This is a genomic window from Kaistella sp. CFF1-2 (genome assembly GCF_059509915.1).
Genome location: NZ_JCAKLF010000002.1, coordinates 691,865 through 749,535, shown reverse-complemented (window position 1 = coordinate 749,535; position 57,671 = coordinate 691,865). Strand labels below are relative to the sequence as shown.

Below are 57,671 nucleotides of genomic sequence, written 5' to 3'. Positions count from 1 at the left end.
AAGTGCGCTTTTCCATCAACAAACATCACTTCCGCTGGCTTTAACCTCGAGTTGAAATTAGAGCTCATCTCGAAACCGTACGCTCCTGCATTTCGGAAAACCAATAAATCGCCTTCTCGAACTTCACGAATTTTTCTGTCCCACGCAAAAGTGTCCGTTTCGCAAATATTTCCAACTACGGTATAAATACGCTCGGTTCCTTTTGGATTGGAGACATTTTCAATACTATGATACGAATCGTAAAACATCGGACGAATAAAATGATTAAATCCTGAATTCACACCTACGAAAACGGTTGCTGTTGTTTGTTTAATCACATTAGCTTTCACAACCAAGTTTCCACTTTTGCTTACCAAGAATTTTCCTGGTTCAAACCAAAGTTCAAAACTCTTTCCGCTTTCTTTAGAATATTCCGCTAGCGCTTTTTCTACTTTCTTTCCTAGAGATTTCACATCGGTTTCCATTTCACCTTCTTGAAACGGCACTTTAAATCCGGATCCCATATCCAAATATTTTAGATTTGGGAAATGCTCTGCCAATTCAAACATGATTTCTAAACCTTGAAGGAAAACGTCGGTATCTTTAATTTCGCTTCCGGTATGCATGTGAAGACCTTCCACATTAACACCAGTTGATTTTGTAATGCGCTCAATATGGCGAAGTTGATGAATAGAAATTCCAAATTTGGAATCGATATGCCCCGTTGAAATTTTATAATTTCCTCCTGCAAAAATATGCGGATTGATACGTACAAAAATAGGATACGAGTTTCCGTATTTATTCCCGAACTGCTCTAAAATAGAAATGTTATCAATATTAATATGCACCTTGTGCGTCATCGCTTCTTCGATTTCCGCCAAATCAACACAATTTGGAGTAAAAAGAATACGATCCGATGTAAAACCAGCCTTCAAACCTAGCTTCACCTCATTAATAGAAACGCAATCAAGGTTGGCGCCCAAGTTCTTGACGTATTTCAGAATATTAATATTGGTTAAAGCTTTAGCAGCATAAAAAAACCTCGTTTTCTTAGTGAACGAAGACGTAAGCTTTTCGTACTGATCTTTGATGCTTGCCACATCATAAACATACACCGGAGTCCCAAACTCATCGGCGATTTTCAAAAGATCTTTGTCGGTCATTGTCTGGTATTTAATAATAAGTTCCTTAAACAGTTTGTTTTAAGGCAAGTGCAAATTTAGAAAAAAATAAGGCTCATTTCGTCGGTAATGGTCGAATTTCGAAATCATTTTTCAGTAATCCTATCTTTAAATCGTTAATTAAATCGATTTTTGATCCAGAAATCTCCAATTTTAGTTGATTTAATTTCTTTAAGTCTTGAATTTGCGTGTAGTATTCGTAAAATCCAAAAGCGGTCAATTTCCCTTTTTCCAAAATCAAAAAAGCTTTTTCTCCAAGAGTTCTTCCTGGTAAAGACCAAATTTCATTTCGTCCCTTCAAATCAACCAATTTCTTTAAAACCTCAACATCTTTAAATTTCCCTTGACTTGAAATATAGTGAAGTGCTTTTCGGGCTTGTGTAACCGATTTGAATTTTAAAATAGGAACTTGTTCTTTATTAATACTCAATTTTTCAACGAGATATTTCTCTTTTCGATAAAACAAACCAATGGGAAACTTTTCTACTTTTTTAATTCCTTTGGATTTCATAAGTAATTTCGCAACGATTGCATTGCCCGCTAATTCATAGTGAATTTGTTCGCATTGCTTCTGAACAGTCTCCCAACGCACTGATTTTGAATTAAAAAGCTTCTTTGCAGATTTATTAATATCGCTTACAAAATCGGAATAAAGGATTTTTCCTTTCTCATCTTGAAAGTAAATTAAACCTTTTTCATTCGGCAAATCTTGAGTTAATTCTTTAACCTTATTAATATAGGTTTTAGAATTAGTTTCGTCGTATTGCTTCTGAATAATTCCATTCTCGGAATCCTTGTTAATCAACAATTTAAATAAATCTAAAGTCGCTCTAGCGTCGCCACTTGCACGATGCGCTTCAAGTAATGGAATACCAACCGATTTCACTAATTTCCCAAGAGAATAACTTTCAGCTTCTGGAAGCAACTTCTTAGCTAAAGGAATCGTGTCTAACGTATTGATTTTAAATTGATAACCTAATTTTTTAAATTCCTGTCGAAGCATACGATAATCAAAATCAATATTATGACCAACCAAAGTTGTTCCTTCAGTGATTTCGACGATTCTTTTGGCTATTTCATGAAATTTTGGCGCTGTTTTCACCATTTTCGGTGTAATTCCTGTCAATTTTTGCACAAAAGGGGTAATATCCGATTCGGGATTTACCAATGACATAAACTGATCGACAATTTCATGTCCATCAAACTTAAAAACAGCAATATCTATGATGCTTTCTTGTCGGTAACCTGCACCGTTTCCTTCAATATCGACAATACTATACATTCTTTTATTTTTCTTCTATCTTCCTTTTTTTAGTCCTAACATTCCTAAGATTGCTTTGGCTCCTTCACGCATCAATGTGTTGGTAAATGTTCTTCCGGCACTACTTTTCATCACCGTTTCAAACATTCCAGGCTCTTCTTTTACTGGTTTCACTTTCTCTTGTGGAGCGGCCCCAACCGCTGTTCCCATTCGATTGGATAAAATCTCAAATGCAGATTCTTTATTTACTGCTTGCTCATATTTTGCCACCAAAGCAGAATTCTGCGTTAATTGAGTCACCTCAGCTGGTGAAAGAACATCCATTCTAGATTCTGGTGAAATCAAAAATGTATGAACAAGCGGCGTTGGAATTCCTTTTTCGTCCAAAGCCGTTACAAAAGCTTCACCAATTCCTAAATTTTGAATTAAGTTCGCGGCATCATAAAATTCCGTAATTGGATAATTTTCAACAGCTTTTGTAATTTCTTTACGATCTTTCGCTGTAAATCCACGAAGCGCATGTTGAATTTTTAAACCCAGCTGCGACAATACATTTTCTGGAACATCTCCTGGAATCTGAGTGATAAAATAAATCCCCACACCTTTGGAACGAATCAGTTTTACCATGGTTTCAATTTGCGAAAGCAAAGCTTTTGAAGCTTCATTGAAAATTAAATGTGCTTCGTCTATGAATAAAACCAATTTTGGTTTTCCAGAATCTCCTTCTTCAGGGAAAGTCATATAAATTTCTGCAAAAAGTGACAACATGAATGTTGAAAACAATTGCGGTTGATTTTGAATATTTCCAACCCGCAGAATATTCACAACGCCTTTTCCATCTCTCGTTTTCACCAAATCATCAACATCAAAACTTGGTTCCCCAAAAAACGTAGAAGCTCCTTGTTGCTCCAAAGCGACAATCGATCTCAAAATAGCACCAAGAGAAGATGGAGAAATAGCTCCATAATTATTCGCCAAATCTGCTTTTCCGTCTTTAGAATCCGTAACGTATTGCAAAACTTTCTTCAAATCGTCTAAATCGATTAAAGGAAGCCCTTTATCATCACAATATTTAAAAACAATAGACATAATGCTACTTTGCGTATCATTAAGTCCTAAAATTTTACTTAACAAAACAGGACCAAATTCGGTTACCGTAGCTCTAAGTTTCACCCCTTCTTCACCAGAAATGGACATCAACTCCACAGGAAAAGCTTGCGGTTCGAACGGCAATTCCGTTTTCGCATAACGCTCATCAATAATTGCGTTTCGGCTTCCAGGTTCTGCAATTCCAGAAAAGTCTCCTTTGATATCTAATACTAAAGAAGGAATTCCCGCATGCGAAAGTTGTTCTACAAAAACTTGAATGGTTTTGGTTTTCCCAGTTCCCGTCGCTCCTGCAATTAAACCGTGTCGGTTTATCGTTTTCAACGGAATACTTACATTAACCTCCTTCACCACTTCCCCATCTAAAATCCCTTTACCCAAAATAATACTCTCTCCTTTTGGAGTATATCGAGCGTTTAGTTCTTCAATAAATTTAGCCTTATCTGCCATCGTTTTGTTTTTGTAAAAATGAATTCAACGGATAAAAGTACTAAAAAATGTCGTTGCAAAAGTCGGTTTCCTCCTGCTCTTTTTTTCGTAACTTTGTTAGTCACGCTAAACATCGCATTATGAAACGCACCGAAATCTTAAATCGCATTATCGAAGAACAAAAAAAAGTGATTGCTAATATGCAGCAAACAGTTGATCGTTACGTCAATGCATCAGATTTGGACGAGGATAGCACGATTGATCCCGATGATTTATCAAGACAAGCGGAATTTAAAGATCTTCAATTGCGATTTGAAGCCTTATTAAAAGAAGCAAAAGATAATTTGACTTTAGTTGAAAAGCAACTTCCTAAAGAAGAGCATGAAATTGTAGAAAACGGTTCTTTAATAGAACTGAAAAATCATTTCGTTTTCGTAGGAATTTCGGTTCCAAAATTTACGTTAGATAAGAAAGAAGTAATTTCCATTTCGGCAGAAGCTCCTATTTATCAAGAATTCAAAAACAAGAAAAAAGGAGATTCAGTTCAGTTTGCTGGTGCTGAAGATCAAATCTTGGCTCTTTATTAAATCAACACTACTTTAATTATTGATACTTATTGAAGAAGAATCCTAATGTAACCAAAGTCACCGTGCATCAATAATTACTTTTTTACCTTTGCACTATAATTATGGAATACTTAGGATATTTTTTCGCAATCATAATTGGATTGGTCATGGGACTCATCGGCGGCGGCGGCAGCATATTAAGCGTCCCGGTTTTTGTGTATCTTTTCCATTATGACGCAATTACAGCAACAGGATATTCTCTTTTTGTGGTAGGAATCACCAGTCTTTTTGGAGCTGGCGGTTTTATGAAAGAGAAATTGGTTAACTACAAAACAGCCTTTCTTTTCGGAATTCCGTCTATATTAGGAGTCCTTTTTTCAAGAAGAGTTATTTTACCTCACTTACCCCACTACATTATTAACAAATGGGGAATCGTCTTAACCAAAGAAACATTTTTACTTCTCTTATTTGCGGTTTTGATGCTGATTTCATCCTACAAGATGATTTCGAAAGCCGATCGCAGTATTATTAGAAAAGCAACTGATATTAACTTCACCTTATTAATTTCTCAAGGACTTTTGGTAGGAATTATCACTGGACTAATTGGCGCAGGCGGTGGATTTTTAATCGTTCCCGCATTGGTGATGCTTCTGAAACTGAATATGAAAGAAGCTGTCGCTACTTCCTTATTTATTATATCGATGAACTCTTTAATCGGGTTTGGAAGCTCGATGGACAAACTCCTTGTTGACTGGAACTTTTTACTGATATTTTCTGCGCTATCTATTGCTGGAATTATTGTTGGGGTTCGGTTGGCAAAGAAAATTGAAGGAAAAAAACTACGCCCATTTTTTGGCTGGTTTGTCCTTATCATGGGCATTTACGTCATCCTTCGCGAAACCATATTTCAAGGATAGACGAATTCAATAGAAAATAAACAAAATTGTATGCTATTTGCTAAAAATATTAATTAGAAATTTTTTAAAATGAAAATTGAACAAATATACACGGGTTGTCTTGCTCAAGGAGCGTATTATATCGTTTCGGAAAACGAAGCGGTAATTATTGATCCTTTACGAGAAGTACAGCCGTATCTAGATCGTTTGGAAAAAGATAAGGTAACTTTAAAATATATTTTCGAAACACATTTCCATGCAGATTTCGTTTCTGGACACTTAGACTTAAGTCAGAAAACCGGAGCACCAATCGTTTACGGACCAACGGCAAATCCTGATTTCGACGCGATCATTGCAGAGGATAACCAAATTTTTAAGGTTGGAAAAATCAAAATTAAGGTTCTACACACTCCAGGACACACGATGGAAAGCTCGACCTTCTTACTTATTGATGAAGAAGGAAAAGAAACAGCAATTTTCTCCGGAGACACCCTATTTTTAGGTGATGTAGGAAGACCAGACCTTGCACAAAAAGCAGCAAGTATGACTCAAGAAGAGTTGGCTGGACTCCTTTATGACAGCTTAATGAACAAGATTATGCCTCTTGGTGATGATGTTACGGTATATCCAGCTCACGGTGCAGGCTCGGCTTGTGGTAAGAAAATGCAAAAGGAAACTGTAGATACATTAGGCAATCAAAAGAAAACCAATTACGCTTTAAATCAACCTAATAAAGAAACATTTATCAAAGAAGTTTTAGATGGCTTGGCTCCGCCGCCACAATATTTCGGAATGAATGTAGCGATGAATAAAAGTGGTTATCAAAGTTTTGATGAAGTTAAAAAAACAGCCTTAAAAGCAATTCATGCTAATGATTTTGAAAATGTTGCGGAAGATACTGGAGCCTTAATTTTGGATACGCGTCCGGCAGCAGATTTCCATAAAGGATTTGTCCCAAACTCCATTAACATTGGTTTAAAAGGAGATTTTGCTCCTTGGGTTGGCGCGATGATCGTTGACGTAAAACAACCCATTTTGTTAGTTACAGAAAAGGGAAACGAGGAAGAAGGTGTAACAAGATTAGCTCGTGTTGGCTTTGATAATGTCGTAGGATATCTTGATGGAAGTTTTGATGCGTGGAAAAATGCGGGTAAAGAAGTAGACACCATTCATAGAATTACACCTGCCGATTTTGCAGCAGAATATAATGAAAACAGTAAGGTTATCGACGTCAGAAAACCATCGGAATACGAAGCAGAACACGTAAACGACGCATTCAATAAACCCTTGGATTATATTAACGAATGGGCAAATACGATAGATGATACGGAACATTTCTTCTTGCATTGCGCTGGTGGATACAGAAGTATGATTGCGGCAAGTATTTTAAACTCTAGAGGAATTCGAAATTTCACGGAAATCGAAGGTGGGTTTAATGGAATCAAAAATGCAGAAAAAATCCCTACCACGGATTTCGTTTGTCAATCTAAAGTTTTCAAATAATGAAGCATCTTATCATTTTATTAATCTTTACCTTTTCTCTAATCGGTTGTAAAACAGCTAAATCTCTTGAAAGACCCGTTGGCGACATCAAGGAAATTGTTGTGGATGATGAAACCCTTTTAGTTGATGTACGAGTTCCAGAAGAATTTAACGCAGAAACCGCATCAAATAAAGCCATAAATATTCCTTTAGCTGAGCTAGAAAAGAACATAGACAAAATAAAATCTCACAAAAAAGTGGTAGTTTTTTGTAATAAAGGTCGCCAAGCGGATCAAGCAATGGAAATTTTGTTGAAAAACGGAGCAACCAATGTTTATGATGGAACAACTTGGCGCAATGTGAAAGCCATTATTGAAGAATCAAAAACCAAGAAAGACTAAAATCATGTTGGACTTTTTTAAAAACCTTTTTGGAAAATCGGTAGATTATAAAGATTTAAAATCTCGAGGTGCCCAAATAATTGATGTTCGTACAACAACCGAATATCAAAATGGTCATATTAAACAATCGCAAAACATTCCGTTGCAGGATTTGAAACTAGCTTCGGAAAAGTTAGATTTGAAAAAGCCCATCATCACCTGTTGTGCAAGTGGCGTTCGTAGCGCTTCGGCAAAAAGTATTTTACAAAATGCTGGATTCGAAGTTTACAACGGCGGTGGATGGCAAAATCTTCAAAAGAAATTAAATTCTTAATTGAGCTAGATTTCTTTGTATAACATTAAAAAAAGAAAGTATGTCACAAAAATTTCAAGAACTAATACAATCTGAAAGACCCGTTCTTATAGACTTTTTTGCAACTTGGTGTCAACCTTGCAAAGTACAGTCATCGGTTTTGAATACGGTAAAAGATAACGTTGGTGATAGCGCACGAATTATTAAAATTGATATCGATCAATATCCACAAATCGCTGCTGATAACGGCGTTCGAGGCGTCCCTACCCTTGCTATTTATAAGAATGGCGAGTTACTATGGAAAGCCAGCGGTGTTCATGACGTTAATACGTTAACAGATTTAATAAAACAATATCAATAATAACAAAGAAAAACGCCCTAAATTAGGGCGTTTTTTAGTTCAAAACACGACTAAAACAACAATCATACCGTTCATTTTCAGCGAGATACATTATTTATATAATTATAGATAACATTTATAAGGTTTATAGATATGTTAAAAAATCTTAAGAAAAAAAATAGCCGCAATGTCCTATAAGGGCGCTGCAGCTAATTTTTTCTTTAACATAAGTAAAATCTATGTTAAAATGTGTTAAAATAGAGTTGGCATCATCCGAGAATTAAGCCCCCCTGACCATCATTGTCTACTTTTGCTATGTCATTAACAAAAAATAATTCTAACACGGATAATCAAATATATATGAAGAAAAGAGTTTTGTTTTATATAACAGCAATCGTCACTTTTTTTTCGCTTCAATCTTGTGTGACTAATTACGTTGTCTCTGAACCTATTTCATACAAAGCAAATGCCAAACTTTCTACTATCCCGTCGAAAAGTTTGAATAACATAAAAACCGCTCTTAATTCTGAAAATTCAATTGACGCAACTCTAGCGAACATTGAAAAGACAAATAAAGAAATTGAGAAAACAGGTCTTAACTTATATAACGAAAAAATCACTGAACTTCTAGCAGAAGCTGATACATACCTAGGAACTCCTTACCGTTACGGTGGTACAACGAGAAGTGGTATCGACTGTTCAGCATTTGTTCTTTCTGTTTTTGGTGCAACTATGGGAATCCAATTACCAAGAGTAGCAGCATCTCAAGCGCAAGAAGGAGAACGTATTTCTAAAGATGAGTTGAAGAAAGGAGATTTAGTTTTCTTCGCACATAGCAAAAGAATTGCGCACGTAGGTATCGTTCATGAAGTTAATAAAGAAACTGGTGAAGTGAAGTTCATTCACTCAGCAACCTCAAGAGGTGTGATGGTTTCTTCTTTAGATGATAAATATTGGGGACCTCGTTACCGTTTCGCTCAAAGAGTAATCAACGAAAATCATATTAGTGATTACCAATCATTAGCAAAGAATTTGAACTAAGATAAATAATTGAATAATGATCCGCTTTCTCACCAAAAGCGGATTTTTATTGAAAAATAGTTGTATTTTTGACCTATGAAATTTTGGATTAAGCTAATTACTTTATGCCTTTGCTGGACAATCACTGTATTGCCAGTCCAAAATTTCTATGCCCAAAGCCATTCCACTTCAACAGAATGTTGTACTTCTGAAAAAGAAAGTGAATGCTGCGAAAAAGATCCCATTAAAAAAGACGAAAAGCATCAAGAAAAATGCAATGATTGTTGTGCGACAGCACACCACTGTCCTGCGTGTTTCGTTTATGTTTCCAAATTAGTAGATACGGATGCTTCTCAGGCGTCTATTTCGTTACGAAATAACCCTAAATTTTTATACAAAACCCCTTTTGTATATTCACTTACCTCATCGATTTGGCAACCGCCTAAAATAGCTTAATTACACTCGAAATTGAATGTTTCCAATGGGAATGCATTCAACATTTTTGTATAATTAATCTATTTATAAATGAAACAAAATCTAGTTACCAAGTTACTACTTGGGATATTCATTGGCGTATTTGGAATCGTCAATGCTCAAAAAATTACAGAAAATTATCAAGTTAAAGGTTTATGCGGAATGTGTAAAGACCGCATCGAAAAAACCGCCAAAGATGCGGGTGCTCAAAATGCGCAATGGAATGCCGAAAACACAACCTTAAGCGTAAGTTTTGATAAACAAAACACATCAAAAGAGAAAATTCTTAGAAAAATAGCGGATGCAGGTCATGATAATGAACTATTTCAAACATCTGCAGAAACCTATAAAAACCTACCAGCATGTTGTCATTACGAACGCGATGTACCAAAAGCAGAAGCTCAAATTCCTGTAAAAAAGGAAAATGAATACTTCGTACGTGGTAACTGCGGGTCGTGTAAATCAAGAATTGAAAAAGCTGCAAAAGAAGCGGGAGCAACCTCTAGTTCGTGGGATGCGGAAACGCAAAAAGTAACCTTAGATTTTGATCCTAATAAGACTACTGCAGAAAAAATTCTTAAAAAAATTGCTGATGTTGGTCACGACAACGAGATGTTCACTGCATCCGATGCTGTTTACAAAGGTCTTCCAGGATGTTGTTTGTACGACAGAGTACTTCCTTTAGGGGTAAAAAGCCCTTTAGTACATATGGAAGAAACTCCCTCAAAATCGACAGTTTCTGCAAAAGAAAACGTTGAAAATCATGACGGTCACGATCATGGAAACGATGGAAAAGAGTCTAATATTTCTGGTGTTACTATTACCAAAATTAAAGAAGCTACAACTGTAAGTAAAAAGGAAGCGGGCCTGGTTTTCAATATCGGGTCAAAAGAACTTTTAAAAGCTGCTTGTTGTAATCTTTCGGAAAGTTTTGAAACCAATGCCACGGTGGATGTTTCGTTTAGCAATGCCGTAACGGGAACTAAACAGCTGAAAATGCTTGGACTTGACCAGAAATACACGAGTTTAACAAAAGAATTGCTGCCAGAAATTAGAGGAATTTCTTCGGCTTATGGTTTAAATTTTATTCCAGGAAGATGGATTGGTGGAATTCAGCTTACGAAAGGCGGAAGTACGGTAACCAATGGTTATGAAAGCATCACGGGACAAATCAACACCGAACTTTTAAAATATCAAGGAAAAGATGAAACGACTTTCAATTTATTCGCTGATAACAATGCACGTTTAGAAACTAATATTACACTAGTTTCTGCTTTAGGAGAACATTGGAGTCAAAGTATCTTAATCCACGGAAACGGAACTTTTTCCAAAGTTGATCATAATGAGGATGGATTTCTTGACCAACCAACTGGAAGTCAAATAAACGTTGCGTACTTATTAAACTATTCTGATTTAGAACACTCTGGATGGGGTTCGCATTTTGGAATTAACTTTTTGAAAGACAAAAGAAATGCAGGGCAAATAGATTTTGACACCAAGAAAGCGCAAAGCGAGCAATCGCCCTACGGTGTTGGGATAGACATTTCAAGAATTCAAGTTTGGAATAAAACCGGTCATATTTTTAATGGAAAACCCTTCCGAAGCCTTGGGTGGATGAACCAATATACCTACCATCAACAAGATAGCTTTTTCGGGCTTCGCGATTATTTCGGAAAACAAAATACATTTTTCTCCAATTTAATTTACGAGGATATTTTCGGCAATACCAATCACAAATATAAAGTGGGAGCTAGTTTCTTGTATGACAAATTCGACGAATTATATCTTAACGATCAGTATAAACGAGAGGAAACCGTACCAGGTTTATTCGGAGAATATACACTTACCGGTTTAAAATACACATTAGTAGCTGGTGCCCGTGTTGATTTCCATAATTTGGCAGGAACGCAATTTACACCAAGGGTGAATTTCAAATACGACATTACACCTAAAACCATTTTGCGTTTATCGGCTGGTAGAGGTTTCAGAACGGCTAATGTTTTCGCGGAAAATCAACATTATTTCGCTTCAAATAGACAGATTGAAATCATCAACAATCAGGGTGAAATTTATGGTCTGAAACCAGAAATTGCTTGGAACTACGGCGCAAGTGTTCAGCAAGAATTTAGACTTTTCGGAAATAAATCAACCATAATTGCAGATTTATTTAGAACCGATTTTCAAGATCAAGTTGTTGTTGATTTAGACCATTCTACCCATAAAATTATGTTCTATAATCTAGATGGGACCTCGTTTGCTAATTCATTCCAAACGCAATGGGATTTTTCACCAGTAACTCGACTTGATTTCCGTTTGGCGTACAAATATTATGATGTCCAAGCGCAATATATGGATGGTAGAAAAGAAATTCCTTTTATGGCAAAACATAGAGGATTTGCCAACATCAGTTATAGTACGGCGAAAAATGATAAAGGAGGTTTTTGGAGTTTTGATACAACGCTAAACATTGTAGGAAAACAAAGAATCCCGAATACATCGATGAACCCAACGGAGTTTCAACTTCCGCAATACAGTTCTACATTTAGTACTTTGAATGCGCAAATCTCGAAAAACATCAATGAAAAAGTGCGACTTTACATTGGTGGCGAGAACCTTACAAATACGCAACAAGACAATCCTATTATGGATGCATCCAACCCATTTGGAAACTATTTTGATGCCGGTATGATTTATAAACCCATCATGTCAGGGAATTACTACATCGGACTCGACATCGCGTTCTAAAACAAAAAAAACCAGCAAATGCTGGTTTTTTTTATGCTTTTAGCCATTCTGATTGGTCTAAATAATCTTGGTTCGGATAATAAATGAACAAAACGTTCTTATCTTTTATGGTATTGATGATCGCCTCAGCCAAAGCTCTCGGAACTGCGGGACACCCCCAACTTCTTCCAATTCGCTGATGTTGCTTAGCAAAATCATCACTTACATAATCGGCGCCATGCATTACAATCGCTCTTTTTAAAGCTGCATCATTATACCCAGCATCCATACCTTGCAGTTTCAAAGAATATCCATTATCACCATTATAGGTGAAGTCCGTCACATAAAATCCTAAGCTGCTTTGCAACGAACTTTCTCTGTTGGAAAAATTAGTTGCAAATTCTTCTCCCGTATTCTTTCCATGAGCGACTAGGGAGTGAAATAGAATTTTTTGTTGTTCCAAATCAATAACCCACATACGCTTCTTATTTGATGAAAGCGAAAAATCAACAACCGTTAACAAATGAGATTCCGAAGGAAGTTGACCCGCTTTTTTCAGCTTTTCGTATCCTTTAAAGGCAAGGTCAAACACATTTTTGTTTAATGCTGCTTCGTTTTCAAAATTAAGAGAACCGTAAATAAGATCTGCTGTACTTTTGGTGGTTGCTTTAACATCGATATGCGCCGCATCAACAGCCAAAGTATCTGTAATTTTCGTTTTTGCTTCAGCAACTTCCTCACCTTTCGGCATGATCACAAACGAACTTGCAATCGTGAAAGTAGCTAATAGCGGTAGAATTAAATTCTTCATGAATAAAGTTTACTTTAAAAAACGATGCAAAATTACAAAACCATCATAATCAAATACTTAAAAACCAAAACTTTAACTAAAGTTTAAATTTTATTAACATTTTTATTTGGCATCAGGCTCGAATTCTAAACTTACCGAATTCATACAAAAACGCACATGCGTTGGCGGCGGACCGTCATTGAAAACATGGCCTAAATGCGAATCGCAACGTTTGCACAAAACTTCGATACGTTCCATTCCATGTGAAGAATCACGCTTGTAAATCACGCCTTCTTTATCGGCTTCAAAAAAACTTGGCCAACCACAAGTTGAAGAGAACTTCGCATCTGAACGGAACAAATGATTTCCGCACACAGCGCAGTAATACTCGCCTAATTGATCAAAATCATTGTATTTACCCGTAAATGGGCGTTCTGTAGCTGCTTCGCGAGCCACAGCATATAAATCCGGATCTAAGATTTTTTTCCACTCTTCATTGGAAACATTCAATTTGGTACGATCCGTTTTCGAAAAATATGGATTGTTTTTTGCAGTAGAATTCATAGGAGTAGCATTTTGTAAAGCTCTTTCAACAGGTTTATGTACTTGCGAACATGATTGCAAGAGGAAAATAAAAACTATTGAAAAAACTAATTTCATACTCAAAAATACTAATTTTGAATCAATGAACGACGAAGTTAAAAAGAAACAACTCTTCAAATACAAAGCTTTTGCTACCGGACTTTTTATTCTGATGGCGGTGATTTTCATTGTAACCACCATACTCCAAAAGACCAACGATTCGCATTGGATCGGTTATGTAAGAGCGTTTTCCGAAGCGGCAATGGTTGGTGCATTAGCCGACTGGTTCGCGGTTACAGCCTTATTTCATTATCCGTTAGGTTTGAAAATTCCCCACACCAATTTAATTCAGAACTCCAAAGAACGAATTGGTGATAACTTAGGGAATTTCGTGGTTGATAATTTTCTCGCTCCACAAAATATTAGACCGTATATTCAAAAAATTCAGGTTTCTAAAATCGCTGGCGAATGGCTTTCCAAAGATAGGAATCAAGAAATGCTGCTTCAAGAAGGCTCAGCGATTATATTGGATATTCTACAAAAACTTGAAAATGAATCTGTGGAAAAATTCATTGGACAGAAACTTGTTGAAATGGGCGATCAACTTCGCTTCGATCAGATTTTAGGAAATGGAATTGAATATTTAATTGAAAACGGAGAGCATCAAAAACTAATTACACAGATTTCCGCACAATTAAAAATTTATATTGTAGAACACGATGAAATGGTTCGGGATCGCGTGAAAAAAGAAAGTTACTCCTTAATTCCAAAATTTGTGGATAATGCGATTGCAGATAAAATTGTAAGTGGTCTGGCTTCGTATTTTGAAGATATTGAAATTCAAAACGATCATGAAATCCGAAATGAAATCACCCAAAAACTAGTGAAATTTTCTTCTGAATTGAAAGAAGGAAAACAACATCATGAAGCCTTGCAAAACATTAAATCCTATTTTCTAACAGAACAGAAAGTGCAGCAATATGCTTCTGATATATGGCGAACCATAAAAAAATCGTTGGTTGATGAGCTTAATCTGCCCAATTCAAGTATTAAAGCCTATTTAAAACGAAATATTGGCGAATGGGCAAATAACTTGCAGCATGATGAAGTTTTACAAAAGAAAATTGATTCTTGGATTCGCACCACTGCGTACAAATATATTCTTAAAAACACACATCAGTTCGGCAACCTCATCAGCTCAACCGTTGGAAATTGGGAAGGCAAAGAACTCAGCGAAAAACTCGAGCTTGAAGTAGGAAAAGATTTGCAATTTATTCGTGTTAATGGGACAATCGTTGGCGGTTTAGTTGGCTTATTAATCTATACAATTACCCACTTTTTTATTTAGTACTTCTAGGTAAGCGACTTGCTCTTTTTAAAAGTTCGTTGTTGATATCGTTAATCAATTGTGGACCTTCGTAAATAAAACCAGTATACAGTTGCACTAAGCTTGCTCCTGCATCCAATTTTTCCATCGCATCTTTTGCAGAATGAATTCCGCCAACCCCAATAATTGGAAAGGCACGATTGCTTTTATCCGCAAGATACTTAATCATTTTGGTACTACGTTCACGAATTGGTTTTCCGCTTAAGCCACCATTTCCGATTTCAGCTAAGGTTTCCGCGGAAGTATTCAAACCTTCTCGATTAACGGATGTATTGGAAACGATGATGCCTTCAATTTTCGTTTCAGCAATCAAATTGATGATTTCATCCAATTGATTGTTGTTTAAATCTGGAGCAATTTTCAGTAAAATAGGTTTTGGATTCGGTTTCGAAATATTGATTTTCTTCACTGCTGTAATCAATTCACGTAGATATTCAACATCTTCCAATTTGGCGTGACTTCCCACATTCGGACAACTCACATTCAAAACAAAATAATCAACATAAGGATGAAGACCTTCGAAACAATCCAAATAATCTTGAGTGTAATTTTCAGGCGTCGTGTTGGTGTTTTTTCCAATATTTCCGCCGATGATGATTTTTCCTTTGTTGCCTTTCAATTTCTCAATTGCCGCTTCCAAACCATCATTATTGAAACCCATTCGGTTGATTATTCCGCCATCTTCAATTAAACGAAACAAACGTTTTTTTGGATTTCCGGCTTGAGCTTTTGGTGTTACGGTTCCGATTTCTACAAAACCAAATCCCAAATCCGCCAATTCATTAAAAAGCACAGCGTTTTTATCAAATCCTGCGGCTAAACCCACTGGATTTTTAAATTTCAAACCAAAAACTTCTCTTTCCAATCGTTTATCTACAATAGGTTTTGGAAGAAACAATTTGGTTAAAAAACCAAAGTTCTTAAGCATTGAAAATGTAAAGTGATGAACTTCTTCAGGATCGAATTTGAAGAGAATTGGTCGAATGATACTTTTGTACATACTAGAAAAGTTTTACAAAAATACTCATTTTAAAACCAAAAATCTATTATCATAGGATAATTTCTAAATCTAAAGATATTTACTCAAATCAAAACTCAAAATTTTTGCAATTTCTAAAAATTCTGGATTGACGTTTAAGCTCGCGTTAATTGAGATTTCTTCGCTCGTAACTGGATGAATAAAATTGAGCTGATGCGAATGTAAAGGCATCGCCGTAATATTGAAAGTCTGCAACCACAATTTGTTTTGCTTGTTGCAACCATGTTTTCGGCAACCCAAAATAGGATGTAAAATATGTTTGAAATGCTTTCTCAATTGGTGAAATCTTCCCGTTTCTGGAATTGCTTCGACTAATGAATAGCGTGAAGTTTGGTGTTTTCTAAAAGGTAAGTCGATTTCCGAAGTTTGTAAACGGCGATAATACGTAATGGCATTTTGGATAACTTCATTTTCGTTAGCCAAGTCGTAATCGATGGTTTCCTCTTCTTTTGTCCAGCCTCGTAAAATCGCAATGTATTTTTTTTCAACATCGCGACTCATAAATTGGTCGCTGATTAGTTTCAGGGTTTCTTTATCTAAAGCAAATAGCAAAACGCCCGAAGTTTTTCTGTCTAATCGATGGACGAGATGTACTTTTTGACCAATTTGATTTGTTAGTTTTTCTACCGCATATTCATCCGCAGGTCCTGCGTAATAGGATTTGTGCACCAACAATCCGCTGGGTTTATTGATGGCGATAAGATGCTCGTCGCGATACAGAATTTCTAACATTTTGCAAAAATAAAGATTTCTTCTAGAAATTTTTAATCCATGTTTAAACAAAGAATTTATAAAATGATGAAAAGCGAAAGTCCAATTTTTACATACTTTTGTTATAAAATCAATTTGATGAGTTTGTTTAATATCATAAACCTGTTTCGGCTTTCTAAGGAAGAAGAGGAAAAAGACACCTACAACGAGATTGAAGAAGGCATTCATTTTCGAGGTCATAACCTTTGGTTATTGGTTTGCGCGATGGCAATTGCGTGCATTGGTTTGAATGTTAACAGTCAAGCCGCAGTGATTGGTGCGATGTTGATTTCACCTTTGATGGGACCTGTTGTGGGACTTTCTTTTGGATTATCTATTCATAATAAAAAGTTGATTCGGCTTTCGGTTTGGAATTGGTTCATCATGATTATTACCAGCCTTTTGGCTTCCACAATTTATTTTATGATTACGCCTTTTCATTCGGAGACAAGTCAGTTGGAGGCGTTTAAAGAAGCCACAGTTTTCGATTGTATGATTGCGCTTTTCGGAGGTTTGGCTTGGTTCATAGGGATTACACGAAAAGAAGCGATTAAAACCATTGCGGGAGTTGCGGTTGCGACGGCTTGTATTCCGCCGCTTTGTACGGCTGGTTTTGGTTTGGCGAACGGAAATTGGGACTATTTTTTCGGCGGTTTGTATTATTATATGGTGAATTGCGTATTCATAGGAATTGGAACGTGGATTTTGAGCATAGTTTTGGGGTACCAACGCTATTATTTAGAAACTTCACAAGGGAAAAGCCGACGCACGACTTTGATTATTACCGTGCTTTCGATTTTAGTTTTAACGCCGAGTATTTTCTTGACCGTAAAAAAATGGAACAAGGAAAATTTTAAAATTGAAGCCGACCAATACATCAAAAAAATTGAAGACAGGACACCTGAAATAGCGATTGTAAACTATAAGGCTTTCAAAAAAGGTGATAAGAAATATTTGGATATTACAGTTTTAAACGATTCCACATTTTTATCTAAAAACGAATTATACGAACACGATATGCTGAATAAAGACATCGAATTGGTTTGGCATTATTCCAAGCAAACCACATCCACAAGCAGCGAAATAAAATTTCTACAATCTCAAATCAACGATTTGAAACAAAAATTAAAGGAAACGGAACAGAAATAAAAAAGACAATCCGTTATAATTCTCTTTTGAAGGTGTACATACTAGAAAGAGACGTTCCCATCGAGCTAATAACTTTTACAGCCACAAGTTCCCAACCTTCTTGACCGAACTGGTTTAATACTTCGTCGATTTCTTTTGTGGGAACTTCTGTACTCCAAACACTTTTAGATTTAATTTCTACGGTTTTGTATTCGAATCGTTTTCTCATAACAAGTAATTTTTTCAAAGCTAATATAAGTTTTTGAAAATTGTTAATCATCATAGTTACGCCTAAAAATGCAGGGTATAGTGAAATTCCACAATAAGTTCTCGATACATTTTTTCTTCATTGCATTTCGAAAAAACACTCGAACTGACGGAAGTTTTCATTTTGGGCGATAAAAAAGTGTGAAGGGTCGTCACTTCGAGTAACGGAACGAAGTGGAGTGTAGCGAGAAGTTTTACTTATTGAACTGTTTCTTTGCTAAATTTGGTAAGTCTTCATAGCGATTTTCCATTAAAGCCAATTTTTTAGCTTTTGACCATTTTTTGATTTTCTTTTCAAATGAAATTGCTTGATTAATATCTGTAAAAGATGTGTAGAACACAAGTTTTAGAGGTCTTCGTTTGTAAGTATATGATTCGAAATATTTTCCTTGTTGATGTTCAATAAATCGCTTATCAATATCAGACGTAACACCTGTATAAAATGTGTTATCGGAACACAAAAGGATATAAACGTGTGAAACTTGCATAAAAAAATCGACAATAGTTTAAGTATAAGACTATTTTGAATAAAGTTACTAAAAAGTTCTCGATACAATTTTCTTCGAAAAACACTCGAACTGACGAGCGGTTGAACTTCTAATTTGTTCTAAAATTATTCAGTGTTTATTATAAATTATCAAAATTAATGAGCACTAGATTTAGAAAAAACATTGATCACTACAACTCCAGCGATGATTAATACCATTCCGATGATTGTTGGAAGATCGGGAACTTGTTTGAAAACAAACATTCCGACCAAGCTAATCAGCACAATTCCAACGCCGGACCAAATGGCATACGCAATCCCAACAGGAATGGTTTTCAGCGTATGACTAAGAAAATAAAATGCTCCTACATAGCCAATAATTGTAATAATAGTAGGAATAAGCTTTGTAAAACCTTCGGATTTTTTGAGAAACGTGGTGGCAATAATTTCAAAAACAATCGCGATAAAAAGAAAAAAGCCTGCTTTCATAATTTTGATTTTGTACAAATTTCGTGATTAATTTGAGTGTGTTGGAAAATTATTTCGTTTTAGTACGGAGAAAATAGGATATTCATTTCTCTTTAAATAGTACAATGCTAGGTGATTTTCACCTAAATGACATCAATAGCCCAAATCTCCTAGCCCTGATTGACTCTGCCTAATTATTTATTTTTATTTGAATCGTCGAAACTGCGTTTTGTAGCGGCGTGTTTGTGCTCATCTTGCGTGGAAAAAGCAGTGGAAAAGAAAAAGCAAGATAGCGAGTAGCGAAAGCAGGTTCCTGGCTCCTAATAATTTTGCTGCTCGACCGTTGACTAGGACAAAAGAAAAGCCTATTTTTGCACAATAACTCATTGGAACTATGGCAAAACAGGAAGACGTTTTTAAGAAAGTGGTGTCGCACGCAAAAGAATATGGTTTTATTTTCCCTTCTAGCGAGGTGTACGACGGGCTTTCGGCAATATACGATTATGGACAAAATGGTGCTGAACTAAAGAATAACATCAAGCAATATTGGTGGAAAGCAATGGTGCAGTTGAACGAAAATATCGTGGGAATTGATTCGGCGATTTTTATGCATCCTACGATTTGGAAGGCTTCGGGACACGTTGATGCTTTCAATGATCCGTTAATTGATAATAAAGATTCTAAAAAACGCTTCCGCGCCGATGTTTTAGTTGAAGATTGGGCTGCAAAGCTTGAAGATAAAGCGCAAAAAGAAATTGAAAAAGCGGCGAAAAGATTCGGTGATGCTTTTAATAAAGCTGAATTTGAATCGACAAATCCAAGAGTTTTGGAATATCGTGCGAAACAAGACGCAGCGCTGAAAAGACTGGCTCGCTCATTAGAAAATAATGATTTGGCTGATGTGAAAGCTTTGATCGAAGAATTGGAAATTGCTGATCCTGATACAGGTTCTAAAAACTGGACGGAAGTAAGACAATTCAATTTGATGTTCGGGACGAAATTGGGAGCTTCGGCAGATTCTGCAATGGACTTGTATCTGCGTCCAGAAACGGCACAAGGGATTTTCGTAAACTATCTAAACGTACAAAAAACGTCAAGACATAAATTGCCTTTCGGGATTGCGCAAATCGGAAAAGCCTTTAGAAACGAGATTGTTGCAAGACAATTTATTTTCAGAATGCGTGAATTCGAGCAAATGGAAATGCAATTTTTTGTTCCACCAGGAACGGAATTGGAGTTCTACGAACAATGGAAAACAAAACGTCTGAACTGGCATTTGGCTTTAGGTTTGGGACAAGAAAATTATAAATTCCACGATCACGAAAAGTTGGCGCATTATGCTAATGCGGCAGCGGATATTGAGTTTAAATTCCCATTCGGATTTAAAGAATTGGAGGGAATCCACTCGAGAACGGATTTTGACCTTACCGCGCACGAAAAACATTCGGGTAAGAAATTGCAATATTTCGATCCAGAAAGAAACGAAAGTTATGTTCCGTACGTTGTAGAAACTTCTGTTGGTCTTGACAGATTGTTCTTAGCGATTTTCTCACATTGTCTAAAAGATGAAGTTTTGGAAGACGGATCAGAAAGAACAGTTTTATCGCTTCCACCAGCTTTGGCTCCAGTAAAGGCTGCGATTCTGCCGTTAATGAAGAAAGATGGTTTGGGCGAATATGCGGAAAAAATCTTCAATGATTTGAAATATGATTTCAATTTAATTTATGAAGAAAAAGATAGTATTGGTAAGCGTTACAGAAGAAATGATGCTTTAGGTACGCCTTTCTGTATCACGGTTGACCACGATTCGTTAACAGACAACACGGTGACTTTACGTGATCGTGACACTATGCAACAAGAGCGTGTTCCGGTTTCTGAACTAAGAAGAATTATCGACGAAAAAGTGAATTTTAGAACGCTTTTGAGTAAGATTTAAGATTCTATAAATAATACAAAATTCAAGCGGAGTTCTTCTCCGCTTTTTTTTATTAGCTTTGGTAGAAACCAAAATAATGAAATACATAGCTCTTATACTCGTTTTCTTTTCCTCCTGGTTTCTAGGGCAGAACTACCAATTTCTTTACGATTATAAATTTGCACCAGACTCAACAAAAACCGATAGTCTAATTACAGAAGTAATGCGATTGAGTGTTGTTGGCAAAAACTCCCATTATTTGAGCAACAAAATGGCAATATCAGATTCATTATCAAAGTTATATAATGAAAGTACTGAGCCTCCGTCGATTATTCAACAAGTTTTCAAAAAAGGAAACGCAATTTCAATTTATGAAAAGGTATATCAATTAAATTTTAAAATAACAGATAAATTCAACATTCCTTGGAAATTAGAAAACGAAAAAAAGAAAATAGAAAAATGGGAATGTCAAAAAGCAACTGCCAACTATGGAGGAAGAGCTTGGACTGCATGGTTCACCACTGAAATCCCATTGCAAGAAGGCCCCTATTATTTTAAAGGTTTGCCCGGTCAAATTGTTTCACTTGAGGACTCTAAAAAGTATTATCAGTTTCAATTAATTAGTGTACAAAACATTAAAAAAGCCGAGGAACTTACGGTCCCACAACCACGACGAGTCATTAATCTCGATTCAAAAGGCTTTACTAAATACTGGCAAAATTACCGCAAAGAGCCTTTAGGTTGGCTTGAGCAAATGGCTCAAGTTGGATTTGTCATTACGGGAATGCAAGATGAAAATGGAAAAGAAGAAGATATCAATCTCGCCAAAATCAAACAGCGAAAAGGCGCTCAAGATTGGGTTAAAAGAAACAATAATTTTATAGATTTGAAACTCTATCAGTAGCATGAAAAAATTCCTTAAAGTAACAGCCATTATCATCGCTCTAGTTATCGCATTAGCTTACGCTTTTGGCTATGATTATCTTTTTAGTGGAATCGCTAAAACCTACCTTCGTGGCGAAACATCGGCAACAATTACCGATGGTCCTTTGTTTTCATCACATGAAATTCCAACCGGGAATAAAAAACCTTGGATTTTAGCCGAAAACTACAATAAATCTCGTTTACCGAAAGCTTTAGTTCAAGACTTAACGCAAACCAAAACGGCCGCTTTTGTGGTTATCCAAAACGGAAAGTTAGTTCATGAAGAATATTGGGATGGTTTTTCAAAAACGTCGCAAACCAATTCCTTTTCTATGGCAAAATCGGTTACCGCACTATTAATGGGAGCAGCGATTGATGATGGAAAAATAAAATCGGAAAATCAATTGGTTTCTAATTTCTTCAGCGATTATGCGAACAAAGAAAATGGAAATACATTAACTCTTAAAAACCTTACCACCATGGAAGCTGGTTTGGATTGGAATGAAAGTTATTACAACCCATTTGCTCCAAATGCGAAAGCCTATTATGGAAACTCACTTGGAAAAGCGATTTTTCCAATAGGTTTTAAAGACAAACCGGGAACCAAATTTGAGTATCAAAGTGGCGCGACTCAGCTTTTAGGATTTGCCATTCGCGAGGCAGTGGGTCAACCTCTAGCTTCTTATGCTTCGAAAAAATTGTGGATCCCGCTTGGGATGGAACAAAATGCGTATTGGTCAACCGATGACAATGGCATGGAAAAGTCTTTTTGTTGCATTCACTCCAATGCTCGTGACTTTGCAAAATTAGGTCAAATGATGTTGAATGGTGGTCAAGTAGATTCAGTACAAATCATTAACAAAGATTATTTAGACCGAATGATTACGCCAACGAAAGAATCAAATGGAGCCTACGGTTATGGCACTTGGATTAATCAAGATGCGAAATACAAGCATTATTACTTCTGGGGAATTCTTGGTCAATACACCATCGTTGTTCCGGAGAAAAATCTGGTTATTGTCCGTTTGGGAAGTAATGAAAACATCGTGTCAGATACAAAAGGTCGCCCAACTCAAGTTGATTTCATTGTTAATCAAATTGTTGATTCGTATTTGAAGAATTAACAATTCATTTCTGATTTCAAACCGGATAAAATCTTAGATTGGTTAAATTTTCCGTAAATTTGAACCATTCTAAACAAAGATCATTTCATCATGTTTGATTTGCAAGCAATTCGAGAACAATTTCCTATTTTACATCAAGAGATTAACGGTAAACCTTTGGTTTATTTGGATAATGGTGCGTCGTCCCAAAAACCACTTTCGGTCTTGAAAGCTTGGGAAGAGTATTATACCACCATCAACGCCAATGTTCATCGTGGAATCCATACGTTAAGCCAATTGGCAACGGAGGAAATGGAATTGTCAAGACGAAAAGTTCAGCAATTTATCAATGCGAAGCATGATTACGAGGTTACTTTCACCAAAGGAACTACCGAAGGTATCAACCTTTTGGCTTATGCATTCACGAATCAAATAAAAGCGGGTGACGAAATTATTATTTCGTATCTCGAACATCATTCTAACATCGTTCCTTGGCAAATGCTTTGTGAGCGAACAGGAGCTGTTTTGAAGGTGATTCCGATGGATGAAAACGGAATTTTGCATTTAGATTTCTTGGATCAAAATCTTAGCAAAAAAACAAAAATTGTATCTGTAAATCAGGTTTCTAACGCATTAGGAATTGTAAATCCTATTGATGAAATCATCGCGAAAACTCGTAAAAACTCTTCCGCATACGTCGTTATCGATGCGGCGCAATCTGTCCCGCATTTCAAAATTGATGTGCAGAAGATGGATTGTGATTTCTTGATTTTCTCGGGACACAAGATGTATGCACCGATGGGAACGGGAATTTTATACGGAAAGGAAAGCATACTCAACAAACTTCATCCATTTCACGGTGGTGGCGAAATGATTGCAACCTGTTCTTTTGAAAAAACAACCTACGCCGATTTGCCATTTAAATTCGAAGCAGGAACGCCAAATGTGGGTGGAAATATTGCTTTAGGAGCCGCGATTGATTTTATGAATTCAATTGGTCATGAAGCGATTCAAAAACATGAAAGTCAGCTCGTTTCTTATGCTAAAGAGCAACTTTCTGCATTGGATGGAATTACTATTTATGGGAAAAATGCACCAACGGCAGGTTTGGTTTCGTTCAACCTAGAAGGAATCGGAATCGCGTCGGATGTCGGAATGATTTTAGACAAATTGGGCGTTGCCGTTCGTACCGGACATCATTGTACGCAGCCCATTATGGAGTTTTTCAAAATTGCGGGAACCGTACGCGCAAGTTTTGCCGTTTACAACACGATGGAAGAAATCGACATTCTTGTTGAAGGCGTGAAGAAAGCCCAACGAATGTTGTCCTAATGGATTAACGCCTTTTATCAGCACCGCTTAGCCCTTGAAATGTAACGCCATATCGATAATTGAGGTAGGCGAAAAATTGGTATAGCCGATAGTTAAAATCCAAATCATAATTTTCGTGAACATCATAATCAATGGCCATTTCGTAGAAATTTGGATTTCGACCACTGTAATAGCGTGAATTCCACTCACTAACTAAAGTTTGATTTCGAGCTTGTAAAAAAGAGTTAGAAAACATGGCTTTCGGCCTTGCAATGGTGAGCAAATAGGTTTCGTATTGAGGATCAAAAACTACGACTTCCCATTTATCTTCATCATCTGCATTTTTCTCAGTTTTAAATTGAGGTTTGGCACCAGCAGGCAAATTCTGATTAACACAACCAATAAAAAGGAACAGAACAAAAATAGGTAACGCTTTCATAATCCTTATTTTTAGATAGTTAAAGATAAAAAAAACCACCGAAATGGTGGTTTTGTATTTTTTTATTTCTTTACATATTCTCGTTGTACGATAGAAACCGCTGGAAAGTGGTCACTATAGCCACCGGTGTACGTATCGCCATTCCACGAGCGTAACGGATAACCTTTCCACTGACCCGAATCGGTAATTAAATATTTCGGTGCGTAAATTTCTACCTTGTATAAAGAATAGGTTGGCGTTAACTTTTCTTCTGTAACTAAATTTTTAGAAACAATAATTTGATCAAACAAATTCGGTGCATCACGGTATGCTAAAGAAGCGACTCCGTTTTTAAACAATTTCCACATCGGGTTGAAATACGGCGATTGTTCTGATAATTTCTTGGGATCACCCACTGCACCCAAATGCTTGCTCACACTCGCATTTACAGGATCATCATTAAAATCACCCATTGCAAAAAGCTTCACATCAGGATTTTCCGCACGCATACTATCCATTTGCTTTTTTAATACCGCAGCGGCTGCATTTCGTTTTGGCGCCGAAGCGGCTTCACCTCCACTTCTAGACGGCCAGTGATTCATAAAGATACCTACTTTTTCACCGTCCAATAATCCAGAAACAACGACAACATCACGCGTGTACGATCTTTTGCCATCGTCGTTATAATTTTTGATTTCCGATTTAAGTGAATTTGTTGGGATAAAACGTTTCTTTTGATAAATCAAAGCAATGTCAATTCCACGAGCGTCGTATGAGTTGTAATGAATAATTCCGTAATCGTCTTTTGCTAACGAAGGCTCTTTAATTAAATCTTCAATAACTTGTCTATTTTCAACCTCAATCAGACCAACGATAGCCGGATTGGTATTGGTATACTGCCTTCCTAATTCAGAAATTAGTTTCGCAAGTTTGCCCATTTTATCTTTGTAACTGGCTTCATTCCATCTTTTCGGAGAGTCAGCTGTAAAATCGGTGTTAAGAATTTGATGTCGTATGACCTTTTTCCCGATCAACTTATCGTCACTCCATTCACCTTTGTAGTCTTCGGTAACTTCAAGATATTTTAAAGAATCAATAGGAACACTTCTATGAAATGCAGGATTGTTTTTATCCTTGGTTCCATCAATGTAATCGGCCGATGGATAGATATCCCACAGGTTTTCAACGTTCATAAAAGCAACCGTAGCTCGCTGAACTTGTTTTTGTTGAGCTGAAGCAAAAAAGGCAGCGCAAATCGCGCCCAATACTAGAAATTTTTTCATAGAACTAAACTTTCGATGCAAATTTACTTAAATATGTTTCTACAAGAACGAAAAATTTCTAGCATTGATTGAAGACTTATTAAAATACAACGAACAGATATGTTAAAAATTAAGAACTTTATAAAAATCGCCGTAATTTTATATCCCTTTTTTAAAACAGTAGAAACCCATATACCACTATCATGATTAGAAAATTATCATTGCTTTCCATTTTTGCATTGATGCCCGCTTCGTTCTACTACGCGCAGACAACGGTTTATGCTTATGTGAAAGATTCTCAGGGTAAACCGATTGAGAGAGCAGAAATCGATCTTCTTCAGTCTGACAACGATAAAGTTGCAGATAAAATCGGATATTTCCAGTTCGTAGATCTGCTGCCTGGACACTACGAAATTAACGTAGCTAAACCAGGTTTTGAAACTAGAATTCTAAAATTTGAAGTTCTAGAAAAGGAAAAGAAAAAAGACTTAGGAGTCATTAGCTTGTTACCACTTTCGGGATCATCTGATGCTGGTGTGATTGTAATTGACGAAGCGATGTCCGACGACGAAGGTAGCTCAATGCAACCAACCGTTGGTTTATTAAGCTCCGGAAGAGATGTTTTTCAAAATGTGGCCGCTTTTGAATTGGGAGCATATTGGTTCCGACCAAGAGGAGTTGATAACAGGTATGAGGATGTTCTTTTTAACGGAGTAACCATGTCAAAAAATGATGATGGTAGAATCGACTTCTCAAACTGGGGTGGACTTAATGATGTAACGCGTTATCCTTTTGAAAGTGCTGATAACATCACGCCTTCGGAATATTCTTTCGGAAATTTAGGTGGCGTTGTTTATTACAACACTAGAGCTTCATCGTACAGAAAAGGAACTTCTTTGGCGTATTCATTTACAAACAGAAGTTACTTCCACCGATTGATGGCGACATATAACTCAGGGTTGAGCAAAAACGGATGGGCGTTCTCACTTTCCGCTAGTAGAAGATGGGCAGATCGTGGAATTATCCATGGTGTTTACCAAGATTCGTACGCGTATTTCGGATCTATCGAAAAGAAATTCTCTGATCGTTTCTCTGTAAACTTAACCGCTTTTGGAGCGCCAACATATCGTTCAACAAATAGCCCGAACACGCAAGAAGCCTATGATTTAATGGGTAAAAATTACAATGCGTATTGGGGATGGCAAGATGGTGAAAAGCGAAATTCTAGAATCAGAAATACGTTTGAGCCAATCTTCCAACTACAGTTTTATAACAAATTGGGTAAAACAAGTAATTGGAACAACACCTTCTCGTATCAGTTTGGTAGAGATGGAAGAAGTCGACTAGACTGGTTCCGTGCTTCGGACCCAAATCCAACGTATTATAGAAAATTACCTAGTTATTGGACAGACCGTTTCTTACAAACAGGAAGTGATGGCGGAACCGATATCACTGCTGCAGAGCAAGCAGAAATAGACAATGTACGAGACAACTTCGTAGCAAACAGTCAGATTAACTGGAACGATTTATACAACGCCAATAGAAATAACCTTGAAAGAGGAGCGCTTTATTCCGTTGTAGAAGACGTGAACAAAGATAAAACATTCAACTATGTTTCGCATTTTGATACGAAACTAGATGAAAACTGGAAATTGAATTTAAATTTCTCGTATCAAAACTTAGTTTCCGATAACTTCAGAAGCATTAAAGACCTTTTAGGAGCCACGTATGCAAACAACCTGAACTCTTTTGGGAATAATCAAGCTTTTGATGTAGATAATCCTAATACGCAAGTTCACGAAGGTGATAGGACTCAATATTCTTACGATTTATTGAGACAAACGTACACTTTAAACGCTTCAACAGAAGTTGATTTACCAAGATGGACAGCGGTTGCTTCAATCTTTGCATCCTATTCAGAATCGCAAAGAGATGGTAACTTCCGTCACCATTTGTACAAAAACAACTCAAAAGGTAAGAGCGACATTTACGATTTCACCAACGCCGGAATTAAAGGAAAAGTAACGTATAAAATCAACGGTAAAAACTTCATTACATATGCGGGTACGTATTTCAGCACTGCGCCAACGTTGAATGAAATTTTCTTGAATCCAAGAGCAAATGATTTTTCGGTTCCTGGTTTAGAAAATCAAATCATCAACTCGAATGAGTTAAGTTATATCTTAAGAGGACAAATCGTAAAACTTCGTTTATCGGGATACTGGACGGATGTTGAAAACGCTATTGAAGTTTCAAGATACTATTCTGAAGGAATTGAATTACTTGGACAATCTGGAAACGTAAGGTCAAGTGATGCTTTCATTACAGAAGTTCTTTCAGGAGCTCACAAGCGTTACAAAGGTTTAGAATTAGGAGTTGATGTAAAAGTAACTCCAACGTTAAACTTCAACGCTGTAGGAAGCTGGGGTGAATATACGTACGAAAACAACCCGAATGTATATTATGCAGCAGATAGCGATAATTTAACACAAGGATTCTCATCTTTAGGAAAAGCAAATATCAAAGGATATAAAGTTGGAGGAACACCACAAAAAGCTTTTTCTGCTGGTTTGAAATACAATTCGCCTAAATTCTGGTGGGTAGGTGTTTCTGGAAATTATTTGATGGATCAATATTTAGATTTCTCAGCTATCACAAGAACGCCAATCTTTTACACGGATTTAACAGGTGATCCTTACACGGCTGTAAAAGACTATTTAGGATCAGGAATTGATGTTCCTGCCGCTTCTCCAGACGCCATTGCCACTTTACTGAAGCAGCGTAAGTTTGAAGATCAGTTCATGCTAAATGCAAATGCAGGAAAATCATTCTTACTTGGTAAATACAGAATGGGAATCAGCGTGAGCGTAAACAACATCTTGAACAATAGAGATTATGTTACTGGTGGATTCGAGCAAGGAAGAAGATCAACCTTTCGTGACGCTTATGTAGAAAGCCAAAGAGAAACACCACTTTTCGGACCTAAATTATGGTACGATAGAGGGACAACTTTCTTTGCGAACATTTATTTAAGATTCTAAGATTAACAGTAAGAAATTCATTATGAAAACGATTATATCAACTTTTAAAATCTTCTCGTGGGCATTGATGGCATTATTGCTTACTGCTTGTGTGCACGATGATAAATACAACAACCCAGATCTTCAAGCGTACCAATGTAAAGATCAATTTGATGGATACAAAACCATTACGCTTGACGCACTTAAGAAAATGGGTTCCGGAACGAAAATCACTGAAAAACTTTTAGTGGAAGGCTACGTTTCTTCATCTGACGAAACGGGAAATATTTATAAATACATCTACATTCAAGATAAACCTGAAAATCCAACTCAAGGTTTGGTCATCAGTGTTGATGCAGTGAATACGTATGCAAATTATCCTCAAGGGTCTAAAATTTCTATCACACTAGATGGACTTTCTTTGGGAACGTATGGAAATTTCATTCAATTGGGTGAAAACAGCTCAACGACAGGAGTTTTTGGACGTATTACAGAAAGTACATTGCCAAAGAAAATCTTCAAATCATGTACGACTCCAAAGTCTACAATTAAGCCATTAGTAATGAAATTAGCTGATTTCAAAACAGCAAACGATCAATACGTGGGATGTTTGGTACAAATCGACAATGCCGAATTTGACAAGAAAACCCTTTGTATGCAGTACGCTCCAGAGGGAATAAGTATTGACAGACAAATCAACGACCCTAATACTACGCTTACAACAAGAGTCGTGAGAAACAGTGGTTACGCTACATTTGCGAACAAAAATCTACCTTCAGGAAACGGGAAATTTGTTGGAATTTTAAGCAAATTCAACTCTTCATACCAATTCTACATCGTAAACGATTCTGATTTGGACATGAAAGGACCTCGTTTAGATAAATTAACAGCAACTTGTCAGGTGGACGCTTCTGCAACACCAAAAACAGTTGCTCAAGTAAAAGAGTACTACAAAGGTTCTCTTTATCAAATTACAGAAAATGCAACATTAACAGCAAAAGTTGTTGGTAATGATGCGGCAGGGAACTTATTCAAAAAAGTTTACGTAGAAGATGAAACGGGTGGTATCGCAGTTAATATTAATGTTAATGACCTTTTCCTAGATCGTCGTTTCCAAATTGGTAGAACCGTAACGATTGGCCTTAAAGATCTTTACATCAATGACAAAAATGGAGAAGTACAGTTAGGTGCGCTTTTCCAAGGAAATGTTGGACAAGTAAATCCGGAAGAAACCTATAAACACTTCTTCAGAACTGATCGTCCAATTACGACAGTAACTCCAACGGTTAAGAAAATTAATGAACTTACCAAAGCAGATGTCGGCCGATATATCCGAATCAAAGATCTACAATTTATTGAAACGGATTTAGGAAAAACCTATGCTGAAGGAACGAATACAACCGCAAGAACTCTTGAAGATTGTAGCGGAAACAAAATTGATTTAACAACGTCGGGTTATGCAGATTTTGGAACAAGAGACTTCCCTTTTAAAGCCAGCTCTACGGATATTGATACTGGAAAAGGAGACGTAACGGGTATCTTAAGTTACTATAACGGAAAATATCAGATCTGGATTCTTAACTTAAGAGGAGCTGATTTAGATAATCCACGTTGCGATGGAACTACTCCGGTACCAACGGCTACTATTTTCAAAGAAGGATTTGATAACTTATCAAATTGGACTGCAGTAAACGTTTTAGGAACACAGACATGGACAACGACTAATTTCGGAAATCCTAGACCAAGCGCATTTCTTGACGGAAACAGACAAGCTAATGAAGACTGGTTAGTTTCTAAACCGATTGCATTAAGCGGTTACTCCGACCCTTTCTTTAGTTTTGAAACCGATGGCCGATTCAATGGAAATCCACTAGAAGTTTATGTAACCGAAAACTATACAGGGAACGTGGCAACTACGACTTGGGCAAAAGCTACCAATGCGGTTTACGACACCGACCTAGGCGGTTTCGCAGGCTTTGTCTCATCTGGAAAAATCAGTTTGAAAGCATACGAAGGAAAATCCGTTGTTATTGCTTTTAAATATACATCTGTTGCAGGAGCTTCAGTCTCTTGGGAACTTGACAAAGTCATCGTACGAGGTGTTAAGAAATAATCTGAACACACACTATAGTAATAAAAAAGACCTCAAATTGAGGTCTTTTTTATTTTTTAAGATATTTTAAAAATTCTAATTTTGGGATATTTCTTGCTCCCAATGATTCTAAATGGCTAGAATGTATTTGACAATCAATAACATCAAACACTTCGCTATATCTCAAAACAAATTGAATGAAACCCGCTTTGGAAGCATTACTCATCCTAGAAAACATACTTTCCCCAAAAATATACGACCAACAATTACTCCATAAAATCCACCGACTAATTCACCTTCATGCCAAACTTCAATACTCTTGGCTTTTCCTTGCAGATTAAGCTCTAAAAAAGCATTAATGATATCTTCGGTAATCCAAGTTCCATCTTGATCTGGTCGTTCAATTTCCTGACAACTTCGGATGACCTCTTCAAAACAAGCATTCTCCGTAAACTGAAAAACCTCATCTTTAAAAATCTTCCGCATTGACTTGGAAACTTTCAATTCTGAAGGAAATAAAACAAAACGCGGATCGGGACACCACCACAAAATTTCTTCGTCGGGATTAAACCAAGGAAAAATACCATTTTGATACGCTTCCCAAACATAATCGACATTTAAATTTCCTCCTGCCGCGAGCAAACCGCCTGGTGGGTGATAAAAATGAGGATCTGGAAAATTAGGATGCGTATCCGAAAGAAAAATCATAGGTCAAAATAAATGAAAAATCCCCTTTAAAAAAAGAGGATTCGGTTTTTGTAACTTTATTCTTAATTAGAATGGCAAATCGTCATCTTCTTCCTCTTGGAAAGGATTCCCGTTGCTTGCAGGTGCTGAACTAGCGGCGCTCGAAGGCATCGCTTGTGTAGGTTCTACCCCGCCATCCATTACTTTTTCTACTCTCCAACCTACAATACTATTAAAATATTTGGTTTCACCTTGAGGGCTCGTCCACTCTCTTCCTCTAATATTAATACCCACTTTCACATTTTCACCTTCTGAAATAGTATCTAATAAAGAAATTTTATCTTGTAAAAACTCAACATTAATAGGCTGTGGATACTGTTCTTGCGTAAGCAAAATCATTTCTCTTTTCTGAAACCCAGATCCAAACGTCTGAGTATCACCAATCTTCTTAACTGTTCCTTGTAATTCCATTGCAAATATTTATTTTGTAAAAATAACAAAAATGAATGGTACTGCCGAATAAATGAAATTTATTATTAAAAATAATTCTGAAAAAAATTTGTGAGTATAAATAAAAATGCTTTATATTTGCACTCACAAAAAAGAAAGGAGTTCTTTATAAAAATTTGCGGATGTGGTGTAATTGGTAGCCACGCCAGACTTAGGATCTGGTGCTTCACGGCGTGGGGGTTCGAGTCCCTTCATCCGCACAAATCGATGCGAAAATAGCTCAGCTGGTAGAGCACAACCTTGCCAAGGTTGGGGTCGCGGGTTCGAATCCCGTTTTTCGCTCCACTACGCCCTGGTGGTGGAATTGGTAGACACGCAGGACTTAAAATCCTGTGTCCGCAAGGACGTACGGGTTCAAGTCCCGTCTGGGGTACTTTAAACCCTCTGTAACTTAGGTTAACAGAGGGTTTTTTGTTTTTAGGGTGGTCAAAAGGGTGGCTAATTTATTTTAGAATAGTTTGATCTATTTAAAAATAAAGAAAGCCATTATTGTTCGCTATAGTAAGTAATGGTTGTATTGTGTTTTCAAACAATTTTTCATCAAAAGAATTAATGGATGGAAATATTGTAAGGTATTCATCTAAAAATTTGCTACTGGACTTGTTGCTTAAATGTATTTCGAATGCATTCTTCTGTAATTCCTTAAACTTGTGAAAATAGACATCAAACGATGGCAACCTGTCGCTTTTAGACAAATTAAAGGTTCTATCAACGGGAGCTAAATTCCAAATTAGATCATGTGAGACAAAAGCGTATGGAACAAAATGATCAATAGCGAAATTCTTTTCAGAGTAGTCTAGTCTGTTTCCAGTAAATATACATTCTATAGATCCCATCTCTTTAAAAACCAACTTCCAATAATCCTTAGTCTGATTTACAAGGCTATTTCTAGTTGCTGGCTTGATTAATTTATTTGGAATGTCTGGAACATTAGGGTTTCTTGTTTGTAAAAACAAAGCTAAGTTCCAATAACAAAACTCTTTTAAAATTTTAGAATTTTTCGTCAAATAGTTCTGCCACAAAGGGTTTATCTTAATAAAATCCTTTTCTAAACCGTAAATTGCCTTCTTCTCAAAATCTTGAGAAGCATTATATACATCTTTTTTTGATTTGTTGGGGAACCAAGGAGAAAGAAACCAATGCGGAACATTTTTATCAAAATGATTCAAGACTCTTACTGTTTCTTTATTATTTGATGATAATAATTGATTTAGTATTTCTGTTCTATTTTCGTCGATTGTTATTCCTTCTGTTTCTCTAATTTTCAGAATTGCATCTTCAATCATATCAAAAGCTCCAAAAGACAAGTGAAAATAGTTTATTGTATACCAAGAAGCGCTAATCATTCTTGAAAACAATTCTCGTTTAGAAATCTCCAACTTCCCTTGCTCTACAGATTCAATTAATGCAAGCAACCAATAATACTTATATGTTGCTGTTGTTCTATTAAAAACAGCAGACAAAAGGTTTACAGGAAGTTTTTGGGAATGAGGTAAGTGCATGTTGGCTCGTTGTAATAAATCAAATGTTCTTTTTCCTTTTCCTAATTTCCAAAATTAGCTTGTGCTTTTTCATTCCTTTCTTAACTGATTCTTTTTTAGGTAAAACAGATTTATCAGGAACTTTAGCCATAACTTTTTCTGGTTTCTTCAAGTTATGAATATCCCGGTACAACCGCCCTCTTTGAGAATCAAATACAATAGTATCAAGTAATAAGCAAATGCCCTTATAAATGTCATGTCCTTGGATGTCCAGGGTATCTGGAAACTTTTTCTTGTCCAAGGTCCACCCTTTTAAGCCTATTAATAACCTGGGACTATTTGGCTCGTAGCCTCCTTGAAATAAAATGTACTTCAAAGGCTTCATTTCATGAGATGGTAAACCATCTTTACCCTTAATAAAAAGTTTTCTCCTAAAAAACTCCGTATTATCTCGATACTCAACATTTTTTAATTGTTCCCTCATTTCATCAAGGTAAACATTTTTAATAGTTAAGTAAAGAATATTCTCTTTCTTAAGATTTAGTTGGTCAATTACCTTTTGTAGTTCTGGTGTGTAGCTCATTATTTTCAAATAAAATACTTTTATAGTTAAAAAAAAACACTTTATTGATTCTCTTATCTAAAGAATTATTTGCTGATCATAGTAAATTCATTACTTTTCTAATGAAAACATTTAAAAATAGGGATTTTTATTGTTTTTGCACTCAATTCTAAAAAAGATTTCTATATTTGCAACATATCATCAAGAGATTCTGATTATTTCAGAACACCAACCGAGCTTTAACCTGCCACGGTGGTATAGAATGAGGGCAAACCTGCCAAAATAAAAAAGGTTATTTCCCACAATTTTTCTCTTGTTATGATTTGTAATTGAAACATTATAAATTATATCATATGTCTACAACCAATTTAAGTACAGATTTATCTAGTACACAGCCAGAACACTTAGGCTTCCAAAAAGTACGAGGCGAAAAGTATTGTCTTAAAACGATTGATATGGTCCGATTCATGGTTTACAACAACTACATAAGCGGTGAGTCTTATGAAAATGACGGCTATGAAGAACGCACATCAATTATTGCAAAAGCTAAAAACAAAGACATTCTCAAGTTCTTTGAAGGGTATTTTGAACTTTATCACACATCAAAATACGGTTCCCAAAAAGCAGAATCGTACAATAAAGTATTTGAAATTTATGAAGAAGAAATTTTTCTAAACGGGCATTACCGTTGTACAGAAATATTTGACTACGATTTAAATTTATACCAAGAATTAAGTACAATCCTCGGAAGAAAAGCTCTTATTATGGGTACTGATGATGACATCTACTTAAGTTTAAAATGCCTCGATGGAGAAGTCATACAATATGAAGGTTCAATCACTTATGATTCAGACGATGATTCTTATGGAACACCCTATTTTGGAGATTGCGACGCGAAAGATTGTGCTGTCGAGCTCGCGAATATCTGTATGGAAAAATCAAAATACAAGGCCTATTCAAAAGATGAATTACAAATTGAAGTTTACAATCGTCAATTTACCTATAGTATGAAATATAAAGATAGCGTGATTGTTGACTTATCCGACTTCCAATATGCCGAAGATGAAGAAGAATACGATGATACGGTTTGGATCTTCGATGAAGATGATTTAATGAATCCTGACGCTGGAATAATGTTACAAATTAGTGAACTATAAAATTTAAAAATGATGACTAACACTATCGTATACACGCATGATAAAGACCGTTTATTAATTGGTCAAAAATACGTTTCAAACAAAAGAGAGATTTGCATCAAACTACTCTACCCATACAATGGAATCGCATTTTCTTTAGTTCCTAAACTTAGTGGTGCTTTTTGTAAAGAATCATCAGCATATTGGGAAAAGGAAATACTCAAAATTTGCTTCCAAATTTCTGACATAGTAGAAAAGCAGAGCGAAGATATCATCAAAGACTATTATCAAATCATAAAAGAACGTTTTTTTGGAATCGAAGACTCAGATGGGCAAAACAACGAATACTTCGATAAACTCAAAACTCTTGAAGAAATTTATTTCTCAGAACTTCCAAGACATAATGCTTTTAGATATACTTTGACGGGTAATTTAACAAGAGTACTTAATCAACATATTCTGGCTAATGGAATACAAAAGAAGTTTTCATTGCAAGCAAAAATTCAAACTCCGAGTATTTTGAATCCAGATTTTGAAGAATTGTATTCTAAAATGGATCAAAAAACTAAAATTGAGATACTAGCAGAGTTAATTTCTTCTCAAAAAATATCAAACTTTAACCCAATGCTAAACGTCGAATTCTTTGAAAGAACAAATAAGATGTATGGAAACCTCTAAAACATAAAAAATGACAAAATTATTTGTTCAATGGATGCTCGGTCAATTCTTAGTTGTGGAAGTTACCTACTTCGAAAACTATTATATCGAAATGGAGGTTCTATATCCATATCCGGGTATTAAAGCTGATTATTTTTCCGAATCCCTTGATTTCACGAAAGATGAAAATGCATGGATAATTAAGAATTTCATCAATAGAAATGTAGAAGCACATTTGCGACTGCTATTTTGTGCTAATGAAGTAGACGTCATGGCTAAATGTTTAGAAGATGAATCCTCTGAAGAGGTATATGAAAAATTCGCCATTGATCTTATTCATGACACCAAGAATGATTGGTGGGAAGAAAGCTATATGAAATACTTTAGCACAAAAACCATCACAAGTCTCTCAAAACATATTCAAAAATACCTGAAGGAAGGCATTGTAGATTTTAAAGACAATACCGAGTACATAGATCGTGAAGATGAAATTGACAAAATGATGAAGGCTATTATCATTAAAAACCCAAATGAGTTGTATTTCTTTCTATGTGATCGAAGGTTCAATAAAGAAGTAAATTCATATTATAGGAAAATTGAGCCTAAAATAACAAATGATTATAAAAATATGATATTGGTTGCTTTACATGAATCCTATTATTCATATCCAGATTGTTCCTATACGACAGAATCATTAGTGCTCATTCAATACTATAATCAACTAAGTGAATCTGAAAGAAATGAACTAAAGGAAGAATGCCGTATTGATAAAACATGGAATCCTTATCAAGATATTGTAAATAAGAAAACGTATGAATGGAATCCTTTTAACGCTTTTTTAATAGTAGAATGAATTTTAGTACACACACATCAATGTCACAAGAAGAAGGGACAACCTTTCACGAAATATTCGGAAAAGCAAAGATCGATGATTTTACCGTCTTAGCCACTCTTGAAGTTGATTGTCAAAGTTTTGACATTCCTCTGATATACTATTACCGAATTACAGCAGACAATTTCATCCAATTTATAGCGCTGGTTGAAGATTGTAAAATAAAAGACGAGGAAAAAATTGAGAGTCAATACAAATACAATGCTAGAAGGTCTTTCCAAGAAAATTTAATCCGATGTTTTGAAGACATTTTCCATAAAAGATTACCCTTTCAGTCGTTACCGTACAATTGGAAATCACAACACCTTAATGACACTGATTTTGAAACAATTATAACTTCTATTAAAGACAAAATAAAGGGTTTCACCACAAGTCCTTTATTAGAAATTTTCACAAAATTTATGTTGAATCCTAAACCCTATAATACGGAAAAAGGACTCTATTATGCCAACTGCGTCGGTTCTAATAGCCATCACATTTACATCGATATCAATACAGATGAATGGGGATGCGGATACTGCCGAAAAAAAGGGGGAGTAAAAGAACTACAGGAGTGGGTAAATGTTTCCTTAATATAGAAAAAATACTCTTGCCAATTTACTAAATTACTTTTGTGAGTATTTTTTAATTGCTTTTTTTAATTCAATATTAAATGCTCCTGTTAAGAAATCTTTGTCACTAAATATATTATCAAAAATATGCAATGAATCTATTTCTTGAACCCTACTATTTAAATAAGCAAACCCTAGTTCAACAACATTTTCAAAAATTTCTGAATTGGAATTCACTTTAAACTTTTCAAAAATCGCACCTGGATAAATAAATACATTAGATAAACCATACTCAAATTTTGGAAGTTGTAATTTCCCTTTTTGCAATTCGTAGTTCTCATTATTATATGTGAAAACCAAAAGATCAAAAGCAACGAAAAAACATAAATAATAAACAAAGTATGATCGTTCTTCTTTTGACATTTTTGAGAAGTCAATTGATGGAAAGCCAAGGTAAATCATCCCTTCACTTGATGAATAGTACTTTTGTTCAATTTTTAATAATTGAGCATTCAAATGATTAAAAAAAATATCTACTTGCATTATTTAAAACACTGTTAAATCTACAATTACGCCATTTTCAACTATTATATAATTCATCAATCCAAGCTTGTACTTTCCATCCTGCAACTACTTCTTCAAAAGAAAATGCACCAAATTTTGCGGAGTATTTTTTGTTTTTAGGGTCACACGCTTTTATTCGGATATAGTTATAAAACTACAGGTCTTTCACGAATCTCATAAGGAATATCTTCGAAAAGCGGTGTATTTAACATTGATGGTAGCCAATTTTCAACACCACCCAAAATATCAGCATCGCTCACTCCTTTAGAATTAAAATCAGATTTCAGCACTCTAAAAGCAATATCTTTAAATTCAGTCAAAGATAAATCTACAATACCTTTCTTAATATTTAATTTCAACAATTCTATAACAATTCTCAGCCTTACAATTATGTCCCCATAAATAGAAATACTTTCCAAATGCCTGACAGACTCATAAGTAGATTCAATTGAAGAAAACATAAAATAATCGCCCTCTTTTGTATAAAACCAATTTCCATCAGGTAAATCAGTATTACTGTAATTTAAATAAGGGAGTGTTGAAATGTCAATTTGCTGCTCTTCATCTTTAACTTTTATAGCTTTCCCTGTATTTCTTAATCTGGGTGTTTCAGAAACTACCCTTCCAAACAATAAATTTGATTTGTCATAATTTACTTCTTCATCAAAACTATTGTATACAGACAACAAGCAAGTATCAAGTCCATTAATTTCTTTTAGAGAAAAATAAGAAGCATTGATATACTCATAATTAAGGTGCTCTAAAGATTTTATTTCCTTGAAAGGAATGCACGAAAGAGGTATTTTAATATAATTCAATTTGATTATCCAAATCTTTCTATTTGATTTTGATTTCCATTCTTTGTTGCTCCATTCTTTGTTTATATTTGGTAATCGTCCTCTCTCAGCCAACCTTACTTCCTCTTCACCATCTTAGCCTTGATGATACGAACGTCCTCTAAGGGTCGATCTTTGTCTTCACCTTTGCTCGTTGGTGTTGCGGCAATTTTATCCAAAACATCAAAACCTTTAACTAACTGACCAAATACGGTGTAATTTCCATCCAAATGCGGTGAGCCGCCCTCTTTCATATACGAAGCACGTCGATCTTGCGGAATCACAGCGCCTTTTAATCGTTTCGTTTGCAACGTATCCAAAGCTCCACTTGTCCAAACTTTTCCCTGAACAATGTAAAACTGGCTTCCACTACTCGCTTTTTGTGGGTTCACATCATCACCTTCCCGAGCTGCTGCTAAAGCTCCTTTCTTATGAAACAAAGTAGAATTAAATTCTGCTGGAATAGTATACGCTGGTCCGCCTTCACCTAAAGGTTTTCCTTTGGCTGCGTTTCGACTATCTGGATCACCTGATTGAATCATGAAGTTTTTAATCACCCGATGAAATAAAACCCCATCATAGTATTTCGTTTTCACTAACTTGATGAAATTGTCACGATGTTGAGGCGTTAAATCACTTAAACGCAATTCCATATCGCCATAATTGGTTTGCAACAATACATCTTTTTGATAATCGTTCTTCGTGACTTTTGTCGTTGTACAACTCATCGCAAGCGCCAAACCAACGATTAAGAATTTATTTAGGTGTGCCATAATTTTGTTTTAAACAAATAGATGAAAAATTATTCAAGTGGTAAAAAATATTTAATGGAATTTTTGCTTTTATTATCATACATCAAGAAGAATATGATTTGGAGATCCTAACTTTGCCACCTAAATAATACGAAAACATTTAAAAAAATAATAAAATGAAAGGTTTGAAATTATCATTTGTCGCTTTAGGATTAGCTTTAGCACTAGTATCTTGTAAAAAAACAGAAACAGATACGACTTCAACAGGTGAAAAGCAAGAAGCTGCTGCACACGTTGGCGAAACATATACTGCTGAGAAAGCCGTTAGTACCGTGAAGTGGACTGCAGCGCACAAAGGAGGTGTTGCTCCAAGATTCGGGACGCTTTCTATTACAGAAGGAACATTTGCAGTTGATAATGGAGCGGTAACTGGTGGTAAATTCGTCATCGATATCAACTCTCTTGTAGTTGATCCAGCTTCGGTAACAGAAGCAGACAAAAAACCAGAAGAACTTGCAGGACATTTGAAATCGGCTGATTTTTTTGACGCTACCAAATATCCATCTGCTACATTCGAAATTACAGGCGTAGCTCCGTTTGATGCTACAAAAGATATAAGTAAATTGGAAGGTGCAACAAACGTTGTTAGCGGAAACCTTACTTTAAAAGACAAAACGGTTAATGTTACTTTTCCTGCAAAAATTTCAATTACAGAGGCGGGTGTAGATCTAGCAGCTAACTTTACAGTTGACAGAAGCGCTTGGAACTTGACCTATGGCACAGAAGGAGACCCTAAAGACTGGGCTATTTCTAAAGACATTGACATCGCATTGGATGTTAAAGCAAAAAAATAACTTTTCTTGATAAAAAGTAAAATGAAAACACCTCGCAAAATGCGAGGTGTTTTTTTTGAATACTATAACTTTAATCGTAACTGAGAAAGCCCTACAATACTTTTTAGCCAAGTTTTCATAATAAATTTCCACCCTTACATCTATCTTCTTTCCTATTTTTTCTTGGTTTTCAATTCTTGTTTCTAGATTTTATAAAAAATTTTTTATTCGCATTAGGTTCACTATTTTTGTACGTCTTTTTACAAATCAGTTTATGTCGGATATCATTCAGCTTTTACCAGATCATGTTGCCAACCAAATCGCTGCGGGCGAAGTGGTGCAACGGCCTGCTTCCATTGTTAAAGAACTTTTGGAAAACGCCATTGATGCTGGAGCAACAAAAGTAGAACTCATTATCCGCGAAGCTGGACGAAATTTGGTTCAAGTCGTGGATAACGGTTCCGGAATGTCCGAAACTGACGCTCGACTGGCTTTCGAAAGACACGCTACATCGAAAATCCGTACGACCGAAGATATTTTTTCCATTGCAACCAAAGGCTTTCGTGGTGAAGCATTGGCTTCCATTGCGGCGGTTGCTCAGGTGGAATTAAAAACCAAAAAGCACGACCAGCCTTTAGGAACGACGATTTATATTGAAGGGGGCGAATTGCAGTTTCAAGAGCCCGTTCAAACGTCGGAAGGTTCTAATATTTCGGTTAAAAATCTTTTCTACAACGTTCCGGCAAGACGTAAGTTTTTGAAAAACAACAATATTGAATTTCGACATATTATTGATGAATTTCAGCGTGTTGCACTAGCACATCAAGATATTGAGTTTGATTTGTTTCATAACGACGAACCAATTTTTAGACTTCGAAAAGGAACATCCATGCAGCGAATTGTGGAGATTTTCGGACGAAAATTACAACCGCTTTTAATTCCAATTAAAGAAGATTTGGATTGGGTGAATTTTCAAGGCTATGTGGCAAAACCTGAAGGTGCCAAGAAAGTTCGCGGTGAACAATTTTTCTTTGTTAACAACCGCTATTTCAAAAGTGCATACCTAAACAAAGCCGTTCAGGAAGCATTTGAAGGCTTGTTGCAGCCAGGATATATTCCATCTTTCTTTTTGTTTTTAGAAATCGAACCCGAGAAAATTGATGTCAATATTCATCCGCAAAAAACACAGGTGAAATTCGAAGATGAGCATTTGATTTTTGCATTAATTCGATCAACAATCAAGCGTTCATTGGGAATTTACAACATCACTCCAAGTTTAGATTTCGACAAAGATCCGCAGATGGATCAGTTTTTCGGAACACCATCCAAGGCGAATTCGGATTACAAACCGACGTCCGTTTCCGTTCCACGAGACTTTAATCCTTTTTCAGATGAGGTAAAACCATCTAAAATGGAAATGGTAAATCTTACGGAAATGTATCAACAAGATCCTTCGGCAGAACCTTCTAAAATAAATTTATTTGATGAAGAAGAGGATTTTGAAGAAGATTTGTTACGCTTACCGAATGGCTATTGGATTTACAATAAAGGCGACAAAACCTTAATGCTCGATCCAGGACGAATTTTCCGCGTCATCCAAGCTGAAAATAACAAAGAAGCAAAACGCAGTTCACACAGCCAGCCACTTTTGTACTCTTTGGAATATCACCTCAACGAAATTGAAAAAAACAAATACCGTTCGATTAAGAAATATCTGCCTTCATTAGGTTTTGATATGACGCTTGCACAAGAAAATGTTTTGCGTATTGATGCTGTTCCTGAAGGTTTGAAGGAATCACAAGTCATCAAATTTTTGGAGAAAATATTTGAGATTTTAGAATACAAATCCGAAGACGAATTCATGCTGTATTATGAATATCAGTGGAGTAAGGTAAACTCGAAGTCGCGTTTCGACTTTATTTATAAATACGAAATGGAAAGTTTATTAAAAGACTTTGCTAAATTAGGTTGGTCCAATTATACGTCAACAGGCAAGCTTTGCTTTCTAGAATTACCGCTCGATGAGCTTAAAAACAAATTTTAAATTATGTTTGGACAACTAACCCCAATAACACGAAATATCATCATTCTTAATGTTGCTGTTTTCGCATTTGCTTACTTTATCCCGTTACTAGACGTGATTTTACCAGCATACTATCCATTTTCACCGAATTTTAAATCATGGCAAATCGTTACGCATATGTTTATGCACGGTGGACTTATGCATATTTTGTTCAACATGCTTACATTGGCGAGTTTCGGACCGGTTTTGGAACAATATTTAAAAGAAAAACGCTATCTAATTCTCTATTTTGCAAGTGGATTGGGCGCTTTTGTTTTATTTAACTTGTGGAATTTCTATGAAGTTCAAACGTTGGTTTCTTCATTAAAATCAATGGGTGTAGATCCTTCCATAATATATGAACAATCTGCAATTGGATATCATGGTTCAAATGCCAATCCTGGTACAACTCCCGAAAGTAGAGAGTTGGCTCAGCAATTATATAATGCTTTAAGAATACCAATGGTAGGAGCATCAGGAGCAATTTTTGGAGTTGTAGCGGCTTTTTCCACATTATTTCCAGACGCTAAATTGATGTTCATGTTTATTCCGTTTCCGATAAAGGCGAAATATTTATTTCCAATTATTATTGTAGTGTCTGTTTATCTAGGTTTTTCGGGAAGCATGAGCGGGATTGCACACTTTGCCCATGTTGGTGGCGCACTAGTTGGCTTCATTTTGGCTAAGGTTTGGAATAAAAATAAATTCCGAATTCAATAAAATGAAAATTATCCGAATCCTTGTCTTTATTCTGCATTTAGCGGTCGTATTGCTTTTGTTAGCGACGTTTCTTAACGCGTACATTCCACCAAGTTTTACGTCATTGCTGAGTTTATTGGCTTTAGGGTTCCCTATTTTATTGATTATCCATCTTGTTTTTACGGCTTTTTGGATTATTTCTTGGAAGAAAAGAGCCTTTGTTTTTCTATTAGCAACCGTTCCTCTCTATCCTATGGCAAATCGTTGGATAACATGGAACAAGCAATCGGAAGGAAATTTCAGATTGGTTACCTTCAACGTGAAAGCTGGAAATTACGGTGTTGAAAACATCAATCGCTACTTAAAGATGCACCATGCCGATGTGATTTTCCTACAAGAAACAGGAAATAAAGACTATCTCGCGAATGATTATAACGTTAAAAAAACGTCCATTGTAACCATACTTTCGAAAAATCCAATTGAAAATTCGGGAAACATCGATATTCCGGGAATCGGGCAATCGTTATTTGCAGACATTAAAATCAATGGAAAAACCATTCGATTTATTAATGGCTATTTGGAGCCTTTTCAAATTGACAAATCGATGGTTCGTCCAACGAGCGACACCGAAGTCAATCAAGAAAAAGCAAAATATTTGATTCGATATATGATTCCAACGTTTAAAAAACATCAAAACCAAGTTGATGTTTTAAAACAGTACATCGAGTCTTCTCCACATCCCGTCATTATTGGTGGCGATCTTAATTCCGTTCCGAATTCATGGGAATATTATCATTTAAGTGAAGGATTAAACGATCCGTTTACAATCGCAGGAAAAGGCTTGGGAACGAGTTTTCATTCTTTTAAATTTCCAATTCGAATTGATTATGTTTTTTCAAGCAAAGATCTGAAACCAACATCTTATCAAATCGATCGAAAAGTTATGCTATCCGATCATTTTCCTGTAATAACCGAATTTAAAATTCCATAATGAAACCATTTGCTGTTGTATTTTGTGCTTTAGTTCTCGTGTCTTGTTCCAAAAAAGAAGATGCCTCAGCCAAGTTCCCGAACGAAGGAGCTTATGTTGAAATTCGCTACGACACCACCGCTGTTGATTCATTTTCTACGGGAGCGTCCAATGTGAATATTGAGCAAAATATTAAAATGGCCTCGAAAACCTATCGGGATTCGGTCACCAAAGTTTTACTACAAGAAAAAGAACGTAAGGAATTGGTAAAACAAGCGGAGGAATTGGCTAAAAAGGAAGCCGAAAAGAAAAAATTAGACGATAAAAAAGCTGCTGAATCTCAAAGTTCAACAACTTCAAATCCATAAAAAAAACGCCTGAAGGCGCTTTTCTATTTTAGTTTTTAGGTTTCCATTCCACCACAGCTCTAATAAAAGCTTCGGCGTTTTCTAATGGAATATTCGGTAAAATTCCGTGACCCAAATTAGCGATGTATTTATCTTTTCCAAAACGATCAATCATCTCGTGAACCATCTTACGAATTGTTTCTGGCGACGAATGCAAACGTGCTGGATCAAAATTTCCTTGCAACGTGATTTGGTTGTTCGTTATTTGACGAGCCATTTCTGGTGTAATCGTCCAATCTACACCTAAGGCAGAAACTGGAGATTGCATCATCGTATCCAAAGCAAACCAACATCCTTTTCCGAAAACAACAACATGCGTTAACGGAGCCAAAGCATCAACAATCTGCTGAATATACTGCCAAGAGAATTCTTGATAATCTGCTGGTGAAAGCATTCCGCCCCAAGAGTCAAAAACTTGAACGGCAGAAACTCCTTTTTCAACTTTTCTCTTTAAATAAGCGATCGTTGTATCGGTGATTTTCTGTAATAGTTTATGAGCCGATTCTGGCTGTTGGAAACAAAATGATTTCGCAATGTCAAATGCTTTCGATCCTTTTCCTTCAACACAATAACACAAAATCGTCCATGGAGAACCTGCAAAACCGATTAATGGAACTTCATTATCTAATTTAGACAACGTTAATTCAATTGCATCAAAAACATAGCCCAACGTATCATTTACATCCGGAACTTCAATGGCATCAACTTGTTCTTTCGTTCTAATAGGCGTATCCAACCAAGGTCCTACAGATTCTTTCATTTTGAAATCGATTCCCATAGCTTGAGGAACTACCAAAATATCCGAAAACAAAATCGCAGCATCCAAAGGAAAACGGCGAATCGGCTGAACCGTAATTTCAGCCGCCAACTCTGGCGTTTGGCATCGTGTAAAAAAATCATACTGATCGCGCAAAGCAATAAATTCTGGAAGGTATCTTCCCGCTTGCCTCATCATCCACACTGGTGGTCTTTCTACAGTTTCGCCACGAAGGGCTTTCAGATATAAATCGTTCTTAATCATAATCTTGTTTAGTTTTGGGAAAGTGTCTCCCGAATAACACCTAACAATTCCTCCAAATTGGCTTTTAGACTAATATAAATAGGTTGTTCTGTATAATTTTGCAACTCTTTTTCCGTAGTTGTCCCAATCGCAAAAAGTGTTTTATTCTCTAATGAATTGTTCTTAATATAACTTTGCACACCACTTGGACTGAAAAATACCAACGCTGAATAATCTTTTTCAAAGGTTGGATAAAGCAATTCCGTGCGATACATCTCTATCTTCTTGTACCAAATATTTTGTAAAGGCAAGGCTCGGTCCAAAACATCCAACGAAAGGTTTCCGCAGAAGTGCAGAAACTTCTCATGAACAGAATGTTCGGTGATAAATTCGGACAATTCCGAAGCATAATTTAAAACCTTAAACGTTCCGAATCCTTGTTTACGAAGTTCTTGCTTGGTTTTGTTCCCAACAGCATATACTTTATTGTAATCGCTTTCCGTAAAATTTTCATTCAGTTGAAATCCATTTTCAAAAAACGATCGAACGCCATTAACACTCGTGAAAAGAATAGAGTAGCCTTTCAAGTCAAAAGGTGCTACTTGATGGTGATGAATTGCAATCACTTCTTCAAAATCACATGAAATTCCCGCTCCCAATTTTTGGGAAACAGCAGCTTCATCTAATTTTTTTGTAAAAAGGATTGTTTTGTTCATCGTAAGAAAAGGAATTATTTCGTGGAATTGATTTCAGCCATAATCTCTTTTCCGCCTTGATTCAAAACTAATTGAGCCAATTGGGCACCGTGATTTATAGCGTTTTGAAATTCAAAAATATCGTCCGTTTCGATGCAATTTTTACCATCCAAAGAACAAAGTCTTCCTACAAACCTCATCTTTCCACCATCCATTTCGGCGTATGCCCCAATCGGAGCCGTACATCCGCCTTCCAACGTTTTTAAGAAAACACGTTCCGTCTCCACACAATTTTGCGTTTCCGCATCATTGATAGTTTTCACAATATCGTTAATCTCTTCATTATCAAGTCTTCCAGCAACAGCAACAACACCTTGCGACGGCGCCGAAAGCATAAAAGGAAGCAATTCATAGTCAATATTCAAAGCCAAACGTTTTAGTCCAGCAAGTGAAAACAACGTGGCATCTGCCAAACCATCTTCAATTTTCTGCAAACGGGTATTCACATTCCCTCGAATATCGACAAATTCCGTTTCCGGAAATTCCTTCAACCAAAATGCACGACGACGTAAACTGCTGGTCGCCACTTTCAACTCGTGAAGAGGTTTATCTTTTGCTGCTTCGCTGCGTACCAAGACATCTTGAGGAAAATCACGTTTCAAATACGCGATAATCTCTGTATTATTCGGTAATTGCGTAGGAACATCTTTTAAAGAGTGAACCGCAATGTCAATTTCATTATTCAACAAAGCAATATCCAAATCTTTGGTAAAAACCCCCGTAATCCCCATAGAATACAGTGGTTGATGCAAATTTTTGTCCCCAGTAGAAACAATAGGGACAATTTCAGTTTTGTAATTCTGATTTTGAAGATGTCGTGCCACTTCTCGCGCTTGCCACAAAGCCAAAGGCGAGTTTCGGGTTCCTATCCTAATGTTTTTCATGGAATTCTTTATTGGGTTGTTCTACCAAAATCTCATGCATCAACTTACTCACTTCTTCCGCTTTCATCGGATTTTCAATGATGTATTTGGCGAATCGATTGGTAATTTTTTGTATCATTTTGTCCGAAAGCTCCATATCATCCACCTCAACATACCGATGTTTTTTGTGAATGTTGTGCATTTCGTTGCGCTCCATATTTTTCAACACCGCTTTGAATTGGTGAATCTTAGGCGCTAATTTTCTCGTTTTCTCCCACTCCAAAAAGTCCTTCGTCATGTCTTTGATGATTTCTTCGGCTTTTGGAATTTCTTTTTTCCGCTGCTCCATTGTGTCCTGAATCTGCTGCGAAAGTCGATCAACATCAATTAGCTGAACAGAATCAAGTTCTTCCACATTGGTATCCACGTTATTCGGAATCGAAAGGTCGATAATCAACATTTCTTTTCCTTCCGGGATATGAAGTTTATTTACAATGGGCTCTTTTGCTCCCGTAGCAACAATCAGAACATCAGTATCCGCCAATTCTTCTTTGAAATTTTCAAAAGGAATATTCGGAATATTGTATTTACTAGCTAATTTTGCTGCTTTCTCGAAACTACGGTTGGCGATTTTTATTTTCGGCTGATAAATGTGCTTCACCAAATTTTCAACGGTATTTTGACCAATCTCACCAACACCAAGAAGTAAAATATTTTTCTCGGAAATTTTCTGAATATGATTCAGAATATAATGAACTGCCGCATAGGAAACCGAAGCCGCACCGTTGGAAATTCCCGTTTCGTTTTTAATCTTTTTCGAAATCTGAATCGCCGCGTTTATCGCACGCTCCAAATACGGATTGGAAATTTTCTTTTCTTTTTTGAAACGGCTGTACGCGTTTTTAATCTGACCAATAATTTCGAAATCACCAATAATCTGACTTTCTAATCCACCAGCTACTCGGAAAAGATGATTCAAAGCATCTTCACGATTGATGATGTTGGCGTATTTCATAAATTCCGAAAGAGAAACTCCGACAGAATCACAAAATTCTTCAGCGATTAAAAGGTAATTGGAAGTCGTGGTATAGATTTCGGTTCGGTTACATGTGGACACAACAAAAGCGTCGCCCAAATCGTTGTTGCTCACTTTATGAACAAACTCTTTGACATGGTCGTCAAAAAACGAAAATTTACCGCGTGTTTCTGCATCAGCTTTTTCGTAACTGACGCTTAAAACAGTAAAATTCGAGGTTTGAGGTATGTTAGAATCCTGGCCCATACAGAAAGCACAAAGATACTGAATTTTTTAATTATTAGAACAGATTTTGGAGGCTTATGACAAGTATCACCAAAATCAATATCCTGCTGAATTCCAAACAATTCGCTCAAGGCAAATCAAGAACTTTCTAATTAATTGATTTTTATGTGAATTTTAATAAAATTTTAACCATTTTTTTTCAATAATCCGTAATAAAGAGAGTTATATAATTTATATCTTTGTAATCTTAAAAATTTTTAGAAAAGAATGGGTCTATTTGATATGTTCACGCAAGAAATTGCGATTGACTTAGGTACGGCAAATACGCTGATTATACATAATAACAAAATCGTTATCGATCAGCCATCTATAGTGGCTATCGAGCGTTCTACGGGAAAGCCAATTGCAGTAGGTGAGCAAGCAAAACACATGCAGGGGAAAACACATGAAGACATTAAAACCATCCGTCCGTTAAAAGATGGAGTTATTGCAGATTTCCACGCTTCGGAGCACATGATTAAGGAGTTTATCAAACAAATTCCAGCGATCAAAGGGAAATTATTTCAACCCGCTTTACGTATCGTAATTTGTATTCCATCTGGAATTACAGAGGTTGAAAAACGTGCAGTACGTGACTCTGCACAAAAAGTAAACGCAAAAGAAGTACGATTAATTTACGAACCAATGGCGGCTGCTATCGGGGTGGGAATTGACGTTCAAAAGCCCGAAGGAAACATGATTATCGATATCGGTGGTGGTACTACTGAAATCGCTGTTGTGGCTTTAGGAGGTATCGTTTGTGACAAATCTGTAAAAATTGCAGGGGACGTTTTCACTAATGATATCGCGTATTATTTGAGAACACACCACAATTTATATATCGGTGAAAGAACTGCGGAAAGAGTAAAAATTGAAGTAGGTTCTGCTATCGAAGAATTGGATGTTGAGATTGAAGACATTCCGGTACAAGGTCGTGATTTGATTACAGGGAAACCAAAAGAAATCATGGTGAACTACAAGGAAATCGCTAGAGCATTAGACAAATCGATCATCCGAATTGAAGATGCGGTTATGGAAACGCTTTCTCTTACGCCACCAGAACTTGCTGCAGATATCTACAAAACAGGAATTTACCTTGCAGGAGGTGGAGCTTTGTTACGTGGATTAGCAGATCGTTTGCACAAGAAGACAGGTCTTCCTGTTTTTGTAGCAGAAGATCCGTTAAGAGCGGTAGTTCGCGGAACAGGGATTGCCCTTAAAAACATGGACAAATTCAATTTCCTAATTAAATAATTTCGACAACAACACGTAATCCATGGGCTCTTTGTTAAGATTTTTTTCGAAGAACAGTTTATTCATGTTCTTTTTGGTCTTGCAAGTAGTCGCAATTATTCTGATTTTCACTCGAAATTCGATGCAGCAGTCGTGGCTTGCAGGACAAACTACGGCGTTCAACGCTTGGGTTTCTGGGTATATTGACGAAGGTACTTCGTATCTTAAACTCAAACAAACCAATGAGGATTTGGTTCGTCAGAACAAGCAACTGATGCAAGAACTTTACGGAAAAGACGCTCTGAAAACACCTGTTTTCAGAAAAGTTCATGATACCCTTGGAGGTGGCCAAATTTTCACAATTGTAGATGGCGAAATTGTAAATAACACGATTAATCGTAAGAACAATTATTTCACCATCAACCGAGGAAGCCGTGACGGAGTTCAGCCTAAAATGGGTGTTATTGCGCCCAACGGAATTGCAGGAATTGTTGTGAACACCACCGACAAATATGCATTAGTACAATCGGTTTTAAGTGTTAATAAAATTCGAATTAATGCGGCTTTAAAGAAATCAGGCTATTTTGGAACGTTAACTTGGACGGGTGATGATTCTCGAATTATGCATCTTGCCGATGTGCCGAAATACGTTTCTCTTAAAGTGGGCGACACCGTTGTAACCGACGGAAAATCATCTATTTTTCCACAAGGAAAAATGATTGGAACCGTTGCTGGATATGAAGTAGATAGCAAAACTGGTTTCTGGGATATTTCTGTGGAGTTAAGTGAAAAAATGGGAAATCTTAGCAAAATTTTCGTAGTTAAAAACTTGAAAAAAGCAGAAATCCAAAAAATACAAGACACTCTGAGTGTCGAATTAAAGAAAGACAATGATTAGTAGAAGTATCCTGTCGGACATTATTATCATTTTTATTTTGGTGACATTGCAAATTGTAGTGCTCAACCGAATAGTGATTGCCCAAAAGTACGTTCCGGTGATGTATCCTCTATTCGTTTTGTTCTATCCTTTTTTTAGAAATAAATTTGTTTTCTTAGGCTTAAGTTTCCTTCTTGGATTGGCTATTGATGCTAATTTGGGAACTTGGGGAATCAACGCCTTAGCAACAACCACGGTTGCTTATTTTAGAACGTTAATCTTTAGAACTTCAACCGATACAACAACCGATTTTTTCTCGTTTCAATCCTTGCAATGGTCGCAGTTTATCGTGTTCATATTAACAAGTATTTTCATTCATCAGCTCATAGTGCAATATGTTGAATTTTTCAAATTCACTCGATTCTTCGAAATTATGTTGAATGTTGCAATAACGAGTTTAATCTCCTTTCTTTGTATTTTAGTTTACGCGATCGCATTTAAAATCAAACAAAAGGTGTGAAGTCTCAGTATTTCAGAATAACATTAGCTTTAGGAATCATTGCTGCCATTTTCGTAGCGAGGCTTGCTTATTTACAGTTATTTACAGATCGATACGCTTTAAACGCACTCAACACATCCATTAAAACGGAGTACATTATTCCACAACGTGGGGTAATTTTCGATCGTAATGGGAAAATTCTTGTAGGAAACCAACCTTCGTACGAAATTTCGTACACGGAAGCTTTAATGCGAGATGATTTTGATACACTTGCTTTTTGTAGTTTATTAAATATTTCCAAAGGGGAATTTGAAAAACGAATCGCAAATCTTAAAAAAGAAACCTTCTTCAGTAAATTAACACCTATTCCTTTTGCGAAGAATTTAAGTCGAGAAGATGTGGCTCGAATTCAGGAAATTATCTTTAAATATCCAGCATTTAACATCGTTTCTAGGCCTCAAAGACAATATGAAGTTTCTACATCTGGAAATCTTTTAGGCTACACCAACGAGATTAACAAAAGCGAAATTAAAAAAGACTCAACCTACTATCTTCCAGGTGATTTTATCGGGAAATCGGGAATTGAAAAAGCGTATGAAAATGATCTTCGAGGAATAAAAGGAATAAAATACATTCAGAAAGACATTCGACTTCGAAATGTTGGTCCGTACAAAGAAGGGACGCTAGACAAAGATGTTGTTACCGGTAAAGACATTACTTTAACTATCGATTACGACTTGCAAAAACTCGCCGAAGAGATGCTCGTAAACAAACACGGAGCTGTTGTAGCTATTGATCCTAATAATGGTGAAATTTTAGCGATGGCAACCGGTCCAGACATTGACCCTAATTTATTTACAGGTCCAAACAAATCAAAAAACCTATATCGACTAACCAACGATACCATTTACGATAATCGTCCGACTTTTGACCGCTCTATCCAAGCGGGATATCCTCCGGGTTCCACATTTAAATTAGTGACCGCTTTGGCAGCAATGCAAATGGGCGTGATGGACGAAAATACGATCTTCCCTTGTGGAGGCGGATTCAATTACAAAGGCTTACGAATCAAAGGTCATGGTGGAGCAGATCCTTTAATTCCAGCAATTCAGGTTTCTAGTAACTGTCACTTTTCCTATGCTTTCTTAGCAATCATGAATAAATATCCTGGAAATCCTTCCAAAGGTATTGATGAGTGGAAGGCCATCATGAATAGCTTTGGCTTAGGCGTTTTCCTAAATAATGACCTTGCGGTTGGCGCCAAAGGAAGAATTCCAAGCGGTGAATTTTATGAAAACCGTATGAAGTACATTAACGAAAGAGCTGGACTTAAAAATAAAGACTATAAAAATTGGGATCCTTTAGCAACAGGAGCTGTTTTTAACGGAATGGGACAAGGGGATGTTCTACTTACCCCAATACAAATGGCCAACATGCTTGCTGCCATTGCAAATAAAGGTTGGTTCTATACACCGCATATCGTAAAATCGATTGATGGTAAACCAAATCCAGATCCTCGATTTAAGGTAAAACATAAAACACTGGTTGATCCGAAACACTTCGATCCCGTTTTAAAGGGAATGGAAAGAGTAGTTTTAGCGGGAACAGCGGGAAGATTAAAATCTAATGACTTTACCCAACTAGCAAAAACAGGAACCGCTCAAGTTCCGCAAGGAACAGATAACTCTATTTTCGTATTAATAGCACCCGCAGACAAACCAAAAATCGTAGTCGCAGCCGTTATGGAGCACGCCGGATTTGGCGCAACTTGGGCGGGACCAGCGGCAACTTTAATCGCAGAAAAATATTTGACGGGAACCGTAAAACGAGAATATTTATACAATAAAATGATCACCTCAAGCTTTATGCCTGAATACAAACGTCAATACGTTGTAGATATGAAACGGAAAGGCTGGTACAAAGAACCAAAACCAGATTCTATTAAATTAAAGAAAATACAAGATAGCATACGAAAAGTTGATGCCCTTAAAAAGCAAGTTCAACTTGAGTTAGAAAATAAACCTCAAAAACAAACCAACACCAGCAAAAAAACCAGATGAGAAGTTTCGAAGGAATAGATAAATTAGGTATTGGAATTTACCTTTTGTTGTGCAGCTTTGCTGTTGCCAATATTTATTCTGTGGACGAAACTTTGGGTAAAAAACAATTGATTTTCTTTGGAATTTCAATTCTTGTTGGGGTTTTTATATTCTTGACACGGAGTAAGTTTTTCGAAAATATGTCGGGGATTTTTTATATCGGCGGCGTCTTATTACTCATTGGTTTATTCCCATTTGGTACGGAAATTTTAGGTCAAAAAAACTGGTATAAATTCGGTGGATTCACAATGCAACCTGTAGAATTTGCAAAAATTGGAACTGCCTTAATGTTAGCCAATTACGTTTCTGGACCCGATTTTAATTTAAAATACAATAAGTCTCTTTGGACTTCTTTACTTATTGTTGGGATTCCTGCAGCGGTCGTTTTAATGATTCCCGATGTTGGTTCCTTATTGGTTTTCTTTGCGTTTTCATTTGCTTTATATAGAGAAGGTTTAAGTGGAAAAGTATTTGGTGTAATCGCAATTTTTGCCGCTGTTTTCCTCGTTTCTTTAGCTATAAATCCATGGTACGTCGTTGGTGCAATTGTCCTGTTAACGGTAATTTTACTTTTCTTCAACTACCACAGAATGAGTTGGAATATCGTTTCTGTTTCGTCGATAGCTGGAGTCGTTCTGGTTTTAAGTGCTTTTGCATTAGCAACACCCACAATTTTGGAAAAGCTTCCAAAGCACCAACGGGAGCGTATTGAAGTTCTATATAAAGGGGAAGCCAAGTTCCGAGATACGTCGGGATACAACTTACTGTATTCCAAAACTGCAATTGGGTCGGGCGGATTTTTCGGAAAAGGCTACCGTGAAGGATCGGTAACTCGAGGAAAGTTTGTGCCAGAACAAGAAACGGACTACATCTTTTGTACTGTTGGTGAAGAATGGGGTTTTTTTGGAAGTACGCTTTTAGTCCTGATTTACGCCTTGTTTATTGGTCGAATTTATTATTTATCAGAACGACAAAAGAATGTCTTCAACAGAGTATTTGGGTATAGCTTTGCTTCAATTTTGTTAATGCACTTTGCGATTAATATTGGGATGGTTATGGGACTTTTCCCAACCGTTGGTATTCCGTTACCGTATTTCTCATACGGGGGAAGTTCGCTACTCGCATTCTCTATTATGACGGCTATTTTCTTTAAATTGAATTACGCTGACAAGAACAGCTTGGTTTAAGAAAGAAATCGATTATGAATTTAAAGCCAACAACGGCTCGATAAATTCTCTATCGTTGCTTAATCTCGGTACTTTATTTTGTCCACCTAATTTTCCACGAGACGACATCCATTCGAAGAAAAGATGGGGTTTTGCTTTATGAATAACCGGTTCGCGTAACGTCATATTATTATAGCGTTTGGCTTCATAATCCGAGTTTAATTGCTTTAAAGCATCGTCAAAATGTCTTTTAAAAGCCTCAAAATCTTCGGGTTCTTTGGAGAATTCCATAATCCATTCGTGAGCGCCTTTGGATTTTCCTTCCATAAAAATTGGAGCTCCCGTATATTCTTTAATAATGGAATTGGTTCGTTCACAGGTTTGCTGAAGTGCCGTTTCCACATTATCAATCATCAATTCTTCACCGAAAACATTGATGTGATGCTTGGTTCGACCAGAAATTTTAATTCGATGTGGCTTCAACGAAGTGAAAATTACTGTGTCCCCAATCATATAGCGCCAAAGTCCACCATTTGTGGTAATCACCATCGCGTAATTCTGCCCCAATTCAACTTCCTCAACGGTATACGCTTTTGGGTGTGACTTTCCTAAATCTTCTGTTTTTATGAACTCATAGAAAATACCGTAGTCGAGCATCAACAATAATTCATCAGAACCTCCCTGATCTTGAATTCCGAAAAAACCTTCGGACGCATTATAGATTTCGTAATAATTAATATCTCGTCCAACAACTTCTCGATATTCTTTTTTGTAGGGTTTAAAGCTAATTCCACCATGAAAAAACACCTCTAAGTTCGGCCAAACTTCACCAATACTCCCCTTTCCACTTTCAGCTAAAACTTTTTGCAGCATCACCATCATCCACGAAGGAACTCCAGAAAGGCTACCCACATCCGCAGTTACTACTTCCGAAACTATGGCTTTCATTTTGGTTTCCCATTCCGACATTAAAGACACTTTTTTGCTCGGAACCGTAGTGATTTCTACCCAAAAAGGAAGATTATCAATCAAAATAGCAGATAAATCTCCATATTTCGTGTTGAAGTTTTGATACATTTCTGCGCTTCCACCCAACCGTAAATTTTTGTTCGAAAACAATTTGTTTTCTGGATGGTTGTTCACATAAATAGAAACGAGATCTTTCCCCGCTTTGTAATGACAATCTTGTAAACTGTCTTCTGTAATGGGTATGTATTTACTCTTCGCATTCGTGGTTCCTGAAGATTTTGCAAATTGTTTAATAACGCCCGGCCAAATCACATCCGATTCGCCCTGTCGAGCTCGTTCAATAAACGGCTCATATTCTTCGTAATTAACAATGGGAACTTTATTCTGAAAGTCAGCAATGGTGGCAATGTTTTTAAAACCATATTCCTTACCATAGCATGTATCTTCGGAGCGAAAAAGTTGAGAAAAAAGAATGGCTTGTTGCGTTTGAGAAGGTTCTTTTATGAAACTCTCAATCTGATCAATTCTTTGTTTTATAAACCAATTTACTACGGAATTAAAAAGCGCTTTTGTTGCCATCGAAACAAATATACAGATTTTCTGAACGAGATTCTACACGAATTTGTAACAAAAATCGAAGTTTTTCGTCTAATACTAGAAATAGAGTTACCCATGAAAAACGCAATTGCTTTTGCCTTATTTTTTACTGTATTTAGTATTCAGGCACAGAAAAAATGGACCTTGCAGGAATGTGTAGATTATGCTGCCAAAAATAACTTGCAAATTATCCAAAGTAACCAAAACAAAAGCATTCGTGAGAAAACACTAGAAGCTTCCAAAAAGGAAAAACTTCCTGGAGTTTCGGCTAATTTCAACAACAATGTTTCTTTTGGACAAGGACAAGACGTTTTCGGAAACAACCAGCGTAATGACAATTTCAACAACAGTGCAAATATTGGAGCTAACGTGCTTGTTTTCAACAACGGACGATTAGAAAAACAAGTAAAGCGTGATCTTTTTGAAGTAGAAGCCAGCCAATTTGATGTTGAAAAAATCAGAAACGACATTTCACTAAGTATTGCTGAACAATATTTGAATATCCTTTTAAGCAAAGAGGTTTTAAAAATCAATCAAAGCGCACATGAAAATGCAAAAAAACAATACGAAAGAGCAAAAATTACAACCGAAGTTGGAACAACAGCGCAAACGGTTTTAGCGGAAGCAGAAGCGGCCGTAGCTCGTGAATATCAGAATATTAAAACATCGGAAACCAATACGAAAAATGCGCTTTTAAATCTTGCTATTTTATTGCAATTGGAAGATTTTAGAAATTTTGATGTCGCTGATGCCCCTTATGTTGATCAACTAGAGCCAAATTACATTTCTGCGAATGACGTTTTAACAAAAGCATACGCCAACCAACCACACATCAAAGCAGCAGAAGCGCGAATCAAAGCAGCGGAAGCTCAAACAACAGTTACGGAAACCAATTTTTATCCAACAGTAAGTGCTAACGCAGGAATTGGAACCTTCTATTTTAATTCGTTAAACACAGGAAAAGAATCGAATTTCTTTAATCAATATAAAGACAATTTTGGACAACAAGTAGGCGTTTCCGCAAACATTCCAATTTTCAATAAAGGAATTACGAAGTTGCAAGTGGAACAGGCAAAAATCAATGAAGATATTGCGAAAACAAATCTAGCGCTTCAAAAACAGGATGTTCTTCAAAACGTTCAACGAGCGGAATACAGTGCCGAAAACAATTATGAAATCTACAAAGCAGCCGTTCAATCTGAAAAAAGTTCTAAGCTAGCTTTAGACTTCGCAGAAAAAAGTTATCAAGCGGGTAGATCGAGTATTTATGACCTAAATGTAGCGCGTAATAATTATGCGAATGCACAAGGTGCTGCTGCTCAAGCGAAATACAATTACTTATTTCAAACCAAAGTATTGGAGTTTTATGCAGGAATTCCACTAAGTTTGTAGCATGTCTATTCAGCTGCTGTCTCAGTTTTTGCCACAGCATACCTTTCCGCATCTTCAGAAATGGTTTGGCTCGCATCAAATCCACATTCATATTACCCGTGATCGAAATTCGAAACTTGGGGATTATCGTAAATTGCCCGACAAGTCGCATAAAATCACTTTAAACTCGACTCTAGAACCGGAGTTGTTCTTCTTTGTGTTGACGCATGAATTGGCGCATTTACTTG

56 protein-coding genes, 3 tRNA genes, 1 pseudogene and 1 riboswitch (2 of these 61 running past the window's edge) are annotated in these 57,671 nt (G+C 36.3%); of the genes and pseudogenes, 36 read left to right on the top strand and 24 right to left on the bottom strand.

Going from position 1 to position 57,671, the window contains the following annotated elements:
* From lysA to AC5XHR_RS08650, 3 genes are all read right to left on the bottom strand, one after another.
* Window positions 1-1,142, bottom strand: the 5' portion of a protein-coding gene (lysA, locus tag AC5XHR_RS08660; protein WP_495950376.1) for a diaminopimelate decarboxylase. It extends 58 nt beyond the left edge of the window; only the first 1,142 of its 1,200 coding nucleotides appear in the window; its start codon is at window positions 1,140-1,142; its stop codon lies beyond the left edge, outside the window.
* A 73-nt stretch (window positions 1,143-1,215) separates the two neighbouring features.
* Entirely contained in the window at window positions 1,216-2,442 is a 1,227-nt protein-coding gene (locus AC5XHR_RS08655) for a 3'-5' exonuclease (protein ID WP_495950375.1), read from the bottom strand.
* Window positions 2,443-2,457: 15 nt separating this feature from the next.
* Complete coding sequence (locus tag AC5XHR_RS08650; RefSeq protein WP_495950374.1) at window positions 2,458-3,978, bottom strand: helicase HerA-like domain-containing protein; 1,521 nt, start codon at window positions 3,976-3,978, stop codon at window positions 2,458-2,460.
* Between the two features lie 119 nt (window positions 3,979-4,097).
* Between AC5XHR_RS08650 and AC5XHR_RS08645 the strand changes: the two genes are divergently transcribed.
* The 9 genes from AC5XHR_RS08645 to AC5XHR_RS08605 all read left to right on the top strand — a co-directional run bounded on the left by AC5XHR_RS08645 (window position 4,098) and on the right by AC5XHR_RS08605 (window position 12,173).
* Entirely contained in the window at window positions 4,098-4,544 is a 447-nt protein-coding gene (locus AC5XHR_RS08645) for a hypothetical protein (protein ID WP_495950373.1), read from the top strand.
* Window positions 4,545-4,645: 101 nt separating this feature from the next.
* Window positions 4,646-5,440 carry a sulfite exporter TauE/SafE family protein gene (locus tag AC5XHR_RS08640; RefSeq protein WP_495950372.1) on the top strand — a complete coding sequence of 265 codons (795 nt, stop codon included), beginning with the start codon at window positions 4,646-4,648 and terminating at the stop codon, window positions 5,438-5,440.
* A gap of 69 nt (window positions 5,441-5,509) precedes the next feature.
* Window positions 5,510-6,922 (top strand): MBL fold metallo-hydrolase, encoded by a 1,413-nt coding sequence (locus tag AC5XHR_RS08635; protein ID WP_495950371.1) that lies wholly within the window; start codon window positions 5,510-5,512, stop codon window positions 6,920-6,922.
* Window positions 6,922-7,302, top strand: coding sequence for a rhodanese-like domain-containing protein (locus AC5XHR_RS08630; protein WP_495950370.1), 381 nt, complete (start codon window positions 6,922-6,924; stop codon window positions 7,300-7,302). Before AC5XHR_RS08635 ends, AC5XHR_RS08630 begins: the two co-directional genes overlap by 1 nt.
* A gap of 4 nt (window positions 7,303-7,306) precedes the next feature.
* A complete protein-coding gene (locus AC5XHR_RS08625) occupies window positions 7,307-7,615 on the top strand; it encodes a rhodanese-like domain-containing protein (protein ID WP_495950369.1) in 309 nt (102 codons plus the stop codon).
* A 40-nt stretch (window positions 7,616-7,655) separates the two neighbouring features.
* Complete coding sequence (locus tag AC5XHR_RS08620; RefSeq protein ID WP_495950368.1) at window positions 7,656-7,955, top strand: thioredoxin family protein; 300 nt, start codon at window positions 7,656-7,658, stop codon at window positions 7,953-7,955.
* Window positions 7,956-8,294: 339 nt separating this feature from the next.
* Window positions 8,295-8,975 carry a C40 family peptidase gene (locus AC5XHR_RS08615; protein WP_495950367.1) on the top strand — a complete coding sequence of 227 codons (681 nt, stop codon included), beginning with the start codon at window positions 8,295-8,297 and terminating at the stop codon, window positions 8,973-8,975.
* 75 nt (window positions 8,976-9,050) lie between these two features.
* Window positions 9,051-9,410 (top strand): hypothetical protein, encoded by a 360-nt coding sequence (locus tag AC5XHR_RS08610; protein WP_495950366.1) that lies wholly within the window; start codon window positions 9,051-9,053, stop codon window positions 9,408-9,410.
* Between the two features lie 69 nt (window positions 9,411-9,479).
* Window positions 9,480-12,173 carry a TonB-dependent receptor domain-containing protein gene (locus AC5XHR_RS08605; RefSeq protein ID WP_495950365.1) on the top strand — a complete coding sequence of 898 codons (2,694 nt, stop codon included), beginning with the start codon at window positions 9,480-9,482 and terminating at the stop codon, window positions 12,171-12,173.
* Window positions 12,174-12,204: 31 nt separating this feature from the next.
* Here the strand turns inward: AC5XHR_RS08605 and AC5XHR_RS08600 are convergent, their stop codons facing one another.
* Both AC5XHR_RS08600 and msrB read right to left on the bottom strand, forming a co-directional pair.
* Complete coding sequence (locus AC5XHR_RS08600) at window positions 12,205-12,963, bottom strand: murein L,D-transpeptidase catalytic domain family protein (protein WP_495950364.1); 759 nt, start codon at window positions 12,961-12,963, stop codon at window positions 12,205-12,207.
* A gap of 102 nt (window positions 12,964-13,065) precedes the next feature.
* Entirely contained in the window at window positions 13,066-13,506 is a 441-nt protein-coding gene (gene msrB, locus AC5XHR_RS08595; RefSeq protein WP_495950363.1) for a peptide-methionine (R)-S-oxide reductase MsrB, read from the bottom strand.
* A 121-nt stretch (window positions 13,507-13,627) separates the two neighbouring features.
* Between msrB and AC5XHR_RS08590 the strand changes: the two genes are divergently transcribed.
* Entirely contained in the window at window positions 13,628-14,872 is a 1,245-nt protein-coding gene (locus AC5XHR_RS08590; protein WP_495950362.1) for a DUF445 domain-containing protein, read from the top strand.
* Here the strand turns inward: AC5XHR_RS08590 and AC5XHR_RS08585 are convergent.
* Entirely contained in the window at window positions 14,865-15,911 is a 1,047-nt protein-coding gene (locus AC5XHR_RS08585) for a quinone-dependent dihydroorotate dehydrogenase (protein ID WP_495950361.1), read from the bottom strand. The two genes, AC5XHR_RS08590 and AC5XHR_RS08585, sit on opposite strands and share 8 nt — an antisense overlap.
* A gap of 69 nt (window positions 15,912-15,980) precedes the next feature.
* Entirely contained in the window at window positions 15,981-16,682 is a 702-nt protein-coding gene (locus tag AC5XHR_RS08580) for a pseudouridine synthase (RefSeq protein ID WP_495950360.1), read from the bottom strand.
* Between the two features lie 117 nt (window positions 16,683-16,799).
* Here AC5XHR_RS08580 and AC5XHR_RS08575 point away from each other — a divergent pair, with 117 nt between their 5' ends.
* Complete coding sequence (locus AC5XHR_RS08575) at window positions 16,800-17,849, top strand: DUF389 domain-containing protein (RefSeq protein WP_495950359.1); 1,050 nt, start codon at window positions 16,800-16,802, stop codon at window positions 17,847-17,849.
* A gap of 13 nt (window positions 17,850-17,862) precedes the next feature.
* On the opposite strand, the gene AC5XHR_RS08570 is transcribed toward AC5XHR_RS08575, so the two are convergent.
* From AC5XHR_RS08570 to AC5XHR_RS08560, 3 genes are all read right to left on the bottom strand, one after another.
* Window positions 17,863-18,057: a DUF4177 domain-containing protein gene (locus AC5XHR_RS08570; RefSeq protein WP_495950358.1), complete on the bottom strand. Its 195-nt coding sequence runs from the start codon at window positions 18,055-18,057 to the stop codon at window positions 17,863-17,865.
* A 232-nt stretch (window positions 18,058-18,289) separates the two neighbouring features.
* Window positions 18,290-18,583, bottom strand: a complete 294-nt coding sequence (locus tag AC5XHR_RS08565; RefSeq protein ID WP_495950357.1) for a GIY-YIG nuclease family protein — start codon at window positions 18,581-18,583, stop codon at window positions 18,290-18,292.
* Window positions 18,584-18,738: 155 nt separating this feature from the next.
* Window positions 18,739-19,071 (bottom strand): DMT family transporter, encoded by a 333-nt coding sequence (locus AC5XHR_RS08560; protein WP_495950356.1) that lies wholly within the window; start codon window positions 19,069-19,071, stop codon window positions 18,739-18,741.
* Window positions 19,072-19,444: 373 nt separating this feature from the next.
* On the opposite strand from AC5XHR_RS08560, the gene AC5XHR_RS08555 reads away from it, so the two are divergent.
* The 4 genes from AC5XHR_RS08555 (at window position 19,445) to AC5XHR_RS08540 (ending at window position 24,324) form a co-directional block, all read left to right on the top strand.
* Window positions 19,445-20,986, top strand: a complete 1,542-nt coding sequence (locus AC5XHR_RS08555) for a glycine--tRNA ligase (RefSeq protein ID WP_495950355.1) — start codon at window positions 19,445-19,447, stop codon at window positions 20,984-20,986.
* A 76-nt stretch (window positions 20,987-21,062) separates the two neighbouring features.
* Window positions 21,063-21,869: a GLPGLI family protein gene (locus AC5XHR_RS08550; RefSeq protein WP_495950354.1), complete on the top strand. Its 807-nt coding sequence runs from the start codon at window positions 21,063-21,065 to the stop codon at window positions 21,867-21,869.
* Window position 21,870: 1 nt separating this feature from the next.
* Window positions 21,871-23,013 carry a serine hydrolase domain-containing protein gene (locus AC5XHR_RS08545; protein WP_495950353.1) on the top strand — a complete coding sequence of 381 codons (1,143 nt, stop codon included), beginning with the start codon at window positions 21,871-21,873 and terminating at the stop codon, window positions 23,011-23,013.
* Between the two features lie 90 nt (window positions 23,014-23,103).
* On the top strand, window positions 23,104-24,324 hold the full coding sequence (locus AC5XHR_RS08540) for an aminotransferase class V-fold PLP-dependent enzyme (RefSeq protein WP_495950352.1): 1,221 nt from the start codon (window positions 23,104-23,106) through the stop codon (window positions 24,322-24,324).
* A 4-nt stretch (window positions 24,325-24,328) separates the two neighbouring features.
* Here the strand turns inward: AC5XHR_RS08540 and AC5XHR_RS08535 are convergent, their stop codons facing one another.
* Window positions 24,329-24,742 (bottom strand): DUF6146 family protein, encoded by a 414-nt coding sequence (locus tag AC5XHR_RS08535; RefSeq protein ID WP_495950351.1) that lies wholly within the window; start codon window positions 24,740-24,742, stop codon window positions 24,329-24,331.
* A gap of 62 nt (window positions 24,743-24,804) precedes the next feature.
* Window positions 24,805-26,004 carry an endonuclease/exonuclease/phosphatase family protein gene (locus tag AC5XHR_RS08530; protein WP_495950350.1) on the bottom strand — a complete coding sequence of 400 codons (1,200 nt, stop codon included), beginning with the start codon at window positions 26,002-26,004 and terminating at the stop codon, window positions 24,805-24,807.
* Between the two features lie 182 nt (window positions 26,005-26,186).
* Between AC5XHR_RS08530 and AC5XHR_RS08525 the strand changes: the two genes are divergently transcribed.
* Both AC5XHR_RS08525 and AC5XHR_RS08520 read left to right on the top strand, forming a co-directional pair.
* The gene (locus AC5XHR_RS08525) at window positions 26,187-29,024 is read left to right on the top strand and encodes a carboxypeptidase regulatory-like domain-containing protein (RefSeq protein WP_495950349.1); all 2,838 of its coding nucleotides are present in this window, start codon (window positions 26,187-26,189) and stop codon (window positions 29,022-29,024) included.
* 22 nt (window positions 29,025-29,046) lie between these two features.
* On the top strand, window positions 29,047-31,116 hold the full coding sequence (locus AC5XHR_RS08520) for a DUF5689 domain-containing protein (RefSeq protein WP_495950348.1): 2,070 nt from the start codon (window positions 29,047-29,049) through the stop codon (window positions 31,114-31,116).
* A gap of 49 nt (window positions 31,117-31,165) precedes the next feature.
* Here the strand turns inward: AC5XHR_RS08520 and aat are convergent.
* Together aat and AC5XHR_RS08510 are read right to left on the bottom strand one after the other, a co-directional pair.
* A pseudogene (gene aat / locus AC5XHR_RS08515) lies at window positions 31,166-31,803 on the bottom strand (leucyl/phenylalanyl-tRNA--protein transferase).
* A 66-nt stretch (window positions 31,804-31,869) separates the two neighbouring features.
* Window positions 31,870-32,253 (bottom strand): DUF3127 domain-containing protein, encoded by a 384-nt coding sequence (locus AC5XHR_RS08510; RefSeq protein WP_495950347.1) that lies wholly within the window; start codon window positions 32,251-32,253, stop codon window positions 31,870-31,872.
* Between the two features lie 157 nt (window positions 32,254-32,410).
* Here AC5XHR_RS08510 and AC5XHR_RS08505 point away from each other — a divergent pair.
* From AC5XHR_RS08505 to AC5XHR_RS08495, 3 genes are all read left to right on the top strand, one after another.
* Window positions 32,411-32,492, top strand: a tRNA-Leu gene (locus AC5XHR_RS08505).
* Between the two features lie 9 nt (window positions 32,493-32,501).
* Window positions 32,502-32,577, top strand: a tRNA-Gly gene (locus AC5XHR_RS08500).
* 4 nt (window positions 32,578-32,581) lie between these two features.
* Window positions 32,582-32,665 (top strand) — tRNA-Leu (locus tag AC5XHR_RS08495).
* A 94-nt stretch (window positions 32,666-32,759) separates the two neighbouring features.
* Here AC5XHR_RS08495 and AC5XHR_RS08490 read toward each other — a convergent pair.
* Together AC5XHR_RS08490 and AC5XHR_RS08485 are read right to left on the bottom strand one after the other, a co-directional pair.
* Window positions 32,760-33,755 carry an HNH endonuclease domain-containing protein gene (locus AC5XHR_RS08490; RefSeq protein WP_495950346.1) on the bottom strand — a complete coding sequence of 332 codons (996 nt, stop codon included), beginning with the start codon at window positions 33,753-33,755 and terminating at the stop codon, window positions 32,760-32,762.
* 58 nt (window positions 33,756-33,813) lie between these two features.
* The gene (locus AC5XHR_RS08485) at window positions 33,814-34,356 is read right to left on the bottom strand and encodes a hypothetical protein (protein ID WP_495950345.1); all 543 of its coding nucleotides are present in this window, start codon (window positions 34,354-34,356) and stop codon (window positions 33,814-33,816) included.
* Between the two features lie 172 nt (window positions 34,357-34,528).
* A riboswitch (SAM-I-IV-variant riboswitch) is annotated at window positions 34,529-34,630 on the top strand.
* A 58-nt stretch (window positions 34,631-34,688) separates the two neighbouring features.
* Between AC5XHR_RS08485 and AC5XHR_RS08480 the strand changes: the two genes are divergently transcribed.
* Genes AC5XHR_RS08480 through AC5XHR_RS08465 form a run of 4 tightly spaced genes read left to right on the top strand, consistent with a single transcriptional unit; the run spans window position 34,689 to window position 37,598 of the window.
* Window positions 34,689-35,492 carry a hypothetical protein gene (locus AC5XHR_RS08480; protein ID WP_495950344.1) on the top strand — a complete coding sequence of 268 codons (804 nt, stop codon included), beginning with the start codon at window positions 34,689-34,691 and terminating at the stop codon, window positions 35,490-35,492.
* 9 nt (window positions 35,493-35,501) lie between these two features.
* Window positions 35,502-36,149: a hypothetical protein gene (locus AC5XHR_RS08475; protein ID WP_495950343.1), complete on the top strand. Its 648-nt coding sequence runs from the start codon at window positions 35,502-35,504 to the stop codon at window positions 36,147-36,149.
* Between the two features lie 10 nt (window positions 36,150-36,159).
* On the top strand, window positions 36,160-36,981 hold the full coding sequence (locus tag AC5XHR_RS08470) for a hypothetical protein (protein WP_495950342.1): 822 nt from the start codon (window positions 36,160-36,162) through the stop codon (window positions 36,979-36,981).
* Between the two features lie 20 nt (window positions 36,982-37,001).
* Window positions 37,002-37,598: a hypothetical protein gene (locus AC5XHR_RS08465; protein ID WP_495950341.1), complete on the top strand. Its 597-nt coding sequence runs from the start codon at window positions 37,002-37,004 to the stop codon at window positions 37,596-37,598.
* 27 nt (window positions 37,599-37,625) lie between these two features.
* Here the strand turns inward: AC5XHR_RS08465 and AC5XHR_RS08460 are convergent, their stop codons facing one another.
* From AC5XHR_RS08460 to AC5XHR_RS08450, 3 genes are all read right to left on the bottom strand, one after another.
* Entirely contained in the window at window positions 37,626-38,114 is a 489-nt protein-coding gene (locus tag AC5XHR_RS08460; RefSeq protein WP_495950340.1) for a hypothetical protein, read from the bottom strand.
* A gap of 167 nt (window positions 38,115-38,281) precedes the next feature.
* Window positions 38,282-39,046, bottom strand: a complete 765-nt coding sequence (locus AC5XHR_RS08455) for a hypothetical protein (RefSeq protein WP_495950339.1) — start codon at window positions 39,044-39,046, stop codon at window positions 38,282-38,284.
* Window positions 39,047-39,048: 2 nt separating this feature from the next.
* Entirely contained in the window at window positions 39,049-39,744 is a 696-nt protein-coding gene (locus tag AC5XHR_RS08450) for a peptidylprolyl isomerase (RefSeq protein ID WP_495950338.1), read from the bottom strand.
* Window positions 39,745-39,899: 155 nt separating this feature from the next.
* Here AC5XHR_RS08450 and AC5XHR_RS08445 point away from each other — a divergent pair, with 155 nt between their 5' ends.
* From AC5XHR_RS08445 to AC5XHR_RS08425, 5 genes are all read left to right on the top strand, one after another.
* On the top strand, window positions 39,900-40,577 hold the full coding sequence (locus AC5XHR_RS08445; RefSeq protein WP_495950337.1) for a YceI family protein: 678 nt from the start codon (window positions 39,900-39,902) through the stop codon (window positions 40,575-40,577).
* Between the two features lie 253 nt (window positions 40,578-40,830).
* Complete coding sequence (mutL, locus tag AC5XHR_RS08440) at window positions 40,831-42,600, top strand: DNA mismatch repair endonuclease MutL (RefSeq protein WP_495950336.1); 1,770 nt, start codon at window positions 40,831-40,833, stop codon at window positions 42,598-42,600.
* Between the two features lie 3 nt (window positions 42,601-42,603).
* Window positions 42,604-43,338: a rhomboid family intramembrane serine protease gene (locus AC5XHR_RS08435; protein ID WP_495950335.1), complete on the top strand. Its 735-nt coding sequence runs from the start codon at window positions 42,604-42,606 to the stop codon at window positions 43,336-43,338.
* Window position 43,339: 1 nt separating this feature from the next.
* A complete protein-coding gene (locus tag AC5XHR_RS08430; RefSeq protein WP_495950334.1) occupies window positions 43,340-44,308 on the top strand; it encodes an endonuclease/exonuclease/phosphatase family protein in 969 nt (322 codons plus the stop codon).
* A complete protein-coding gene (locus tag AC5XHR_RS08425; RefSeq protein WP_495950333.1) occupies window positions 44,308-44,655 on the top strand; it encodes a hypothetical protein in 348 nt (115 codons plus the stop codon). Before AC5XHR_RS08430 ends, AC5XHR_RS08425 begins: the two co-directional genes overlap by 1 nt.
* A gap of 28 nt (window positions 44,656-44,683) precedes the next feature.
* Here AC5XHR_RS08425 and hemE read toward each other — a convergent pair whose 3' ends face one another.
* The 4 genes from hemE to hemA are packed head-to-tail and all read right to left on the bottom strand — an operon-like array spanning window position 44,684 to window position 48,594.
* Window positions 44,684-45,715 carry a uroporphyrinogen decarboxylase gene (gene hemE / locus AC5XHR_RS08420; protein WP_495950332.1) on the bottom strand — a complete coding sequence of 344 codons (1,032 nt, stop codon included), beginning with the start codon at window positions 45,713-45,715 and terminating at the stop codon, window positions 44,684-44,686.
* Between the two features lie 8 nt (window positions 45,716-45,723).
* Window positions 45,724-46,410 carry a uroporphyrinogen-III synthase gene (locus AC5XHR_RS08415; protein WP_495950331.1) on the bottom strand — a complete coding sequence of 229 codons (687 nt, stop codon included), beginning with the start codon at window positions 46,408-46,410 and terminating at the stop codon, window positions 45,724-45,726.
* A gap of 14 nt (window positions 46,411-46,424) precedes the next feature.
* Complete coding sequence (gene hemC / locus AC5XHR_RS08410; protein WP_495950330.1) at window positions 46,425-47,333, bottom strand: hydroxymethylbilane synthase; 909 nt, start codon at window positions 47,331-47,333, stop codon at window positions 46,425-46,427.
* Window positions 47,320-48,594: a glutamyl-tRNA reductase gene (hemA, locus tag AC5XHR_RS08405; RefSeq protein ID WP_495950329.1), complete on the bottom strand. Its 1,275-nt coding sequence runs from the start codon at window positions 48,592-48,594 to the stop codon at window positions 47,320-47,322. The genes hemC and hemA overlap by 14 nt, the downstream gene beginning before the upstream one ends.
* Before the next feature lie 246 nt (window positions 48,595-48,840).
* On the opposite strand from hemA, the gene AC5XHR_RS08400 reads away from it, so the two are divergent.
* Genes AC5XHR_RS08400 through rodA form a run of 5 tightly spaced genes read left to right on the top strand, consistent with a single transcriptional unit; the run spans window position 48,841 to window position 54,507 of the window.
* Window positions 48,841-49,866: a rod shape-determining protein gene (locus AC5XHR_RS08400; protein WP_495950328.1), complete on the top strand. Its 1,026-nt coding sequence runs from the start codon at window positions 48,841-48,843 to the stop codon at window positions 49,864-49,866.
* A 22-nt stretch (window positions 49,867-49,888) separates the two neighbouring features.
* A complete protein-coding gene (gene mreC / locus AC5XHR_RS08395; protein ID WP_495950327.1) occupies window positions 49,889-50,743 on the top strand; it encodes a rod shape-determining protein MreC in 855 nt (284 codons plus the stop codon).
* A complete protein-coding gene (locus tag AC5XHR_RS08390) occupies window positions 50,736-51,242 on the top strand; it encodes a rod shape-determining protein MreD (protein ID WP_495950326.1) in 507 nt (168 codons plus the stop codon). Before mreC ends, AC5XHR_RS08390 begins: the two co-directional genes overlap by 8 nt.
* On the top strand, window positions 51,239-53,281 hold the full coding sequence (locus AC5XHR_RS08385; RefSeq protein WP_495950325.1) for a penicillin-binding transpeptidase domain-containing protein: 2,043 nt from the start codon (window positions 51,239-51,241) through the stop codon (window positions 53,279-53,281). Before AC5XHR_RS08390 ends, AC5XHR_RS08385 begins: the two co-directional genes overlap by 4 nt.
* On the top strand, window positions 53,278-54,507 hold the full coding sequence (gene rodA, locus AC5XHR_RS08380) for a rod shape-determining protein RodA (RefSeq protein WP_495950324.1): 1,230 nt from the start codon (window positions 53,278-53,280) through the stop codon (window positions 54,505-54,507). The genes AC5XHR_RS08385 and rodA overlap by 4 nt, the downstream gene beginning before the upstream one ends.
* Window positions 54,508-54,519: 12 nt before the next feature.
* On the opposite strand, the gene AC5XHR_RS08375 is transcribed toward rodA, so the two are convergent.
* Window positions 54,520-56,034 (bottom strand): GH3 auxin-responsive promoter family protein, encoded by a 1,515-nt coding sequence (locus AC5XHR_RS08375; protein WP_495950323.1) that lies wholly within the window; start codon window positions 56,032-56,034, stop codon window positions 54,520-54,522.
* Between the two features lie 93 nt (window positions 56,035-56,127).
* Here AC5XHR_RS08375 and AC5XHR_RS08370 point away from each other — a divergent pair, with 93 nt between their 5' ends.
* Both AC5XHR_RS08370 and AC5XHR_RS08365 read left to right on the top strand, forming a co-directional pair.
* A complete protein-coding gene (locus tag AC5XHR_RS08370) occupies window positions 56,128-57,444 on the top strand; it encodes a TolC family protein (protein WP_495950322.1) in 1,317 nt (438 codons plus the stop codon).
* Between the two features lies 1 nt (window position 57,445).
* Window positions 57,446-57,671, top strand: the 5' portion of a protein-coding gene (locus AC5XHR_RS08365; RefSeq protein WP_495950321.1) for a SprT-like domain-containing protein. 380 nt of this gene lie beyond the right edge of the window; only the first 226 of its 606 coding nucleotides appear in the window; it begins with the start codon at window positions 57,446-57,448; its stop codon lies off the right edge, out of view.

Bases quoted from the DNA above. Each gene is read 5' to 3' on its own strand.
- AC5XHR_RS08635 (WP_495950371.1), top strand. From the start codon at position 5,510: ATGAAAATTGAACAAATATACACGGGTTGTCTTGCTCAAGGAGCGTAT.
- AC5XHR_RS08530 (WP_495950350.1), bottom strand. From the start codon at position 26,004: ATGAAAAAATTTCTAGTATTGGGCGCGATTTGCGCTGCCTTTTTTGCT.
- AC5XHR_RS08615 (WP_495950367.1), top strand. From the start codon at position 8,295: ATGAAGAAAAGAGTTTTGTTTTATATAACAGCAATCGTCACTTTTTTT.
- hemA (WP_495950329.1), bottom strand. From the start codon at position 48,594: ATGGGCCAGGATTCTAACATACCTCAAACCTCGAATTTTACTGTTTTA.
- AC5XHR_RS08400 (WP_495950328.1), top strand. From the start codon at position 48,841: ATGGGTCTATTTGATATGTTCACGCAAGAAATTGCGATTGACTTAGGT.
- AC5XHR_RS08465 (WP_495950341.1), top strand. From the start codon at position 37,002: ATGTCACAAGAAGAAGGGACAACCTTTCACGAAATATTCGGAAAAGCA.
- AC5XHR_RS08570 (WP_495950358.1), bottom strand. From the start codon at position 18,057: ATGAGAAAACGATTCGAATACAAAACCGTAGAAATTAAATCTAAAAGT.
- AC5XHR_RS08605 (WP_495950365.1), top strand. From the start codon at position 9,480: ATGAAACAAAATCTAGTTACCAAGTTACTACTTGGGATATTCATTGGC.
- AC5XHR_RS08460 (WP_495950340.1), bottom strand. From the start codon at position 38,114: ATGCAAGTAGATATTTTTTTTAATCATTTGAATGCTCAATTATTAAAA.
- AC5XHR_RS08565 (WP_495950357.1), bottom strand. From the start codon at position 18,583: ATGCAAGTTTCACACGTTTATATCCTTTTGTGTTCCGATAACACATTT.
- hemE (WP_495950332.1), bottom strand. From the start codon at position 45,715: ATGATTAAGAACGATTTATATCTGAAAGCCCTTCGTGGCGAAACTGTA.
- AC5XHR_RS08450 (WP_495950338.1), bottom strand. From the start codon at position 39,744: ATGGCACACCTAAATAAATTCTTAATCGTTGGTTTGGCGCTTGCGATG.
- AC5XHR_RS08540 (WP_495950352.1), top strand. From the start codon at position 23,104: ATGTTTGATTTGCAAGCAATTCGAGAACAATTTCCTATTTTACATCAA.
- AC5XHR_RS08425 (WP_495950333.1), top strand. From the start codon at position 44,308: ATGAAACCATTTGCTGTTGTATTTTGTGCTTTAGTTCTCGTGTCTTGT.
- AC5XHR_RS08525 (WP_495950349.1), top strand. From the start codon at position 26,187: ATGATTAGAAAATTATCATTGCTTTCCATTTTTGCATTGATGCCCGCT.
- AC5XHR_RS08510 (WP_495950347.1), bottom strand. From the start codon at position 32,253: ATGGAATTACAAGGAACAGTTAAGAAGATTGGTGATACTCAGACGTTT.
- AC5XHR_RS08580 (WP_495950360.1), bottom strand. From the start codon at position 16,682: ATGTTAGAAATTCTGTATCGCGACGAGCATCTTATCGCCATCAATAAA.
- AC5XHR_RS08535 (WP_495950351.1), bottom strand. From the start codon at position 24,742: ATGAAAGCGTTACCTATTTTTGTTCTGTTCCTTTTTATTGGTTGTGTT.
- AC5XHR_RS08630 (WP_495950370.1), top strand. From the start codon at position 6,922: ATGAAGCATCTTATCATTTTATTAATCTTTACCTTTTCTCTAATCGGT.
- AC5XHR_RS08550 (WP_495950354.1), top strand. From the start codon at position 21,063: ATGAAATACATAGCTCTTATACTCGTTTTCTTTTCCTCCTGGTTTCTA.
- AC5XHR_RS08645 (WP_495950373.1), top strand. From the start codon at position 4,098: ATGAAACGCACCGAAATCTTAAATCGCATTATCGAAGAACAAAAAAAA.
- AC5XHR_RS08370 (WP_495950322.1), top strand. From the start codon at position 56,128: ATGAAAAACGCAATTGCTTTTGCCTTATTTTTTACTGTATTTAGTATT.
- AC5XHR_RS08620 (WP_495950368.1), top strand. From the start codon at position 7,656: ATGTCACAAAAATTTCAAGAACTAATACAATCTGAAAGACCCGTTCTT.
- AC5XHR_RS08485 (WP_495950345.1), bottom strand. From the start codon at position 34,356: ATGAGCTACACACCAGAACTACAAAAGGTAATTGACCAACTAAATCTT.
- AC5XHR_RS08430 (WP_495950334.1), top strand. From the start codon at position 43,340: ATGAAAATTATCCGAATCCTTGTCTTTATTCTGCATTTAGCGGTCGTA.
- rodA (WP_495950324.1), top strand. From the start codon at position 53,278: ATGAGAAGTTTCGAAGGAATAGATAAATTAGGTATTGGAATTTACCTT.
- AC5XHR_RS08475 (WP_495950343.1), top strand. From the start codon at position 35,502: ATGATGACTAACACTATCGTATACACGCATGATAAAGACCGTTTATTA.
- msrB (WP_495950363.1), bottom strand. From the start codon at position 13,506: ATGAATTCTACTGCAAAAAACAATCCATATTTTTCGAAAACGGATCGT.
- AC5XHR_RS08585 (WP_495950361.1), bottom strand. From the start codon at position 15,911: ATGTACAAAAGTATCATTCGACCAATTCTCTTCAAATTCGATCCTGAA.
- mreC (WP_495950327.1), top strand. From the start codon at position 49,889: ATGGGCTCTTTGTTAAGATTTTTTTCGAAGAACAGTTTATTCATGTTC.
- mutL (WP_495950336.1), top strand. From the start codon at position 40,831: ATGTCGGATATCATTCAGCTTTTACCAGATCATGTTGCCAACCAAATC.
- AC5XHR_RS08375 (WP_495950323.1), bottom strand. From the start codon at position 56,034: ATGGCAACAAAAGCGCTTTTTAATTCCGTAGTAAATTGGTTTATAAAA.
- AC5XHR_RS08415 (WP_495950331.1), bottom strand. From the start codon at position 46,410: ATGAACAAAACAATCCTTTTTACAAAAAAATTAGATGAAGCTGCTGTT.
- AC5XHR_RS08600 (WP_495950364.1), bottom strand. From the start codon at position 12,963: ATGAAGAATTTAATTCTACCGCTATTAGCTACTTTCACGATTGCAAGT.
- AC5XHR_RS08560 (WP_495950356.1), bottom strand. From the start codon at position 19,071: ATGAAAGCAGGCTTTTTTCTTTTTATCGCGATTGTTTTTGAAATTATT.
- AC5XHR_RS08470 (WP_495950342.1), top strand. From the start codon at position 36,160: ATGACAAAATTATTTGTTCAATGGATGCTCGGTCAATTCTTAGTTGTG.
- AC5XHR_RS08520 (WP_495950348.1), top strand. From the start codon at position 29,047: ATGAAAACGATTATATCAACTTTTAAAATCTTCTCGTGGGCATTGATG.
- AC5XHR_RS08575 (WP_495950359.1), top strand. From the start codon at position 16,800: ATGAGTTTGTTTAATATCATAAACCTGTTTCGGCTTTCTAAGGAAGAA.
- AC5XHR_RS08480 (WP_495950344.1), top strand. From the start codon at position 34,689: ATGTCTACAACCAATTTAAGTACAGATTTATCTAGTACACAGCCAGAA.
- AC5XHR_RS08590 (WP_495950362.1), top strand. From the start codon at position 13,628: ATGAACGACGAAGTTAAAAAGAAACAACTCTTCAAATACAAAGCTTTT.
- AC5XHR_RS08555 (WP_495950355.1), top strand. From the start codon at position 19,445: ATGGCAAAACAGGAAGACGTTTTTAAGAAAGTGGTGTCGCACGCAAAA.
- AC5XHR_RS08445 (WP_495950337.1), top strand. From the start codon at position 39,900: ATGAAAGGTTTGAAATTATCATTTGTCGCTTTAGGATTAGCTTTAGCA.
- hemC (WP_495950330.1), bottom strand. From the start codon at position 47,333: ATGAAAAACATTAGGATAGGAACCCGAAACTCGCCTTTGGCTTTGTGG.
- AC5XHR_RS08655 (WP_495950375.1), bottom strand. From the start codon at position 2,442: ATGTATAGTATTGTCGATATTGAAGGAAACGGTGCAGGTTACCGACAA.
- AC5XHR_RS08650 (WP_495950374.1), bottom strand. From the start codon at position 3,978: ATGGCAGATAAGGCTAAATTTATTGAAGAACTAAACGCTCGATATACT.
- AC5XHR_RS08625 (WP_495950369.1), top strand. From the start codon at position 7,307: ATGTTGGACTTTTTTAAAAACCTTTTTGGAAAATCGGTAGATTATAAA.
- AC5XHR_RS08640 (WP_495950372.1), top strand. From the start codon at position 4,646: ATGGAATACTTAGGATATTTTTTCGCAATCATAATTGGATTGGTCATG.
- AC5XHR_RS08390 (WP_495950326.1), top strand. From the start codon at position 50,736: ATGATTAGTAGAAGTATCCTGTCGGACATTATTATCATTTTTATTTTG.
- AC5XHR_RS08545 (WP_495950353.1), top strand. From the start codon at position 21,871: ATGAAAAAATTCCTTAAAGTAACAGCCATTATCATCGCTCTAGTTATC.
- AC5XHR_RS08610 (WP_495950366.1), top strand. From the start codon at position 9,051: ATGAAATTTTGGATTAAGCTAATTACTTTATGCCTTTGCTGGACAATC.
- AC5XHR_RS08435 (WP_495950335.1), top strand. From the start codon at position 42,604: ATGTTTGGACAACTAACCCCAATAACACGAAATATCATCATTCTTAAT.